The sequence below is a fragment of the Cronobacter sp. EKM101R genome (assembly GCF_963888145.1).
In the GTDB taxonomy this organism is placed as follows: domain Bacteria; phylum Pseudomonadota; class Gammaproteobacteria; order Enterobacterales; family Enterobacteriaceae; genus Cronobacter; species Cronobacter turicensis.
Genome location: NZ_CAWPHW010000007.1, coordinates 57,672 through 100,752, shown reverse-complemented (window position 1 = coordinate 100,752; position 43,081 = coordinate 57,672). Strand labels below are relative to the sequence as shown.

Here is a 43,081-nt window from a genome sequence, read left to right as displayed (position 1 = left end):
GCACCGCAACCCGGTGTGGCACAACCTGCTGCTGCGCCTCGACGGGCTGAAGCTGGATTATGACGGGTTCGGCAGGCTCACGCGCCGTCAGGATAAAAGCGGTGTGGTGCAGCATTTCGCCTATGACGATGAGCAGCGGGTAAGGGAGATTCGGTTTGAGGGGAACACGGAGTTCCGCCGGGTGGAATACCGCTACGACCCGCTGGGCCGCAGGACGCATAAAGTTTTGTGGCGCTATAGCGACCCGCAGCCGGAAACCATCCGCTTCGACTGGCAGGGCCTGCAACTGGCTGGTGAACAGAGCGACCGCGAGCCGGACCACTACGTTCAGTACGTCTACACCGAGGGCAGCTACGAGCCGCTGGCGCGCGTCGACAGTGTGTATGACGACTGCGAGATTTACTGGTACCACACCGAACTCAACGGCCTGCCGGAGCGGGTGACGGACGCGGAGGGCCAGACCGTCTGGCGCGGGCAGTTCAGCACCTGGGGCGAAACCGAACGCGAGCTCAGCGTGCCGCAGTGGCAGGTGCCGCAGAACCTGCGCTTCCAGGGCCAGTACCTCGACCGTGAAAGCGGGCTTCACTACAACCTGTTCCGTTATTACGACCCGGTGGCGGGGCGTTACACCCAGATGGACCCGATTGGGTTGCTTGGTGGGATTAATACCTATGGATATGTGCCGGACCCATTAACATGGGTAGATCCGCTTGGTCTGTGCTTCAGTAAGCGCTTAGGTGATTTTGGTGAATCCCACGTTAAATCTCAGCTCGAACGCTCAGGAAATTATGCAGATGTTTTTTCGGTGCAAAATAAATCTAATAACGGTATTGATTTAGTCGGTTTACGACATGACGGGAAATATGATTTCTTTGAAGTAAAAACAAATACAACCGGATCTGTCGGGAAATTAAGTGATCGGCAGCTAAGTTCAAAAGATTTTATTGAAACTGTTCTTGGAACAGATGTCCGGAAAGGAGGTTATGACCTTAACGGGCACAGGGTCAATGATATGTTGGATAATATGGGTGATACTTATGTTGTCGATGTTTTCGTTGAAAGAGCCTCTAATGGGCGTTGGTTTGTTTCAAAATATTTGATGAGCATTTGGGAGTAACGGAGTCAATAAATGAAGAAACTAATTAAAGAAATTGACGGTATTGTTAACTACGTCACCAAAGATGAGAAACAGTCATATGAAGACCTTAACGAGAGATTAGCCCGTTACCTGAAAGGGGAAACGGATCTTTCATATAAGTATTTTGTAAATGAAAAGGTAGGCTATCGTGTTGTACAAGAAGATATAGCCTCTGCCCTTTCGAGGAAATTCGACGAGTTTGCTATATATGCAAGGGATTTCTACTCCAATAAAGATGAAGATAGCTTCAATAAGTTAATAAATATATATTATATTCAACTGCTCGCAGTGACATCAGCTTTATTTATGAAAAAGAAATTGCCTGCGTTTTTGGATTCCAATATCAGTTCTTTAGGCTTACTTTCTTTTGCTTTTTTTAAAAAGGAAGAGCAGCTTAATGTTATGAAATACCTTCGCTTTTTTCTTGAAAATAAAATAAATGAGGCTAAGAGTAAAGGTAATGAAAACTTGGCTCGCTGTGAGGCTGGACATAGCATTCTTCCATTATTCATTGTGGTAGGTAATGATTTTTTTCAAATAGAAAAAGATCTTATACCTTTTAAAGACTTGTTTGATGGGAATGGTGTTTCCCTTAGTGAAGAAGTTACAGAAAATTTCAATGAAGTATATGGTTTTGCTTATAATAATTTTTTAAGTGATGACGCTGAAGTTGTGAATAAGGTCTTTACCTCTTTGGGGGATTTTCACGCTGAAAACTGTCGTAAAGATTCCAAAAAGTTTTATGTCTTTGATGCTACTGAATGGCAGTTTTTACCAAGTGAAATTTTATGTTTATTAAAAATAAGAGTAAATGCTGGTAAGGATATTGATTTTGTTTCTCATCCGACCATTGATATTTTTAAGCCTTTCATAAAAAAAGGTGATTTTACTTTAACTAGTGAAAATATAAAATTTAGAGATGTAATTTATAAAAATCTCCTAAATTAAAGTTTGCATTGTTTTATGTTTTAATTTTCCTTAACCATAAGTTCATTTAAGCTTGGCCGCGCGGGTAAAACCGCGCCACCCACCCTGCGCTACGGCACCGGCCACCTGCTGGAGATGTAGCTGCGTCACGGCGGGGCCACGCACACGCTGGCGGCCTATGGCCGCGACCGCCTGCACCGGGAAATCTCCCGCAGCCAGGGCGTGCTCTCGCAGGAGACCCGTTATGATTCCGCAGGCCGCGTCACGCAGCGCACGGTGCTGGATGCGCGACGCGAACTGGTGTTCGAGCGCCGCTACCGGTGGGACCGCACCGACCAGATAGTCCAGCAGATACACACCGATGCGACTCCGGCGACGCCCGGTGAAAAATACAGCCAGTACCTGTGGGGCTACGACGCCGCGGGCCAGGTCACGAAAGCCGTCGAACCGCAGAGAGAAGAGCGCTTTTTCTGGGATGCGGCGGGCAACCGCACCGAAGAGCACCGCAACCCGGTGTGGCACAACCTGCTGCTGCGCCTCGACGGGCTGAAGCTGGATTATGACGGGTTCGGCAGGCTCACGCGCCGTCAGGATAAAAGCGGCGTTATCCAGCAGTTCTTGTATGACGATGAGCAGCGGGTAAAAGAAATCACCTTCACCGGTCATGCGGAATTCAAAAAAGTGGAATACCGCTACGACCCGCTGGGGCGCAGGACGCACAAGATTCTGTGGCGTTACGGTGAGAAAGACCCGGAGACCATCCGCTTTGACTGGCAGGGCCTGCAACTGGCGGGTGAACAGAGCGACCGTGAGCCGGACCACTACGTTCAGATGTTTACACCGAAGGCAGCTACGAGCCGCTGGCGCGCGTCGACAGCGTTTTCGACGACTGCGAGATTTACTGGTACCACACCGAACTCAACGGCCTGCCGGAACGGGTGACCGACGCTGACGGCCAGACCGTCTGGCGCGGACAGTTCAGCACCTGGGGCGAAACCGAACGCGAACTCAGCGTGCCGCAGTGGCAGGTGCCGCAGAACCTGCGCTTCCAGGGCCAGTACCTCGACCGCGAAAGCGGGCTGCATTACAACCTCTTCCGTTATTACGACCCGGTCGCCGGGCGTTACACCCAGATGGACCCGATTGGGTTAGCGGGCGGGATAAATACCTATGCTTACACACCCAATCCATTAGTCTATATCGATCCATTAGGTTGGTGTTCCACTAAGCTTGGTAAAAATATGGGAGCACGGCCAAGGGATGGAATGGCAAACCATCACTTAATTCCTGAGGAGTTAATTAAAGATCCTAGATATAAGGTGATCTTTGATCGACTGAAAAAAATAGGCTGGGATGGTGATGGCGCTTCCAATGGCATTTTCCTTCCGGGAAGTGAAGATCTTGCCAAAACGATAGATATGCCGGGTCATTGGTCTAATCATCGGGAATACACTGGTGAGGTTCGTAAGAAACTTGAGAATGTGCTGCGTAAGGAAAGCAAACTTAGTGATACGCAGCTTGCTTTACATGTCAAAGATATACAAGATTGGGCCCGTGAAGGTTTAGAAAAGGGCATCTTTAATATTGATTTTAATAATGGGCGATTGCTATGACATTAGATAACAGCAAGTTTTTTGTAATCAATTTTAAGCCAGATGGTGAAGGGCTTCCTCATTACATTGACAAAGAGTACACGCCAGAATTGCCAACGTTTAATATTCATGATGGGTTGCCTAAGTTAACTGAATTTCATAACCACTATACTTTGAAAACGACGGTAGATAATTTAGTGGGAGATTATTACCCTTTAGATGATCTGGCCTCAGATGAAATGCTATCTTTATGCTCGGAATTGAATGTTCAATATTTCAATGTGCCTTTAAAGATTGAACTCAGTCATCGGATAGGGTTGTTTAAGAACTATAATTTATTTTATTTAAAGAAATATATATCCATAATCGATAAGGATAAGTCCGAGTATGAGATAGATGATTTCATTACCGATGATGAAAAAATTTATTTTAGCAAAATAGATAGATTTGTTGTTAAGGAGGGTGTGAATGACCATTTGTTCTTTTGTCCTGATGTTGGAAAGCCTGTGTGCTCCTTAGAGTTTAAAGAACGATTCACAAAGCAAGGGCTTGTTGGAATAGATTTTATAGTCATTGATAGTAATTACAAATATGATGAATGGGATAATTAATATTACTATAAATAGTCTGCGCTAAGTTAGGTAATAAAATAACAAGCAGTCGAATTATAACTAATTTTCGCGAGAGCTGACGACCGATAAACCACCGAGTACCGCCACAACACGCTGTCGCTGGAAATCCGCCGCGCCACGCGCGCCGAATGGCGGCAGGCGCTGCTGGAAGAGCGCGAGCCGGCGTGGGACGCCGTGCTGGTCTTCACCCGCAACGCCGCGGGCGAGCTGGTGAGCGAGGAGAACCACGGCGGGAAGTTTGAGTATGAGTACGATGCGCTGGGTAATCTCAGCAGCACGCGGTACCTGGATGGCCGGGAGCTTGCCAGCCTGCGCTACGGTACCGGCCACCTGCTGGAGATGCAGCTGCGCCACGGCGGGGCCACGCACACGCTGGCGGCATACGGCCGCGACCGTCTGCACCGGGAAATCTCCCGCAGCCAGGGCGTGCTCTCGCAGGAAACGCGTTACGACTCTGTCGGCCGCGTCACGCAGCGCACGGTGCTGGACGCCCGCCGGGAGCTTGTATTCGAGCGCCGCTACCGCTGGGACCGCACCGACCAGATAGTCCAGCAGATACACACCGATGCGACTCCGGCCACGCCGGGTGAAAAATACAGCCAGTACCTGTGGGGCTACGATGCTGCGGGTCAGGTCACAAAAGCCGTTGAACCGCAGAAAGAAGAGCGCTTCTTCTGGGATGCGGCGGGCAACCGCACCGGGGAGCACCGCAACCCGGTGTGGCACAACCTGCTGCTGCGCCTCGACGGGCTGAAGCTGGATTACGACGGGTTCGGGCGGCTCACGCGCCGTCAGGATAAAAATGGCGTAGTGCAGCATTTTGCTTACGACGATGAACAGCGGGTAAAAGAGATTACCTTCACCGGTCATGCGGAATTCAAAAAAGTGGAATACCGCTACGACCCGCTGGGCCGCAGGACGCATAAGGTTTTGTGGCGCTATAGCGACCCACAGCCGGAGACCATCCGCTTCGACTGGCAGGGGCTGCAACTGGCGGGTGAACAGAGCGACCGTGAGCCGGACCACTACGTTCAGTACGTCTACACCGAGGGCAGCTACGAACCGCTGGCGCGCGTCGACAGCGTTTTCGACGACTGCGAGATTTACTGGTACCACACCGAACTCAACGGCCTGCCGGAGCGGGTGACGGACGCGGACGGCCAGACCGTCTGGCGCGGACAGTTCAGCACCTGGGGCGAAACGGAGTGCGAACTCAGCGTGCCGCAGTGGCAGGTGCCACAAAACCTGCGCTTCCAGGGCCAGTACCTCGACCGCGAAAGCGGTTTGCATTACAACCTGTTCCGCTATTACGACCCGGTCGCCGGGCGTTATACGCAGATGGATCCGATTGGGTTAGCGGGCGGGATGAATACGTATTCTTACGTGGGTGATCCGCTGACAGGTATCGATCCTTTCGGACTAGCGCCTTGTCCAGTCAGAGAGGTTAATGACGCAAAAATATATGGCAAAGGGCAAGTTGATAAAACACCGGGCCATAACCAGTTCTCAGAAATCATCGCTAACAAATTAGCGATGAGTGGTAAGTTCAAAGAGATCTATTTAAATAGATCATATAGTTTTGCTCATGGTCCCGGTGTTTCAGGAAGAAGACCTGATATTATGGCTATTGATATTAATGGGAAAACACATTCTATTGAACTCGCTTCAAAAACAGATATGGGTAAGAAATTACCAACATTAACAACACGAAACCAAACCGCAATGAGTAACCTGCCCGGTTCACAGCAGGGTGAGATCATTGTATTTAAACATCAATATGATGCTTATCACATAAAATCCGTACTAGATGACTTAATTGAGAGTATATAGGAGATAGTATGACTTTTGGCGTGGCTATTTATGGTACAAATGAAGTTACTCCTGTTGATGCGTTTGATGAAAGCTCTCGCTTTTTTGAAATTATTAAGATCAATCCAAATGCACAGGGTTATTACGCTTTTTGCAAAACCTCTGGAGACGAAGACATTGACTTCATTGAGGCTGATTTAGAACATCTGAAAATTGCTTTAGATAAAGGAAAAGCAAAAGATTTTAGAGTATATCATGAAAGTAATAAAGATGAACCATGGAAGGCAGCCTTCGGTTTCTCTACCAAAGAATTTGGTGGCTTTTTTCATATCGATCTTCAATATGAGGGTAACGATTTTAGTGCACTAATTTTATTTTTGGAGGAGTTCTTTAAAAATAATTTTGCGTCTTATGCTATTGGTTATAAATGCAGTGATGTATATGACGCATACCATTATGCTGCCGGAGAAAATATGGTCAAGATTTTTCCTTGGGAAAATGCACTGGCTTTTAATAAAGAAACTGATGGTAGATTTAAAGGTGAAGCTCGATTCAATTCTACTATGTTAAGACTGGTTTATCCTTTAAATATAATTAATTCTTCTCACCTAGAAATTAAATTAGGTGAGTTAACTTTATCAGAAATTATAAAAAGAAATTCATGGGGGCAATTAAAAAAAATCGATGGTGCTGATGATCGATGGTTATGGGCTGTGCAAGAGGAACTATTAGAACAAATAAATAACGAGCTTGGATCTCAGCGGGTGCTAATTTCTTGGAAGAAATACGTGCCTAAAAAAGGTAAAATGTTACCCAGATAGAAATTAATTATTAACTAATTACTTTATTATAAGCATTCAGGGCGGACTGTCCGCCTGATTCTGCATATAGAATGAAAGGATAAGGGGTATGCTTATTTTTAATAATAACTCAGGAGTTAATATCACAAAGATAACAATACTCCGTAGATGCATAATCTAATATCAATTCACCCAGAAAAGCAAGTTAATGCTATTAAATGAATAGCTTAATATTATATAAGTATTATTATTGCTATCTATTTTTATAATATCCATTTGGTAGTCATTCAAGGGCCGAAAATATATTAATTATTTTGATCTTCGATATCGATAGCGCTGGTGGTGCTTTAGGTAACTATAAAGACCATAGTCTTTGGTCAAGGATATTTAGTAAAGGATATTCGTAATGAATAACGAATATATATTAGAACCACTTGACTTTTTATTCTCAGAACAACTTTTCAAAGGTGTTGATGAACAAAATTTGAGTGATTTTTTACTTGTTAAAAGTAGGGAAGATGCGTTTATGTATGCATTTGAACAAAATCTCCCATCGGGTTATAAAATTTGGCAGGATGTTTTGTCGGAATACGAGCAAAAATTACGTGCCAATAGTTTATTTTCAAGGGCACAGGATTTTGTCTCAGCTGAATTGGAAAACCGCCAAAAGCAAAATTCCTCTCTACTTTTAGAATATAGGAGGAGGAAGATAAAAAAAACAAACTCTGAATATGATGATTTTTTATTTTCTGAAGCCAGGCAAGATGCGTTTTCTGTTTTATCTCTTGTTTGCATCAATCGATATCTTGATAATGAAATAAAAGATGATTTTTTTGAGAGAGTATATGGCCTTTATAAACTTGGCGGTTGGGTATGTGGTGTGAAGGAAGAACAGTTATTATTATTTAATCCTAATTTAATTTAATAATATGTGGGCATATTGATGCCTGCATATTTTTTTGTGAATTACTGGGAATAACTACAACTTAACTTTCTTAGCTTGTAACTTATCAATGAGCGTAATGGTCTTTGCATTATTTGCCTATGTTAAGGTAAAGGACGCCATATCACATTTTAATTCAGAGCGAAGGTTTCATATAACATTGGAGTGATTATGCAAGTTTTTGTGGATGTTTACATGGAGCCTATGCTGTTTTCCCGCAAACCTGAGTTTCTTGCTGGAAGCAATGGAGATATATTAAACCTAGAAAATATTAATGATGAGAAGTTGGCTGTGCATCTTCTTTTTGATCAACAATTGCCTGAACAATATTTGGTATGGAGTGATTTTTTTGCCGAGATTACTTCCGAATTATATTTAAACCCTCTTTATAAAGAATCGCAGGAAGCTATTAAGAAGCAAATGATGATTCCAAAAGGGGATGCTTTAAAAGAAAATATCAGAAAGCGTAAAGCATATCTTTTAAAGAAGAAGATGGGGCTTGCGGGAAATAGAAAATATGAGGACTTTATAAGCGAAGTTAGTGATGAGGCTATATATATGTTGAGTATGATTTCAACTCAGCGATATATTAATGGAATTGTGCCGGGTTCACCTCTTGAAGAAATATATGAGATATTTAAAGCGGGGGGTATGCCTTGTGGTGTGAAAAAAAATACTAATATTGTAGTATTCAATCCTGCTGTTTTAAAGTGACTTTAATTTTTTTATTAAATGCGTAGCTTTATCTGAGGCAATTCATTTTTTAATATCAGTTCTGTGATGTTATAGTCTCAACAAATAGTTTTTTGTTGAAATTATTAATATCGCGTTTGTAAAGGAAATTTATCTCACCGCCCGGGAAAGCTCAGAGCACCGTACCGAGTACCGCCACAACACGCTGTCGCTGGAAATCCGACGCGCCACCCTTACCGAATGGCGGCAGGCGCTGCTGGAAGAGCGGGAACCGGCGTGGGACGCCGTACTGGTCTTCACCCGCAACGCCGCCGGCGAGCTGGTGAGCGAGGAGAACCACGGCGGGAAGTTTGAGTACGAGTATGACGCGTTTTTGCTTGAACATTTTCCGTAAGGATTAAACTATGAGATTTTTAAATTCAGAGTTGCTAAGTGATTGGTTACGTCATGGAGCAATCATTAGTAATGTTGATTTGTCTAAGGATTTCTATCATATATTAAGTGACCTGCCATGGCTGGCAGGTCACCTGGATTTTAATAAATTCAACAGGTTGAGTATATCTCTAAGCAACTTGCTAAATGATGAAGGCGATATTTGTTTCGAGAAAATTTACTGTTGGTTAAGTGGCCATGAGATAATAAAGGCTAAATATATCGCATTTTGGTATTCGGAAGATCGACCATGCATTATATGTGATAAAGATTTCGGGTTGGTGAATATTGACTCTGCTTATTGGGGAGTGCCGGGGTGGAATTATATGTTTGGTTGCGTAATCGTTAATGGAGTTATTACTGCAAATTATAATGAAATCCTTTGTTATGACTCTGCAAATACACTTGCACTTGTAAGAAACGTATCACATAAAGAGTAATTTGGCGGAAATGCAGGTGTTCCGTTATGACGTCACTGGTCGCGTCACGCAGCGCGGTGCTTTTATAGGTAATATTATGAAAATTATTAATAAATATGCTGTATGGTATTCATTACACTCAGATTATGAACAGATCCAGAGCTATTTTAATAAAGAAAAAGGGTTTTCTAAATTCGAAAAGGATTTTTATTTAAAAAATCGCTTTATAGATTATGATCATGTCGTCTCAATTTGGTATGGGAAAGAATATGGTGAGCTAGGCGATCTTTTTGATAATCCTGAACTTGAAAGTGCTTTTTATTTTATCACAAAGCCTGTCGCCGAAAGACTCATGATTTTAGGAATTGATAAAGTCAGTTATGTCTTCGCCATACCTGATTTTGAATATAAGGAAAATAATAGCAATTGTGATGTTTTGAAATTTTTAGATAATATTACTTGTTCACAGCAATCCTCATCGTGGTTGGATGAAATTTTAAATGACCTGTAAAATAAAAAAACAATCGTTTTTAAATAAGTTTTGCTTACGTTTTACGCTAATGATTCACCTTAAAAACTTATGTGCTTTTTGTGATCATTTATTTTTACAATATAAAGCTGTTTTTTTATACTGTATGGTAGGGCTGATTGGTATAGATATTAATGATTATTCTTTAGGGTTTATTACGGGATATTAAATAATAAAATGGGCAATAATAAAATAAATAAATTTTATGTTTCAATGATTTGGCAATCTCTTGCTGAAGACCCTAATATGGATGGCTCTTTTGTGGGGCTAAACTTAGCTAATGAAGAAAGTCTTTATATAGTCCTCAAGAATTTAATGAAGCCCTCTTTTGATGATTTTCCTCAATTCATAAAGGAAAGATGCAAAAACAGCTTAGCATTCGCTATAAATTTTTATGATGAAAAGCTCCTTGTTCGTCTGTATGAGTCAGCAGTTCCCGTATTTAATCCTCCTGATAATATGGATATTAAACAGTTTTATGTGGCTGTATGGCGGTTCCTTTTCCCGGGGGAAGAATTTTTAATAAAAAATGCGGGTGATTATATTGAAATCGCTTTTCATGACTTATATAAAAAATAGTATGTAGAAGATGAAGAGTTGCATGAGCGTAAGATGTGCTTCTGTAAAAGAAGCTGATTAAGGTTGTTTGTATCTCTATGCACAAGATAGCGCCCGGTGGTTTTTCCTATTTCTGTCGCCTTTCAACCTTTATCAGCCTGATTTAACCTGCTGCTTTTTATCAATTAATGCTTATCTGTTGCCGCATGGGTTATATTGCCTGATCATATACACAGTAAAATTATAAGAAAATATCAACTTATGGCGGCTTTTGCATAACCTCAAAGCATATAACCCACTGTCTCTGTTGAATAAATTTCACATAAGGCAGGAAATTTCCGTCAGGCCTTTTAATTGGCAGACGAAACGCGTTATCCTCTGCCGGAAATGAGTTTTATCTCAATGTAAATAAATCCATCAGTATTGTGAGCTCTTTATTATGTCGGTCACCCGTGCGGTGCCGTGTTTTCTTTTTTAGCAGGTAGCAGAGCGTGTTACGCCCAATATAGATAAAGACTAAGTTATGAATTTATTCCCCGTTAGTGACAGTAACGTAAGTGAATTAACCTTTGTGGTTTCCCGAGCCTCTGCCAATGCGGATGATAAAGTCCATGCCGTCGCGGCCCGCATCGTCAGAGAAATGGAAACGTCTCTACCCGACTTCCGTCTGGAATCAACGGAAATGACCATTATCGACGGCGAACCGGCGGTCGATATGTTTTATCAGTATATGGAAGACAATACGCCGGTGTTCCAGCGCCAGACGGTGATCCTGATAAATGATGCGCAGGAAGGCAAAAAAATGGTGTGCTATATCGGCACCTGCCTTGGTGAGTTTCTGGAGTCACATCACTGGCAGTATCAGGAAATTATGCAGAGTATTAAGTTTCACCGTCAGCGAAAAAGCGCCTGAGGACGTGTGAAAGCGCAGGGAAGGGATGAAAGAGCGCCGCCCGAATGAGCGGCGCAGAGCATTACGCTTTTTTCGCTTCTTCAGCGGCTTTCACGATAACCGCGAACGCGTCCGCCTTCAGAGAGGCGCCGCCAACCAGCGCGCCGTCGATGTCCGGCTGGGTGAAGAGTTCTGCCGCGTTAGCCGCGTTTACAGAACCGCCGTACTGAATGATAACCTGCTCGGCGACTTTCGCGTCAGCTTTGGCGATGTGGTCACGGATGAATTTGTGAACCGCCTGCGCCTGCGCCGGGGTAGCGGATTTGCCGGTACCGATAGCCCATACGGGTTCGTAAGCAATCACAACGCCTTCGAACGCGGCGGCGCCCTGGGTTTTCAGCACGGCGTCAAGCTGACGTGCGCACACTTCTTCCGTTTTGCCCGCTTCGTTTTCAGCTTCGGTTTCACCGATGCACAGTACCGGAACCAGACCCTGCGCTTTCAGCACGGCGAATTTCTTCGCGATCAGCTCGTCAGATTCCGCGTGATAAGTACGACGCTCGGAGTGGCCGATAATGATGTATTTCGCGCCGATATCTTTAAGCATTTCAGCGGAAGTTTCACCGGTGAACGCGCCGGAGAGGTTAACGTCGACGTTCTGAGCGCCAAGAATGATGTGGCTGCCAGCGGCGGCTTGCTTCGCCAGATCCAGATACATCGCCGGCGGGGCGATCGCTACGTCACAGCCAGATACGCCAGCCAGCTCTTTACGCAGGTTAGCTACCAGCTCGTTTACCATGTGGCGGCTGCCGTTCAGTTTCCAGTTACCCATCACTAAAGGATGTCGCATTTTCATTCTCCACGCGCTAAGCGAATTAAGGAATATTGCTGCCCGTCAGGCAGCGCGGTCTGTGAAACAGTATAGAGATTCGAACCTGGAAAGGCTTTGCTTTTTGTCATTTATTGCTCCCTTCCAGCGTTTGCGATAGCGCCAGCTTAATCGGTTCAACAGCGAAGGTCAGGCCCTTTTCGCCGCTGTCTGCCACTATATAACGAATCGCGCCCTCCGCCTGGCTGAAGTAGCGTTTGCCCTTGCCATCGGTCAGTAAGCGCGTCAGCCGCTGCTGGCTCTGCGCTTTGCCCATTTTCGGCGTGAAGCTCCTGAGCAGCGCCGCCATATACTCCAGCGCTTTGGCTTTCGCGGCTTTCTGCTCCGGCCCCTGAATGGGCAGCCAGGTTATCTGGATGCTTTTGATTTTCAGCGTGCCGCGTTCCAGCGCCGTGGAGGCATAGAGATTTTCATTAATCTTGCTGGCCGCGCGCATCAGATTGACCTTATCGCCTTTCACGTCGATGGCGCGAAATTCATTGAGCGGCAGTGCGGGATTATCGGCATTGAACCGTTCGCGAAACTGGGAAATCGAGAGGTCAAAGGTGGGCGAACCGGGCAGCAGGTACGGCGCGGTCGGCGTCAGCGTCTGTGGGTCGGTTTCGGCATCGGCGAAGCGCGCCGCCAGCGGCAGCGTCAGAAAAAGAAGATAAAACAGCGGCTTCATGATTCACCTTTCCCGGTTGCGTATCACAGCGATTAAAACCATATCGGGCTGGCTTGTCAAAACCCGTCCGCACCAGGGTAAACTGTGCGCCACGCACACAGTAAGGTTTACGCTATGACCCTTCAGCAATGGTTGTTCTCTTTTAAAGGCCGTATTGGCCGCCGTGATTTTTGGGTATGGATGGCGCTCTGGGTGGCGTCGATGATTATCCTTTTTACCCTGACAGGCAACGATTTACTCAATACGCAGACCGCGGCGTTTATGCTGGTTTGTCTGCTCTGGCCGACGGCGGCGGTAGTGGTGAAACGCCTCCACGACCGCGGCAAATCGGGCGCGTGGGCGCTGTTGATGATCCTCGCGTGGATGCTGCTCGCCGGTAACTGGGCGGTGCTGGGCGGCGTCTGGCAGTGGGCCGTGGGGCGCTTCATCCCGACGCTTATCATGGTCATGATGGTGCTGGACCTGGGCGCGTTTCTCGGCACCCAGGGCGAGAACAAATACGGCAAAGAAACGCTGGATGTGAAGTACCGCTGATTACCAGTAGTGCTCCGCCGTCATATGCCCAGGTCGGCGGCGCAGATGCTTCGCCATCTGACGGGTATCTTTGAGCAACTGCTGCGTATCGCGCACCATCTGCGGGTTACCGCACAGCATGACGTGACTGGTCGCGGTGTCCATCGGCAGCCCGACCGCCTCTTCCAGCGCGCCGCTCTCAATCAGCGCTGGCACGCGCCCGGTCAGCGAGCCAGACACCGTTTCACGGCTCACCACCGTCTGTACCCGTAACTTGCCTTCGTAGCGCTGTTGCAGCTCCAGCATCAGCGGTAAGTAGCTCAAATCCTGGGCGTAGCGCACCGCATGCACCAGCACGATATTTTTGAAGCGCTCCAGATCTTTGCCTTCCTGCAGAATCGACAGATACGGGCCGATAGCGGTGCCGGTCGCGAGCATCCATAACGTCTCGCACTCAGGAATTTCTTCCAGCACGAAAAAGCCCGCCGCGTCGCTCACCACCATTACTTCATCACCGGGCTGCATCGCGTGCAGCCGTGGGCTGAGTTTGCCCTCCGGCACCGTCACCAGATAAAACTCCAGATCCGGGTTGCCCGGCGCGTTGACGTAAGAATAGGCGCGCTGCACGCGCTCGCCGTCAATCTCAAGACCCAGCTTGGTGAATTGTCCGGCGGTGAAAGGCGCGACAGGGGCGTTAACCACGAGACTGAAGAGAGAATCGGTCCAGTGCTGAACCCGAACCACTTTACCTGTAACCCAATCCGCCATGTTTCGCTCCTGTGTTAACTGTTGCTTTATCTTCGCCAGCGCCGCGTGGCATTTCCAGCCCGAAAGGGCCGGAAAGCTCATTCAGACAAACGATTACAAAATGTGCGTCTGGATCTCCGGGTCTTTGCGATCGAGATAGTGAATCGACTGAATACGACGAATGGTGCGTGATTTGCCGCGGATCAGCAGCGTCTCGGTGGTGGCGATATTGCCCTTGCGGGTAATGCCGTCCAGTAGATCGCCTTTGGTGATGCCGGTCGCCGAGAAAATCACGTTATCGTTATGCGCCATCTCATCAAGCTTCAGCACGTTGCCCGCCACGATGCCCATCGCCTGACAGCGCGCCAGCTCCTGCTCGCCGATGCGGCGGTTTTCCGGCGTATCGCCTTTCACGATGTGGCGCGCCAGCAGACGGCCCTGCATATCGCCATCCAGTGCGCGGATTACCGCCGCCGAGACCACGCCTTCCGGCGCGCCGCCGATGCCGTACAGCACGTCGACTTCGCTTTCCGGCATGCAGGTCAGAATAGAGGCCGCCACGTCGCCGTCGGGAATGGCGAATACGCGCACGCCGAGCAGCTGCATCTGCGCGATGACCGCATCGTGGCGCGGCTTGGCGAGAATAGTGACGGTGAGTTCGCTAAGCGATTTACCGAGCGCGGCGGCGATGTTTTTCAGGTTCTGCTCAAGCGGCAGATTGAGGTCGATAACGCCTTTCGCGCCGGGGCCGACAATCAGCTTTTCCATATACATATCGGGCGCGTTCAGGAAACTGCCCTTATCGCCCACGGCCAGCACCGCCAGCGCGTTAGCCTGGCCCATCGCCGTCATGCGCGTGCCCTCGATAGGATCGACCGCGATATCGACCGCATCACCGTTACCGGTGCCGACCTTCTCGCCGATGTAGAGCATCGGCGCTTCATCGATTTCCCCTTCGCCAATCACAATCTGCCCGTCGATATCGACTTTATTGAGCATAATGCGCATGGCGTTAACGGCCGCGCCGTCGGCGAGGTTTTTATCGCCGCGTCCCAGCCACTTGTACCCGGCCAGCGCCGCCGCTTCGGTGACGCGTGAAAATTCGATGGCAAGTTCTCGTTTCATGACTCTTTTCCGCAAGATTAACTGCGTCGGAGTGTAGCACAGAGCGGGTAACGGCTGTTACGGAGGGGCTGACCGGTGGGAGGGGGACAGAAGCGCTACGCGGCCACCGAAGCTACTTCTGGAAGGCTTTTTTTAAGCTTATCCTTGAGAGCAATTCGGTCAGGGAAAGAACCATGGTGGAGCGCACGACCTGCTGGTAGCGCTGTTTTTGCATCTGGATCAGCTGTGGGTCGCTGCTTTCGAGGGCGGGCGGCGCGGGAGGCAGCGCGGCAACGCAATGCAGCTCGCCGAAGGGCCCGAGGATTTCATCGTCGGTAAAGGCGTAGTCGTTGCCGTCGTGATTCAGCTCTTCGCGCAGCGCCATCAGGAGTTCGCAGTCTTCATACTCGGCGCGGCTTATCACGCCGAGTCCATAAATCAGCTTCAGGCGCACGGAGAGATCGCCCAGCGGGCCGCTGCCGTCGAGCAACGGCTCAACGGCGTATTTGACCGCGTAGTCGTCTTTACGGAACACCTGCAACACCAGAATATTGACCGCCTCGGTGAGCAGTTCAACGGCGGCGATCAACAAACTTCTTACGGTTTTGCCAGCATTCAGACGCTCAAGCACACGGTTTTCAAAGGCCTGGGTTTCTTCCATCATTGCCTGCATATCTGACACGTCATCAGCGGGCGCAGACTCAGCCGCGCCCGTTATTCATTACGCTGTTGCGTTATACGCCTGTACGGCCAACGCCACGACATCGCTGTTGGCGTCCAGACCGGAAACCTGCGCCAGCGCGGCCTGCGGGCCTTTATCGGCGATAAGCTGCGCCAGCTCCTGCGCCTGCGGATCGTCTTCACTGCGGAAATGCATCGCGGCGGCGATACCCAGCACCAGATTCTGGTGCGGCAGGCCATATTCCAGCGTGCCCAGCAGCGGCTTAATGAGACGGTCGCCCGCGCTCAATTTGCGCAGCGGCTGACGGCCAACGCGTTCCACGTCGTCTTTCAGGTACGGGTTTTCAAAACGGCCGAGAATTTTCTCGATGTACGCGGCATGTTTCGCGTCATCAAAGCCGTAGCGTTTAATCAACACCGCGCCGCTCTCTTCCATCGCGCCGCGCACCACCAGACGAATTTTCTCATCCAGAATCGCGTCGCGAATGGTCTGATGACCGGCCTGTTTTCCGAGGTAGGCGGTTATAGCATGCCCGGTGTTCAGGGTGAAGAGCTTGCGTTCAACAAATGCCATCAGATTGTCGGTCAGCTCCATGCCCGCGATAGTGGGCAGCTCGCCTTTGAACTGGGTTTTGTCGACAATCCACTCGCTGAAGGTTTCAACGGTTACTTCCAGCGGATCGCGCGCGGCGGATTCCGACGGCGGTACGATACGGTCAACGGCGGAATCGACAAAACCGACGTGGCTTTCCACCCAGGCTTTGTCGCTCTCTGCCAGCGCGTTAAACACATGGGTTTTCAGCTGGCTGGTGCCGCGCACCATGTTTTCACAGGCGATGATATTGAGCGGACGCTCGTTACCCTGCGCTTTGCGTAGCGCCAGGCCTTTGGCGACCGCCGGGGCGATACGCTCCAGCACGACGGGGCCGACGGCGGTCGTGACGAGATCGACGGTGGCGATAAGCGTCACGACATCGTCACTGGTGCTGTTGACCGCATCCACGCCGGAAACGGTATCCGTCTGCTCCTGCTCGCCCACCACGCGCACCTGGTAGCTGTGACGCGCGTTTAAGGCGTCCAGCACCGTCTGGTTCACGTCGGCGAACGTCAGGCCGATGCCCGCGTCAGCGAGTAGTTTGCCAATAAAGCCACGACCAATATTACCTGCGCCAAAATGTAATGCTTTCATGGGAATACCTTCTTACTTAAAGCGGAAACTCTATCACCCGAGAGGGCGGGGGAAAGGGTGCTGCGTGCGACCTCCCTTTCCCTTGCCCTCTCCCTGTGCGGGAGAGGTAAGGTTGCCCTGGTGGAGCACAAACATCTCAATAGCTTCTCAATAGCGAAGAGAGGGACAGTGTCCCTCTCTGCATGGTCTTACGCCACGGTTTTACCGGAGAGCAGCGCCAGCACTTCATCGACGCTGTTGGTATGCGCCAGGCGCTCAATCACGCTTTCATCATCCAGCGCATTGGTCAGGCTGGTAATGACCTGAATGTGCTCGTTATTGCGCGCCGCGATACCAATCACCAGGCGGGCGATATCGTCTTCTTCTTCACCGAAACGCACGCCCTGCGGATACTGGCAGAACACGACGCCGGTTTTCAGTACGCGGTCTTTGGCTTCAACGGTGCCATGCGGAACCGCGATGGACTCGCCGAGATAGGTCGGGGTGAGTTTTTCGCGCTCCAGCATCGCGTCTACATATTCCGGCTGAACGTAACCGCCTTTCACCAGCTGCTCGCCCGCAAAGCGAATCGCCTCTTCTTTATTCGCCGCCTGACGGCCCAGGAAGATGTTGTCTGCGCTGAGCTTAAACAGATGGCTGTCGTTGGCGTCGAAGCTGTCCTGCAGGCTGGTGCGGACTTTCTCTTCGTTCTGCGTATGACGCTGCGCGGCAACCAGACGTTCGGTCAGGCCAGCGTACAGGCCGCTGTCCAGGAAGTTGGTCAGCGAAATATGCTGCGCGTGCGGCGCCTGGCGCATGGCGCGCTCGGTTAAATCGCGGTGGGTGATAACCAGATCCACATCGCCCGGCAGGCTGTTAATCGCGCTGTTGGTGACGGAAATATGGCTCAGGCCCGCATCCTGCACTTTCTTACGCAGCACGCCGGCGCCCATGGCGCTGGAGCCCATACCGGCGTCGCAGGCGACGATGATTTTACGCACGTGGCTCAGGTCGTTGCTCAGATCCGCGTTCGCCGCGGTTGCCGCGCCTTTAGACTGCGCTTTCATATCCTGCATGCGACGGGTCGCGGCATCGATATCGTCTTCTTCTTTCACTTTGCTGGTTTTCAGCAGGATGGCGGCTACCACGAAGGAGACAGCCATCGCGGCGAAAATCGCCACCAGGTTTGCGAAGTACGCGCCTTTCGGCGTCATCGCCAGCACCGCCAGGATAGAGCCCGGAGACGCCGGAGAAACCAGGCCGCCGTTCAGTACGGTCAGGCAGAATACGCCGGTCATACCGCCCAGGATAACGGCGAGGATCAGACGCGGGTTCATCAGCACATACGGGAAGTAGATTTCGTGGATACCGCCCAGGAAGTGGATGATAGCCGCGCCGCCCGCAGACTGTTTGGCGCTGCCGCGGCCAAAGAACATGTACGCCAGCAGAATACCCATACCCGGGCCCGGGTTGGCTTCAATCAGGAAGAAGATCGATTTGCCCAGTTCATGCGACTGCTGAATGCCCAGCGGCGAGAAGATGCCGTGGTTGATGGCGTTGTTGAGGAACAGGATTTTCGCCGGTTCAACAAAAATCGACGCCAGCGGCAGCATGTCGTGAACCACCATGAAGTTCACGCCCGCGGCCAGTACTTTCGAGAGTACTTCTACCGCCGGGCCAATGCCGAGGAACGCCAGAATCGCGAGGATCATACCGATGATGCCCGCGGAGAAGTTGTTCACCAGCATTTCAAAGCCGGATTTGATTTTGCCATCGACCGAGGCGTCGAATTTCTTGATGCAGAAGCCGCCCAGCGGGCCTGCAATCATCGCGCCCAGGAACATCGGGATGTCCGCGCCGACGATAACGCCCATGGTGGTAATCGCGCCCACCACGCCGCCACGCTCGCCGCCGACCAACTTACCGCCGGTATAGCCGATAAGCAGCGGCAGCAGGTAGGTGATCATCGGGCCGACTAGCTTCGCCAGCGTCTCGTTTGGCCACCATCCTGTGGGAATAAATAACGCGGTGATAATACCCCAGGCGATAAACGCGCCGATGTTAGGCATTACCATATTGCTGAGAAAGCGACCAAAGCTTTGCACTTTGATCTTGATATCGGATGACATAGAACACCCCTTCTTATGTTTACGCGCAGGCTTGCGGCCCGAGGTTTATTGTTAACGTGGCGGCAGAGGTAGCCGGACCCATGCTCTGATGACGCGAAATCTGGCACTGAATCGCGATGGTGTCCAGACAGGCCCTTTAAGTGTGATCGTGATCACGCGATGCCGGGGTGATCGGGGTGTTGTAGCGTGATTTAAATCACAAAAAAGACGTGTAAAAAAAAGACAATGCGCAAAATGTCACCGTCACAACCCCTTAAATGTGAAGAGAATCACATTTTCATTCGGCATCTTTGTTATTCATTTGTGATGTGAATCACAAAATATTTCCCAGGAATAATCTGATCGGGCGTCGTACATTTTTCACTCACGTTAACAAGGATAATCTGTAAGAAAGTTACAGCAGGGAAATGACGAAAAAAGGCGGCGGCCAGGCGAGCCTCGCCGTGCGTTTTAGCGCGCCGCCGCGCGTCCTTTTGGCGTATCCTGACCCATACTTATCTTTCCCTGGCGTTAACGTAAAAGGACCCGGCATGAAACTTATCGGTAGTTACACCAGCCCGTTTGTACGCAAAATCTCTGTGATGCTGCTCGAAAAAGGCATCGTGTTTGAGTTCGTAAATGAATCGCCCTATGCCGAACAGAACGGCATGGCGCAGTACAACCCGTTGGGGAAAGTGCCGGCGCTGGTGACCGACGAGGGCGAGACCTGGTTTGATTCGCCCATCATCGCGCAGTATATCGAGCTGCTGGATGCCCAACCGGCGCTGGTGCCGCAAGCGCCGCGCGCGGCGCTGAAAGTACGCCAGCTGGAGGCGCTCGCCGACGGCATTATGGACGCGGCGCTGGTTTCGGTACGCGAGCAGGCGCGCCCGGCGGAGCAGCAGTCGGAAAGTGAACTGCTGCGCCAGCGGGAGAAAATCAACCGCGGCCTCGACGCGCTGGAAGGGTATGTGGCTGACGGCACGCTGAAGGCCGACGAACTGACGCTCGCCACCATCGCGACGGCCTGCGCCATCGGCTATCTCAACTTCCGTCGCGTGGCGCCAGGCTGGTGCGCGCAGCGTCCGCATCTGGTGAAACTGGTGGAAGCGCTCTTTACCCGCGACAGCTTCGCGCGTACCGAGCCGCCCAGCGCCTGACCGGGCGCGAACCGCCCTTTATTGCGCTGACCGTGCGCGGGGACTGAACTGCCCCGCGTTTCCTGCTAAATTATCGCCACGTTTTATCCAGGTTTATTCACGCCATGACGACCGATTCCCGTCTGCTTTACAGCCAGCTTCCCGCCACTGACCGCCTGCTGCGCGACAGCGCGTTCCAGCCGTTGCTGGACACCTACGGCCATACTCGCGTGGTCAACACGCTTCGCGCGATGCAGGAGGAGGCGCGGCTTGCCATTCGCGAACGCCAGGCGCTGCCGTCGTGGTGCGACGACTGGGCCGCGGCGGCGGCTGACCGGCTGGCGCGCGGTTCGCAAAGCGCGCTGCGCCCGGTTTTCAACCTTACCGGGACGGTGCTGCACACCAACCTTGGCCGCGCGTTGCAGGCGGAAGAGGCCGTTGAAGCGGTCGCCCGCGCCATGCGCTCGCCGGTGACGCTGGAGTATGACGCCGACGGCGGCGAGCGCGGCCACCGCGACCGCGCGCTGGCGTTGTTACTCTGTGAACTCACCGGCGCGGAAGACGCCTGTATCGTCAATAACAACGCCGCGGCGGTGCTGCTGATGCTGGCGGCGCTGGGCGCAGGCAAAGAGGTGATTGTGTCGCGCGGCGAACTGGTGGAGATTGGCGGCGCGTTTCGCATTCCGGATGTGATGCGCCAGGCGGGCTGTCAGCTGGTGGAAGTGGGCACGACCAACCGCACGCATCTGCGCGATTATCTCGAGGCGACTGGCGAGCAGACCGCGCTGCTGATGAAAGTGCATACCAGTAATTATCAGATTGAAGGCTTTACCAAAGCCGTAGACGCCGCCGAACTGGCGCAGGCGTCGTCTGTCCCGGTGATTGTCGATCTCGGCAGCGGCTCGCTTATCGATCTCAGCCAGTATGGCCTGCCGAAAGAGCCGATGCCGCAGGAGGCGCTGGCCGCCGGGGCGAGTCTCGTGAGTTTTTCCGGCGATAAACTGCCGGGCGGGCCGCAGGCGGGGATTATCGTCGGCAAAAAGGCGCTCATCGCGAAGCTTCAGAAACACCCGCTCAAGCGCGCCCTGCGCGCCGACAAAATGACGGTGGCGGCGCTTGACGCCACGCTGCGCCTCTACCTGCACCCGGAAAAACTCGCTGAACGGCTGCCGACGCTGCGGCTGCTGACGCGTCAGGCGTCCGACATCAGCGAGCAGGCGCAGCGCCTGCGTCCGGCGCTGGAATCCCGCTACGGCGACGAATTTCAGATAGACGTAGCGCCCTGTCTGTCGCAGATTGGCAGCGGCTCGCTGCCGGTCGACCGGCTACCAGGTGCTGCGCTCACGTTCACTCCGCGCGACGGGCGCGGCAGCCGTCTTGAGGCGCTCGCCGCCCGCTGGCGTCGTCTGCCGGTGCCGGTTATCGGGCGCGTGGGCGACGGGCGGTTATGGCTCGATTTACGCTGCCTTGAAGACGAGGCAGGACTGATGGAGATGTTGTTGCAATGATTATCGCCACCGCCGGGCATGTGGACCACGGCAAAACCACGCTGCTTGAAGCGCTCACCGGTATTAACGCCGACCGTCTGCCGGAAGAGAAAAAACGCGGCATGACTATCGATCTCGGTTACGCCTACTGGCCGCAGCCGGACGGGCGCGTGATCGGTTTTATCGACGTGCCGGGCCATGAGAAATTCCTCGCCAATATGCTGGCGGGCGTGGGCGGCATCGATCATGCGCTGCTGATGGTGGCGTGCGACGACGGCGTGATGGCCCAGACCCGCGAGCACCTGGCGATTCTGCGCCTGACCGGCCAGCCGACGCTCACCGTGGCGCTCACCAAAGCCGACCGGGTGGATGACGCGCGACTGGCGCAGGTGAAAGCAGATGTCCTGGCAATCTTGAGCGACTATGGCTGGCACGACACCACGCTGTTTGTGACGGCGGCCACCGAAGGCGTGGGCGTTGAGGCGCTGCGCGATCACTTGCGCACGTTGCCCGAACGCTCGCATCCTGCCGGGCAGCGCTTTCGCCTGGCGGTCGATCGCGCGTTTACCGTGAAAGGCGCGGGCCTGGTGGTGACCGGCACGGCGCTCTCCGGTGAGGTGAACGTCGGCGATACGCTCTACCTGACCGGCGCGAATACGCCGATGCGCGTGCGCGGCCTGCACGCGCAGAACCAGCCGACGGAGCGGGCGTTCGCCGGTCAGCGCATCGCGCTGAACATTAGCGGCGACGCGCAGAAAGCGGATATCCGGCGCGGCGACTGGCTGCTCAGCGACGCGCCGCCGCAGGCCGCGGAGCGGGTCATCGTCACGCTCGACCGCCAGGCGCCGCTGCAACAGTGGCAGCCGCTGCATATTCATCATGCGGCAAGCCACGTCACCGGGCGCGTTTCGCTGCTGGAAGATAATCTGGCGGAGCTGGTGTTCGACACGCCGCTCTTCCTGGCCGATAACGACCGGCTGGTGCTGCGCGACATCAGCGCGCGCCAGACGCTGGCAGGCGCGCGCGTCGTCACGCTGGAAGCCCCGCGGCGCGGCAAACGCCAGCCGGAATTTCTCGCGTTTCTCACCGAACTCGCTGACGCCAAAACCGACGCCGATGCGCTGCGGCTCCACGCCTCGCGCGGCGCGGTCGCGCTCGCGACGTTTGGCTGGGCGCGCCAGCTCTCCACGGCGGCGCTCGACGCGCTGGCGGGCAGCGCGGAGTTTCTCCAGGCGAATGGTTATCTGTTAAGCAGCAGTCTTGCCGCGCGCTGGCAGGAGAAACTGCTCGCCACGCTCGCCCGCTACCATGAAACGCACAGCGAAGAGCCCGGCCCTGGCCGCGAACGCCTGCGGCGCATGGCGCTCCCATCCGAGCCGGAGCCGCTGGTGCTGGCGCTTATCGAACGGATGCGGCGCGACGGGCAGCTCGCGAGCCGCGAAGGCTGGCTGCATCTGCCGGGCCATAAGGCCGGTTTCAGCGAGTCTCAGCAGGCGCTGTGGGAGAAAATCCAGGGGCTGTTTGGCGACGAGCCCTGGTGGGTGCGCGATCTGGCGCGCGAAGCGGGCGAAGAAGAACAGGCGATGCGCCAGCTGTTGCGGCTCGCCGCGCAGCAGGGCTTTATCACGGCGATCGTTAAAGATCGCTATTACCGTCACGATCGCATCGTGGCGTTCGCCGATCTGATCCGCACGCTCGATCGCGAAAAAGGCGCGACCGTCGCCGCTGATTTCCGCGACAGCCTGAACGTGGGCCGCAAGCTGGCGATTCAGATTCTGGAATATTTCGACCGCATCGGCTTTACCCGCCGTCGCGGTAATGAACATCTGCTGCGCGACAGCGCGCTGTTTAATTCTGCGCTGTAAAAACGATATCGAAAACGGGGAATATATATTGATGAAATATATATTCCCTATGTTTTAATCACCTCGTGAATAATTCCGTGCGATGACGCTAACTGTTTTATTTTATGGTGCTTTCTGGCAACCAATTCGCCGTAATTCGCGGCATCTCGCTTTTTTCACTCTGCCATGCGGTGTATTTTCTGAAGCTCATTTGATTCATTAAGGATAATGAGTATGACCGCGTCTGTTTTTTATATTCCCTCTATTAATATGATTGGCATGAATAGCCTCGACGAGGCGCTGAAAACGGCCTGTGAATATGGTTATCGCAACGCGTTGATTGTGACGGACGGTATGTTGTCAGCGCTGGGTATGGCGGGCCAGCTCAAGGAAATGCTGGCGCAGAAAGGCATGCAGAGCGTGATCTTCGACGGCACGCACCCGAACCCGACGACGGAAAATGTGGAAGCCGGATTAAGTATGCTGCGCGCTCACCGCTGCGACTGCGTGATTTCGCTGGGCGGCGGCTCGCCGCACGACTGCGCCAAGGGCATCGCGCTGGTGGCCGCCAACGGCGGCGATATCCGCGATTACGAAGGCGTCGACCGCTCCCGTAAACCGCAACTGCCGATGATCGCCATCAATACCACGGCGGGGACGGCGTCTGAGATGACGCGCTTTTGCATCATCACCGACCAGGAGCGGCATGTGAAAATGGCGATTGTTGATAAACACGTGACGCCGGTGATGTCGGTTAACGATCCGGCGCTGATGATGGGAATGCCGAAATCGCTGACCGCCGCGACAGGCATGGATGCGCTGACGCACGCCATCGAAGCGTATGTCTCGACAGCCGCCACGCCGGTGACCGATGCCTGCGCGCTGAAAGCCATCGCTATAATTGCGCGCTCGCTGCCGCAGGCGGTGGAAGAGGGGGATAACGTCGCGGCGCGTGAGGCGATGGCCTGGGCGCAGTTTATGGCGGGGATGGCGTTTAACAATGCGTCGCTCGGCTATGTGCATGCGATGGCGCATCAGCTGGGCGGCTTCTATGACCTGCCGCACGGCGTTTGTAACGCCATCCTGCTGCCGCATGTGCAGCGCTTTAACAGCGCCGTAGCGGCGCACCGCTTGCGCGACTGCGCGCAGGCGATGGGCGTCGATGTCAGCGCCATGAATGACGCCGAAGGGGCGGATGCCTGCATCGCCGCCATTTGCGCGCTGGCTCGCCGGGTGCATATTCCTGCCGGGTTGCGGGAGTTGAGAGTGCGTGACGAGGACATCTCCACGCTTGCTGATAACGCGCTTAAAGACGCCTGCGGGTTTACCAATCCGGTGCAGGCAAGCCACGCGGAAATCATGGCGATTTATCGCGCGGCGATGTAATGCGTAAGCCCCGTCGCGACGGGGCTACTGTTTTTGTTTCGCGAGCCACACCGCGCCCAGCCGTCCGGCCTGGTTGCCGAGCTGACACGGCTGAATGGGCACCTGCAACGCATCCCAGAAGTTATATTTTTCGAGGCTGCGCTCAAGCATCGGGTAGAGTTCTTTCTGCTGGCTGATACCGCCGCCAATCAGCACCACCTGCGGATCGTAGAGCGACACCACGCTGTAAACGCCGCGCGCCAGATAACCGACCCAGCGCTCGACCACTTCACGCAGATGCACGTCGCCACCCATACGTTCAAAGATTTCTTTACCGTGCAGCGGGGCGTCGGACGGCAGCGACAGCGCCCGGCGGCTGGCTTCTACCAGCCCTCGCGCGGAGGCGATCTGGTGCATGTTTTCGCCGTTGTCGCCGACCGGGATCACCCCAAATTCGCCCGCGCGGAAGTGCGCGCCGCGCATCAGCTCACGGTTGAGGATCAGGCCGCCGCCAATGCCGGTGCCGATGGTCATACAGATGAAGGAATCGTAGCGCTGTCCGGCGCCGCGCCACATCTCGCCAAGCGCCGCGCAGTTAGCGTCGTTCTCTACCGTGACCGGCAGCGAGGTCAGTTCGCCAAACAGCTCCAGCAGATTACAGCCATCGAGGAATTCCAGCGCGCCCGCTTTTGGCACATGGCTGGTGCCGGGGTTGATATAGCCCGGGAAACTGACGCCGATGCCCGCTATTTCGTCATTGTTCTGGTAACGCTCAACCGCCTCGCGCCAGGCGTTTTTGAACGCGTCGGGATCGTAGTGGGTGTCATATTCGTCGCTGGAAAGCTCTTCGCCCTCTTCGGTGATCAGGCCGTGTTTGATATGGGTGCCGCCAATGTCAAAGCCGATAAACTTACGCATGGTCCTTCCTTCTGTGGCAAACCGGGTTCCACCTTTGAGTATGGCGCACCTGCGCAAACCCAACGTAAAGGAAGGTAATCCGCCGTCATTTCTGGTGAATACCGCGCACGCCGTGATTGTGGTTAAGTAACGGCTGATATGAACAGAGGCGGTGGTGTGGATATTTCAGGTTTTGTACTGGCGATTGCGCCAGTGGCGCTCTCTCCTGGCGCCAGCTTTACGCTTGCGATGAATAACGTTATCCACCGTGGCATTACGGGCGTGTTCAGCGTTATCGCAGGCACGCTCATCGGGATTTATATTCACGCCTCGCTGGTGGGGCTTGGCGTCACGCAGCTGCTGGTGCGCTACCCGCCGGTGATGAAAACCTTACAGCTGGCGGGCACGCTCTATTTGCTCTGGCTGGCGCTACGGCTTATCGCAAGCGGCATTCAGGCCTGGCGGCGTCCTCAGCAAAACACAGGCCACGGCGCGGGCGTAAAAGAGGCGCTGCTGGCTAACCTTTTTAATATCAAAGCGATCCTGCTCTGGCTGACGGTGGTGCCCGCGTTCGCCGGAACGGCGTTCATGCACTATCTGCTGCTCGCCAGCATCCATGTCGCCATCATGGCATCGTGGCTGCTGCTATGCGGTGGCGCTATCGTACTGACCACGCGCCGCTTTTCGGTGCGCTGGCTGAAAGTCGTCGTCGATACCGGCGGCGGGCTGTTCCTGTTTATCCTGACGCTCTCATCCGCCCTGGCGATGCTGAAATAAGCGAGGCCAACCACAGGCGCTGCGCCCCTCAATATTTATCCCGCTGATGTAAAAGTACAAATGATTACGGAAGGGGGCTCGCAGAAGGGAAATCTTTCCGGCCAGGGCATTGCCTGACGCGCCGCACCACGATAGCGTAGCTCTCTTCGAGGTACGCCATTGACGTACCTTTGTGCTGTGTTAACATCAGCCAGTGGCGTACGGATATGCTATTTATTGAAACGGAAATCTTCACCCGGGCCGTGACAACTCTGCTTAGTGACGACGAATACCAGCAGTTGCAGTGGTTTCTGGCGCTGCAACCCGATTATGGCGACGTGATCCCGGATACTGGCGGGCTTCGTAAAGCGCGCTGGCAGGCTGGCGGCCGGGGCAAACGAGGCGGCGTCAGGATTATCTATTTTTATCGTGCTTATGCGGATGAAATCCGATTGCTGCTGATTTATCGCAAAGGGATAAAAGACGATCTCTCGCCCCATGAAAAAACCGTGCTCAGAATGCTGAATCAGAGGTGGTGATGGATAACGCGCTGTTTGAACAGTTAACCGAAAGTATGCGGCAGATGAATGAGATTAGCGAAGGCCGCCGCGAGCCTTCGCGGGCTTTCGTCATCGACGCGCTGAAAATAAAAGAGATCAGACAGGCATCAGGCCTTTCTCAAACGAAATTCGCCAGCCTGATTTCGGTGAGTGTGGATACGCTGCGTAACTGGGAACAAGGCAGGCGGTCGCCAACGGGCCCGGCGCGCGCGCTGTTGCGCGCTATTGCCAGAGATCCGCAGCATGTCATCCCGGCGCTGGCGTTGTAACCCATAAAGACCATGACGTTGCGATAACCGGCGTAAATTAGCCCGCCCTGAACGAGCGGGCTACAGACAAGGTTTACTCACCCTCTCCCGGGAACAGGAACGGGTTGATGGAGCTTCTGGCAAAGCCTTCCTGCTCCATGCGGGCGTCGAGCACCAGCGAGGCGAGGTCATCCGCCACCGGCTCCACGTTCGGGTCTTTTTCTTGATACAGGATCTTCAGGTAAGTGCCGCAGTCGCCGCAGCTTTCAGCTTTGACTGGCGCCTGTTCGCTCTCCAGAGACCAGTAGTGCAAATCGCGCGTCTGCTCGCAGTTGCTACATTTAACACGCACCACATGCCACTCGGTTTCGCACAGGTTGCAGTGCAGGTAGCGCAGCCCCTGTTTTGAGCCGATATGCACCATGCTGGAGACCGGAATGCTGCCGCAGACCGGGCAGAACTGGCGCGCTTCGCCATATTCCGCACGGGCTTTGCCGGGGATCAGGCTCGCCATCTGCGCCCAGTAGAGCGACAGCGCAGCCCAGATAAACGGCGCTTTATCGCTGCTTACCGCGCTGAAATCGGCGCTGAACAGGGCGCTTGCCATGGTTTCCAGCTCCTGCGCCGAGGCTTTTTCGAGATTCTCGATAACCGCCAGCGCCGGGCCGCTCATCTCCGGCTTCAGCTCGGCAATCAACGATTGCAGCAGCTTCTGCCAGTGACCATCGCGCGGCAGCACGTGAATATCCAGCGGGGGCTTGCCCTGTTCCGCCGCCTCTTTGATGCGGGCTGTTAAATCCATCTCCAGCGGGTGGTCATACAGCACCACTTCCTGAGCATGCGCGATAAGCGCGGCAAAACGCAGGAAATCGCCCAGCGGATTATTTTCAGCCAGCTCGCGCAGGCGTGCGGCGCGGCGGTTATAGAGATTTTTCAGTCTGGGGAACAATAACGGCGGAATCACTTCCGCCGTACGTTTATCGCTCTTCTCCAGCTGGTCTTGCGGGATGATGCGAATACTCATTCAGATGATTTTTCCTGTTTCTCGCGCACTTCGCGATACCAGCGCGGGTGGTGTTTCTTCGCCCAGGTTTTGGTAACCCAGCCTTCCACCATGGCGGTAATGGTGCCTTTGACCCACAGGGCCGCGTAAATATGCACCATGATAACCACAATTAACGCTACTGCGGCAAATGAATGCGCCAGCAGCGCCAGGCGAATAACCGGGATGGGGAACATCGGCGCGAACCACGGACGCCAGATCACCACGCCGCTTGCCAGTAACAGCAGCAGCAGCAGGATAGCCGCCCAGAAGACGCACTTCTGACCAAAATTATAGCGCCCGGTATCGCCCACTTCCTCGTTCATGGCGATTTTGTGGATATTTTTTGCCCACAGGATATCGTCACGGTTAATGAGGTTGTGGTGCCAGTAACGGAAAAACATCAGCATGAACGAGACGAACATCACCACCCCAACGAAGGGGTGGAGGATGCGCGCCAGCTGCGGCGTGCCGAGAATGTTCATCAGCCAGTTGAAGGAGGGGAAAAAGAACCCCAGCCCGCTCACCGCCGCCAGCACGAAGGCGAAGGCGGTGATCCAGTGGTTGATTCGCTCTGGCGCGCTGTAGCGCACGATGGTGTCACGTCTTTTCATTTACGCACCTCATCATCGTCATGGTGCAGATTGTCTTCATCTTCCTCGGCGCGGTTTGGACCGATACCGACGTAGTGGAAGACGCTGGCTGCGAAGGTCGCCGCAAAGCCGATAGCGGCGAGCGGTTTCCAGATGCCTTTCCAGAACTTAACGGCTTCGCTGATTTCCGGGTTCTCCGGCAGGCCGTGGTACAGGTTCGGCTTGTCGTTGTGGTGCAGCACGTACATCACGTGCGTACCGCCAACGCCTGCCGGATCGTACAGGCCCGCGTTTTCGTAACCACGGGTTTTCAGCTCCGCCACACGCTCGCCAGCCAGCTGTTTCATATCCTCTTTGGAGCCAAAGTGGATAGCGCCAGTCGGACAGGTTTTCACGCACGCCGGCTCCTGGCCCACGGTCACGCGATCCACGCACAGGGTGCATTTGTAGACGCGGTTATCTTCCGGGTTCAGGCGCGGGACGTCGAACGGACAGCCCGCGATGCAGTAGCCGCAGCCGATGCACTGCTCAGACTGAAAATCGACGATGCCGTTGGCATACTGAATGATAGCGCCTTCCGACGGGCACGCTTTCAGGCAGCCCGGATCGGCGCAGTGCATACAGCCATCCTTGCGGATAAGCCATTCCAGTTTGTCGTTCTGCTCCACTTCCGAGAAGCGCATCACGGTCCACGACTTGGCGGTCAAATCCGCCGGGTTGTCATACACCCCGACGTTATGACCGACCTCGTCACGCAGATCGTTCCACTCGGAACAGGCCACCTGACAGGCTTTACAGCCGATACAGGTGGTCACGTCGATAAGCTTCGCCACTTCCTGCTGGTGGTCCCGCGCCTGAGGCGCGGGCGTGAAACCGTTAGTCGCGGAACGACGGATAATGTCTTGCGATTGATAAGCCATAAGTCGTCTCCGTTACACCTTTTCCACGTTCACCAGGAACGCCTTAAATTCCGGCGTCTGGGTGTTGGCGTCGCCCACGAACGGCGTCAGCGTGTTGGCGATAAAGCCTTTCTTCGCGACCCCTTCGTAGCCCCAGTGGATTGGAATACCGATGGTATCCACCTGTTTGCCGTCCACGTTGAGCGTGCGAATACGCTTGGTCACCACCGCCTTGGCTTTGATATAGCCGCGGTTGGAGGAGACTTTCACGGTATCGCCCTGCGCGATGCCAAGCTTGCCGGCGAGTTTCTCGCCGATTTCCACAAACTGTTCCGGCTGCGCGATGGCGTTTAACAGCGCGTGTTTGGTCCAGTAGTGGAAATGCTCGGTCAGACGGTACGTGGTGCCGACATACGGGAACTTATCCGCTTTGCCCATCGCTTCCAGATCGCCTTTGAACACGCGCGCCGCCGGGTTAGACACCACGTTCGGGTGCAGCGGGTTGGTGCCAATCGGCGTCTCGAACGGCTCGTAGTGTTCCGGGAACGGGCCTTCCGCCATTTTGTCGATGGCGAACAGGCGGCCCATGCCTTCCGGCTGCATGATAAACGGACCGACATCGCTTCCCGGAGGCGCGGTGTTGTAATCCGGAATATCGGCGCCGACCCACTTGCCGTTGGCGTAAGACAGAAGCTGACGTTTCGGGTCCCACGGTTTGCCCTGCGGATCCGCGGAGGCGCGGTTATACAGGATGCGGCGGTTCAGCGGCCATGCCCATGCCCAGCCCAGCGTATTGCCAAGGCCTGACGGGTCGGCGTTATCGCGACGCGCCATCTGGTTGCCGTTCGGCGTCCAGCTACCGGCGAAGATCCAGCAGCCGCTCGATGTGGTGCCGTCGTCGCGCAGGTGCGCGAAGGTGCTCAGCTGATCGCCTTTCTTCGCCAGCACGTTGCCGGTCACCGGATCGATGATATCCGCCAGCGCTTTCCCGTTGCTCTCCATCGCCACTTCTTCCGACGACGGGTTTTCCGGCGTCGAGTAGTTCCAGGTCATGTTGAGCACTTGTTCCGGGCACGCGCCGCCCTGCTCGGCGTACATTTTACGCAGGCGCAGGAAGATACCGGCCAGGATTTCGCCGTCGTTCAGCGCTTCGCCCGGCGCGTCCTGACCTTTCCAGTGCCACTGCAGCCAGCGGCCGGAGTTCACGATGGAGCCATTTTCTTCGGCAAAGCAAGTGGACGGCAGGCGGAACACTTCGGTCTGAATGCTCGCCGGATCGACATCGTTCTGCTCGCCGTGGTTCTGCCAGAAGGTAGCGGTTTCGGTGTTGAGCGGATCGATAGTCACCAGGAACTTCAGTTTGGACAGAGAAGCGACCACTTTGTTTTTATTCGGGAACGAGGCGACCGGGTTAAAGCCCTGGCAGATATAGCCGTTGACTTTGCCCTGGTGCATCATCTCGAAATATTGCAGAACGTCGTAGCCTTTATCCCATTTCGGCAGCCAGTCGAAGCCCCAGTTATTCTCCGCCGTCGCGTTATCGCCATAGAAGGCTTTCATCAGCGAGACGAAGAATTTCGGGTAGTTGCCCCAGTAGTTCACCTGGCCTTCCAGCAGCGGTTTCGGCGTGTTGGCCGTCAGGTACGTTTGCAGATCGGCTTGTTTTTCGCTTGGCAGCGTCATGTAGCCGGTCAGGCTCTGGGTCAGCAGGCCGAGGTCGGTCAGGCCCTGAATGTTGGAGTGTCCGCGCAGGGCGTTCACGCCACCGCCCGCCATACCCATGTTGCCCAGCAGCAGCTGGATCATGGCCATGGTACGGATATTCTGGGCGCCGACGGAGTGCTGCGTCCAGCCGAGCGCATACAGGAACGACGCGGTTTTGTCGTGTACGCTGGTTTCGGCGATGTACTCGCACACCTTCAGGAAATCGGCTTTCGGCGTACCACAGATATTCTCCACCACGTCCGGCGTGTAGCGGGAAACGTGCGTTTTCAGCAGGTTCCAGACGCAGCGCGGGTGAGAGAGCGTGGTATCGCGTTTCGCGAAGCCTTTTTCGTCCAGCTCATAGTGCCAGCTGGTTTTGTCATATTTGCGTTTGTCCGCATCGTAGCCGGTGAACAAGCCGTCATCGAAACCATAATCTTCACGCACGATCAGGCTGGCGTTGGTGTAGGCCTCGACATATTCGCGGTTAAACTTGTTGTTGTTCAGCAGGTACAGCAGTACGCCTGACAGGAAAGCGATGTCAGTGCCGGAACGGATAGGCGTATAGAAATCGGCCACCGACGCCGTGCGCGTAAAGCGCGGGTCAATCACGATAAGTTTCGCGCCATTGTGGATCTTGGCTTCCATCGCCCAGCGGAAACCCACCGGATGCGCTTCTGCCGCGTTCCCACCCATCACAACGATGAGGTTGGCGTTCTTCATATCAACCCAGTGGTTGGTCATCGCACCGCGACCAAATGTTGGAGCAAGACTTGCTACCGTTGGTCCGTGTCAGACACGCGCCTGGTTATCCACGGCTAACATGCCGAGGGCGCGGGTAAATTTCTGGGTTAAATAGCCGGTTTCGTTACTTGACGCGGAGGCGCACAGCATACCGGTGGAGAGCCAGCGGTTAACGGTGGTGCCTTCAGCATTTTGCGCGATGTAGTTAGCGTCGCGGTCTTCTTTCATCAGCTTCGCGATGCGATCGAACGCGTCTTCCCAGCTGATGCGCTGCCATTTATCAGAGCCTGGCGCGCGGTATTCAGGGTACTTAAGACGCGATTCGGAGTGGATGAAATCCACCAGACCTGCGCCTTTCGGGCAAAGCGCCCCGCGGTTAACCGGATGATCCGGGTCCCCTTCGATGTGGAAAATCGAAGATTTCGCGTTTTTCGCGCCGTCGCCGAGGCTATACATCAACAGCCCACAGCCGACGGAGCAGTACGTACAGGTATTACGGGTTTCGCGGGCGCGCAGCAGTTTGTATTGCCGTGTTTCCGCCAGCGCGACGCCGGGAGCAAATCCCAGTGCGGCTGCCGTGGTGCCTGCCATACCGCCAGCGCAGATCTTAAAGAACTGCCTTCTGCTGACCTGCATGGATTGCTCCTTGTTCAGACATTGTCACAAAGTAAGTCGTATGGTTTTTCTTTTGCGGATGCCGCCGCAACGGTTCACAATCGTAATTCCCTTCTTTGCAAGGAGGGATTAGGCGCAACAGAATACCACAATGTTGCTGAGGCTGTTTCAGACGGTTAATAAAAAGTGAATAAGAACCATCCAGAACTGTTGCAAAACGTGAGCGACGTCACCGCCGCTCGTTCCCTTCCGCTCTGGAAAAGAGAGAATCTGACCACCACTCAGCCGGACTGGCTGGCGGAAGAAGTGCCGGTAGCGCTGGTCTACAACGGTATATCTCACGTCGTGATGATGGCGTCTCCCAAAGATTTGGAAATCTTCGCCCTTGGATTTTCTTTATCGGAAGGAATTGTCGAATCTTCACACGAAATTTACGGCATGGATATTATCCATGGGTGTAATGGTATCGAAATTCAGGTGGAACTTTCCAGTCGTCGCTTCATGGGGCTTAAAGAGCGCCGTCGTAGTCTGGCCGGGCGTACCGGCTGCGGCGTCTGCGGCGTGGAACAGCTTAACGACATCGTGCGCCCGTTGGCCCCGCTGCCGTTCACGCAAACTTTCGCGCTCGCTAATCTCGATGGCGCGCTGCGTCAACTCGCCAGCGTACAGCCCGTCGGCGAACTCACCGGCTGCACGCACGCCGCCGCCTGGCTGACCCCGCGGGGCGATATCGCGGGCGGGCATGAAGATGTCGGGCGTCACGTCGCGCTTGATAAACTGCTGGGCCGACGCGCGCGCGAAGCGTGGCAGCAGGGCGCGGTGCTGGTTTCCAGCCGCGCCAGTTATGAGATGGTGCAGAAAGCCGCGACTTGCGGCGTTGAAATCCTCTTTGCGGTTTCCGCCGCCACCACGCTCGCGGTGGAAGTGGCGGAGCGGTGCAACCTGACGCTGGTGGGCTTCTCGCGCCCCGGCCGCGCGACGATTTATACGCATCCGCAGCGCCTGCTCGCAGGCGATACGAACGCATAAATATCGTTCAGTTTTTCTGACAAAGAATGGCAAATCCTTCCGCTTTTGGTTTGCGGTGTGCAGGTCTACTATTACACACATCGAAGGCAATGCGCCTTCTCACTTAAACCAGACCTGAAGGAATATTGCCATGAATACTATCAAATCTTTTGTTGCTGTTATGACCCTTGCTACCGCTTTCGGCGCTTTCGCTGGCCAGTCCGTGACCGCAACTGACACCACGCTCTCCGGCGCGGAAGCCAAAATCGCCGCACAGGCAGAACAGCTGGGCGCGACCTACACCATCACCGAAGCGTTCACCGGCAATCAGGTCCACATGACCGCCGAACTGAACAAATAAGCCAGACATTGTCGAAAGAGCGCCAGCGGGCGCTTTTTTTATGGCATACCCGCCAGACGCAGCAGCGCGGTGACGACCGCCGCCGCAAAAATCACCACGATCAACGGCGCCTTGCGCCAGGCCAGAAAGAGCGCGAACGCCACGCCCAGCACCCTCGCCATACCCGCAAAATGCTCACCTTCGTAAAATGTCGCCGCCAGCGCCACGGCAAACAGCAACGTGGTCGCCGCATCGGAGAGTAGCGCCTGCGCGCGTTCGCTCAGCGCCAGCTTGTTACCGAGCTTCGCTCCGCCAAAGCGCATCAGATACGTGCCGACAGAGAGCACGCCGATCCCGGCAAGAATCATCATGGTGCTCGCCATTATTTCTTCCTCGTGAATAAGCCCGCCAGAGAGAGCAGCACCGGCAGCCCGACCGGCGCGAACGGTACGGCGGCAAGGGAGAGCGCCGCGCCGCTGCCCGCGCGAATCAGCGTGGTTTTATTTTTCAGGGCGGGCAGCACCAGCGCGAGCAAAATCGCCGGGAACACGGCGTCGAGGCCGATGGTTTCCGGCGCAGGCAGCAGCGTGCCCATCGCCACGCCGATAACGACGCCAAGCGGCCAGCACAGCGCCACGCCCAGCCCGCACAGCCAGTAGGCCGCTTTACGCGTCTCGGGCGTCGCCTGGGATAACCCAAACACCACGCTTTCATCATTCATGATGTGCGAACCCAGCAGCCTTTTGGTGCCCCGGCCCACCAGATCCCGTACCGTGATGCCAAACGGCAGATGACGCGCGTTAACCAGCAGCCCCGCCGCCGCCGCCGCCGCGGCAAGCGGGCTACCGCCGCTCGCGACGATGCCGATAAAAATAAACTCCGACGCGCCCGCCAGCACGCAGACAGACAACAGCAGCGGCACCCAGAGTGCGAAGCCGTAAGCCATCGCCAGCGTCCCGTAAGAAATACCTACCACGCCGACGGCCAGACAGACCAGCGCAATAGCCTTTATAATGTCGCCCTTAAGACAGGCAAATCGGTGCAGAATCATACGTTTTTACCCATAACGAACGAATGAACATTATAATGAACAGACCACGGCCGATTTTCAACACGAACGTTCGTTCATTTTAACGAACCAGGGAGCCCGACATGACACAGCCCATTACCGTGATCGCCAAAAGCCTGGTGCGTGAACGCACACGCGCCGGGTTATCGCTGGCCGAAGTGGCCCGTCGCGCGGGGATCGCTAAATCCACGCTGTCCCAGCTCGAAGCCGGCAACGGCAATCCGAGTCTGGAGACGCTCTGGGCGTTATGCGTGGCGCTCGATATTCCTTTCGCCCGCCTGATGGAGCCGCAGGTAAACAAAACGCAGGTAATACGCCGGGGCGAAGGGCCGAAAGTGGTGGCGGAACTCGCCAATTATCAGGCGATTTTGCTGGCGACCTGCCCGCCGGGCGCGCGTCGCGATATCTACTTACTGTTAACGCAGCCCGAAGGCGAGCGGCTGTCGCACCCGCACCCGACGGGCTCAGTTGAACATATCATCGTGACGCAGGGCCGCGCGCTGGTGGGGCTTGCCGAGGCGCCGGAGGAGCTGTGCGCCGGGGATTACATCTGCTACCCGGGCGATCAGGCGCATGTTTTCCGCGCGCTGGAGCCTGATACTCAGGCGATTCTGGTGGCGGAACAAAATTAAGCCTTACAGAATCTGTGGACGCCTGTAATACCTCAGGCGACACTCTCACGTATCAGGTAATCAGGCACTTCATTTATGTCGCTTAAAGCAATCGCTGCACAACTTGGCCTCTCCGTTACCACCGTCAGCCGCGCGTTGAACGGTTATGACGACGTTTCTCAGGAGACCCGCGCGCGGGTGGAGGCCGAGGCGGCGCGGCGCGGCTACCGGCCCAATACATTCGCGCGTCGCCTGAAAATGGGCAAAATCGACGCGGTCGGGCTGGTCTTCCCTGTGCATCCGGTGCCGCTTAACAACAGCGTCTTTATGGAGATGGTAGGCGAGATAAGCCGCGAACTGGCGCAACATGAGGTCGATTTGCTGCTGATTGCCGACGACGATCTTGCGGACAGCCACAGCTATATGCGGCTGGTGCAAAGCCGCCGTGTGGATGCGCTGATCGTGGCGCACACGCTGGATAACGACCCGCGGTTGCAGCAGCTCCAGACGGTGAACTTTCCTTTCCTGGCGCTCGGGCGCAGCCGGTTGCCGCAGCCTTACGCCTGGTTTGATTTCGACAACTATGCCGGTACGCATCAGGCCACCTCGCGGTTAATCGGGCTTGGCCACCGGCGCATCGCGATGCTTGGCGAGCACAACAGCCAGGCGTTTATCACCCAGCGCCGCGAGGGCTGGCGTGACGCGCTGAAAGCGCATCAGCTGGATGACAGCGGCCTGCGGATGCTGCCGCCCACCCGCCGCGCGGGCTACAAAGCCGTGCTCGAACTCATGGCGCTACCCACGCCGCCGACGGCCATTGTGACCGACTGCAACTCGCTCGGCGACGGCGCCGCGATGGCGCTGCAAACGCTTAATCGCTTGCAGGGCCATCGGGCGGTTTCTTTGGTGGTGTATGACGGCCTGCCGCCTGACAGCATCGTGGAGATGGACGTAGCGGCAGTGATCCAGTCCACCCGCGAAGGTGTAGGACGGCAAATCGCCGACATGGTGCAGCGCCTCATCGCGGGCGAGCCCGCAGAGCAGCTCCAGGTCCTCTGGCAGCCTGATTTTCTTGAAGGCAGCACTCTGCACCCCGCGGGCTAAAGCCAGGCGTTTTCCTAAGCAAAATTCCGTACAGATCACACATCCGAAACGTTTTGGTTGGCATCCGAAACGTTTCGGATCAACAGTAAAAGCATTCTTTTTACCGGAGATGCTTTTATGGAAACCCGTGTTTACCGTCTGACCAGCCCCACAACAGATGTTGTTATCAAAACCCAGCCATTCGCCGAAATTCTCTACTGGGGACCGCATCTTGCCCACTTTTCGCCGCAGGATTGCGCGAGCCTTATCCGCCCGGTCGCTAACGGCCGACTGGACACCGATTCGCCCGTCACGCTGATGGCCGAAAACGGTCACGGGCTTTTCGGCGCGCCGGGGCTGGAAGGGCACCGTAACGGGTTTGATGCCTCGCCGGTGTTCACCACGCGGGACGTAAACCAGAACGGACAGACGCTGGTGATAACCAGTGAAGACGCCACTGCCGGGCTGCGGCTTGTCAGCGAACTGGCGCTCAGCGACAGCGGCGTGCTGAAAGTGCGTCACGGGCTGACCAATCTGCGCGACGGGGCCTGGCAGGTGGATCGTTTCGCGGTCACGCTGCCGGTGGCGGAGCGGGCGTTTGAAGTGATGGCGTTTCATGGCCGCTGGACGCGCGAGTTCCAGCCGCACCGCGTGACGTTAAGCCATGATGGTTTTGTGCTGGAGAACCGCCGCGGGCGCACCTCGCACGAGCATTTTCCGGCGCTTATCGCCGGTACGCCGGGGTTTGGCGAGCAGCACGGCGACGTCTGGGGCGTGCATCTCGGCTGGAGCGGCAACCACCGGCTGAAGTGCGAAGCGAAAACCGACGGGCGGCGCTATCTCCAGGCCGAGGCGCTCTATCTGCCGGGCGAAATGGCGCTGGCGACCGGCGAGACGCTGCACACGCCCTGGCTCTACGCGAGCCATTCCACGCGCGGCCTTAACGGCATGAGCCAACAGTTCCACCGCTTTCTGCGCGATGAAATCATCCGTTTCCCCGGCAACAAACCGCGCCCGGTACATCTCAATACCTGGGAGGGGATCTACTTCGACCACCAGCCGGAATACATCATGCGGATGGCGACCGAGGCCGCGGCGCTCGGCGTGGAGCGCTTTATCATCGACGACGGCTGGTTTAAGGGCCGCAACGACGATCATGCGGCGCTCGGCGACTGGTATCTCGATGAACAAAAATACCCGGACGGCCTGATGCCGGTGATTCACCATGTGAAAAACCTCGGCATGGAATTCGGCATCTGGGTGGAGCCGGAGATGATCAACCCCGATTCCGATCTTTACCGCGCGCACCCGGACTGGGTACTGGCGCTGCCGGGCTACCCGAAGACCACCGGGCGGCATCAGTGGGTGCTCAACCTGAACATGCCTGATGCGTTCGATTATCTGCTGGAACGCATGAGCTGGCTTTTGGGCGAGCATCCTGTCGATTACGTGAAGTGGGATATGAACCGCGAGCTGGTGCAGCCGGGCCACGCAGGCAAAGCGGCGGCGGACGCCCAGACGCGCCAGTTCTATCGTCTGCTGGATGTGCTGCGCGCGCGCTTCCCGCACGTCGAGTTTGAATCCTGCGCGTCCGGCGGCGGGCGTATCGATTTCGAGGTGCTGACGCGCACGCACCGCTTCTGGGCGTCCGATAACAATGACGCGCTGGAGCGCAATACTATCCAGCGCGGCATGAGCTACTTCTTCCCGCCGGAAGTGATGGGCGCGCATATCGGCAACCCGCGCTGCCACGCCACGTTCCGCCAGCACAGCATTGAATTTCGCGGCCTGACGGCGCTGTTTGGTCACATGGGGCTTGAGCTGGATCCGGTCAGCGCCGGGGCGCAGGAGGCCGCGGGCTATCAGCGCTATGCCGCGCTCTATAAGGAATGGCGCGAGCTTATCCATACGGGCGACCTGTGGCGCGTGGAGATGCCGGATGCCGCCACGCAGGTGCAGGGCGTCGTTAGCCAGGATAAGACGCAGGGGCTGTTTCTGGTAAGCCAGCTGGCGATGCCGGACTACACGCTGCCGGGCGCGCTGCGCGTGCCGGGGCTGGATCCGCAGGCCCGTTACCAGGTGCGTCTCGTGGATCATCCGAATATTCAGCTGACCGGCGCGGGCGGCCACACCATGCGCCAGTTGCCCGGCTGGATGAACGAGCCTGTCAGCGCCAGCGGCGAATGGCTGGCGCAGGCGGGGCTGCACCTGCCGGTGCTTGATCCGGAAACCGCGATGCTTATCGCGTTTGAGCGCGTGTAACAGAACGGCGCCGCGCAGGCGGCGCCTTAATGGGCTGGTCTTATAAGGGCGACAATAATGAATAATACCGTCTGTACTTACAAAAATAACCCGAACTTCTGGATCTTTGGTCTCTTCTTCTTTTTCTACTTCTTCATCATGGCCACCTGCTTTCCGTTTTTGCCTATCTGGCTGTCGGATGTGATTGGCCTGAACAAAACCGATACCGGTATCGTTTTCTCCTGTATGTCGCTGTTCGCGATCGCGTTTCAGCCGGTGCTGGGCGTGATTTCCGACAAGCTGGGCTTAAAGAAACATCTGCTGTGGATTATCACTACCTTGCTGGTGTTGTTCGCGCCGTTCTTCCTGTGGGTGTTCGGGCCGCTTCTGAAGGCGAATATCTGGCTCGGCGCGCTGGCGGGCGGGCTGTATATCGGCTTTTGTTTCTCTTCAGGCGCCGGGGCGATTGAGGCTTATATTGAGCGCGTGAGCCGCAGCAGCGCCTTTGAATATGGTAAAGCGCGGATGTTCGGCTGTCTGGGCTGGGGGCTGTGCGCCTCAACGGCAGGCATGTTGTTTAACGTTAACCCGGCTATCGTGTTCTGGATGGGCTCCTGCGCGGCGCTGGTACTGATGGGGCTGTTGCTGGTGGCGCGTCCTCGCGCGAATCAGACGGCGCAGGTGATGAACGCGCTCGGCGCCAACCAGCCGCAGGTGACAGCCAAAATGGCGCTGGGCCTGTTCCGTCTGCCGAAGCTGTGGATGTTTATTCTCTATGTGGTGGGCGTGGCGTGCGTGTATGACGTGTTTGACCAGCAGTTCGCCACGTTTTTTAAATCGTTCTTCCCGACGCCGCAGGCGGGCACCCAGGCGTTTGGGTTCGCCACCACGGCGGGGGAGCTGTGTAACGCGATTATCATGTTCTGCTCGCCATGGATCATTAACCGCATCGGCGCGAAGAATACGCTGTTGATTGCGGGCACGATTATGGCCACGCGCATTATCGGCTCGGCGTTCGCCACGACCGTGTACGAAGTGGTGGCGCTGAAAATGCTGCACGCGCTGGAAGTGCCGTTCCTGCTGGTGGGCGCGTTTAAATACATTACCGGCGTGTTCGATACGCGTCTGTCGGCGACCATTTATCTGATTGGTTTTCAGTTTGCCAAGCAGATGGCGGCGATTTTCCTCTCCGCCTTCGCCGGTACGATGTATGACCGGATAGGGTTCCAGGATACCTATCTCATCCTCGGCAGTTTTGTGCTGGCGATAACGGTGGTGTCGGCGTTTACGCTCTCCAGCCAGCGACAGGGCGTGGCGTTAAAAGCGACGGTGAAGGCGTAGTAATGGCGGGTGCGCTTCGCTTACCCGCCCTACGGTAACGGAAGGCTCTGTATTATCCAGGACGGGTAAGCGCCAGCGCACCCGCCATTCATCCAACCCCACGTTCACTCCAGATAAAACACGCTTTTCAGCTCCTGACTCACCGGGCTGTTATCCGGGTTGGACGGCATAACCTCGCGCATATGTTTCCACCAGCGCTGGCACACCTCGGTTTGCGCCACGGCGTTCCAGCGCGCCTCGCTCTCTATCTCGACCGTGGCGAACAACAGGTGGCGCTGCGCATCAAGCCAGATAGCGTAATGGTGCGCGCCGTGCTGTTTCAGCACCGCCTCCAGCTCCGGCCAGATGGGCGAATGGCGGCGATGATATTCGTCGTGCGCGTCCGGGTTAACCTGCATCACAAACGCTTTGCGGATCATAATGCCTCCAGATAGAGCTCGCGAACCTCGTCCCGCGAGGCGACGCGCGGATTGCACGGCGCGCACGGGTCAGCCAGCGCCTTATCCAGCCAGCCTTCGATATCCGCTTTCGTCACGCCAAGCTGGCTAAAACCGGAAGGAATGCCGACGCGGGCCGACAGCGCGCGGATCGCATTGATGGCTTCATGGCTCGCCTGTTCGTCGCTCATGTCGCGGGTATCGACGCCCATCGCCTGCGCCACGCGGGCGAACCGCTTCACGGCGCGCGGGCGGTTAAAGTTTTCGATAACCGGCAGTAGGATAGCGTTGCAGACCCCGTGCGGCAGGTTATGGGTCGCGCCCGGTTGATGCGCCAGCGCGTGCACCAGGCCTAAGCCCGCGCTGTTAAACGCCATGCCCGCCAGATACTGACCGCACGCCATCTGCTCGCGCGCTTCCAGGTCGCGCCCGTCTTCCACCGCTTTCGGCAGCCACAGGTTAATAAGGCGAATCGCCTCCAGCGCGTTGGCGTCGGTCAGCGGATGCGCGCCCACCGAGACAAACGCTTCGACCGCGTGGGTCAGCGCGTCCATGCCGGTCGCGGCGGTAATGGCGGGCGGAATATCCAGCATCACGCTCGCGTCATCCACGGCGATATCCGGGATCAGATTGGGGTCGATAATCACCTCTTTGACCCGCCGCGCTTCGTTGGTGATAACCGCATTGCTGGTCATCTCCGCCGCGGTACCGGCGGTGGTGTTAATCGCCACCAGCGGCGCGCCGGGGTGTTTGACGTGGCCTACGCCCGCGTAATCGGTGGACGCGCCCGGATTGGCGGTAAGAATTTTAATCGCTTTGGCGGTATCGATGGGGCTACCGCCGCCGAAGGCGATCAGATAGTCGCACTGCGCGTTGCGCCAGGCCGTAAAGCCGCGCTGCACCAGCGCTTCGGTGGGGTTAGGGAAGACCTCGTCAAAGAGTTCGTAAGACATCTGCTGCGCATCGAGCGCGGCAAAGAGGCTATCGAGCAGGCCGAGTTTGACCAGTTGCCCGTCGGTGACGATCAGCGCCTTGCCCCAGTTTTTGTTCGCTACCAGCTTCACCATGTCTTCGATAGCGCCCGCGCCGTGCAGGCTGATTTTGGGTAGTGCCAGCATAAAGCTCATGCAGCTTCTCCTTGCTTTTACGGTAATGGCGGGTGCGCGTTGCTTACCCGCCCTACGGTTGTATTCACGCTGGCGGGTGCGCTTTGCTTACCCGCCCTACGGTTGTATTCACGCTGGCGGGTGCGCGTTGCTTACCCGCCCTACGGTTGTATTCACGCTGGCGGGTGCGCGTTGCTTACCCACCTTACGGTTGTATTCACGCTGGCGAGTGCGCGTTGCTTACCCACCTTACGGTTGTATTCACGCTGGCGGGTGTGCGTTGCTTACCCGCCCTACGGTTGTATTCACGCTGGCGGGTGCGCGTTGCTTACCCGCCCTACGGTTGTATTCACGCTGGCGGGTGCGCGTTGCTTACCCGCCTTACATTGAGGATGGGTAGGGTGGGTAAGCGCAGCGCACCCACCGTCTGCCTCCACACGCCCGCCCGGTTACAGCGCGATCGCGCCCGCGTGCGGCGTTACGCCAAAACGCTCGCCGAGCGCGATCAGCTCCTCGCGCGTAATGGTCTGCTTCATGCCGCCCATCGACAGCACCTTGACCAGGATCTCGGCCGATTTCTCGGCGGTATCGATAAGCCCGAACGCCTCATCAAGCGTCGGCCCGGTGCCGAAAATGCCGTGATGCGGCCACAGCACCAGCGTGTGGGTTTTCATCTGCTCCGATGTGGCGCTGCCGATGCCGTCGGTGCCC

41 protein-coding genes and 2 pseudogenes (1 of these 43 running past the window's edge) are annotated in these 43,081 nt (G+C 55.3%); 26 read left to right on the top strand and 17 right to left on the bottom strand.

Annotated elements, in window-relative coordinates; all coding sequences use genetic code 11:
* From AACV31_RS07345 to AACV31_RS07290, 12 genes and pseudogenes are all read left to right on the top strand, one after another.
* Nucleotides 1-1,117, top strand: a 1,117-nt coding sequence (locus AACV31_RS07345) for an RHS repeat-associated core domain-containing protein (protein WP_185155304.1), incomplete at its 5' end; no start/stop codon positions are given.
* A gap of 12 nt (nt 1,118-1,129) precedes the next feature.
* Entirely contained in the window at nt 1,130-2,086 is a 957-nt protein-coding gene (locus AACV31_RS07340) for a hypothetical protein (protein WP_165156607.1), read from the top strand.
* An 81-nt stretch (nt 2,087-2,167) separates the two neighbouring features.
* Nucleotides 2,168-3,678, top strand: a pseudogene (locus tag AACV31_RS07335) (RHS repeat-associated core domain-containing protein); the annotation flags it as partial.
* Nucleotides 3,675-4,268, top strand: coding sequence for an imm11 family protein (locus tag AACV31_RS07330; protein WP_165156609.1), 594 nt, complete (start codon nt 3,675-3,677; stop codon nt 4,266-4,268). The pseudogene AACV31_RS07335 and the gene AACV31_RS07330, both read left to right, overlap by 4 nt.
* Nucleotides 4,269-4,361: 93 nt before the next feature.
* Nucleotides 4,362-5,714 (top strand): annotated as a pseudogene (locus AACV31_RS07325) (RHS repeat-associated core domain-containing protein); the annotation flags it as partial.
* 413 nt (nt 5,715-6,127) lie between these two features.
* Nucleotides 6,128-6,919 (top strand): hypothetical protein, encoded by a 792-nt coding sequence (locus tag AACV31_RS07320; RefSeq protein ID WP_165156613.1) that lies wholly within the window; start codon nt 6,128-6,130, stop codon nt 6,917-6,919.
* A gap of 385 nt (nt 6,920-7,304) precedes the next feature.
* Nucleotides 7,305-7,823: a hypothetical protein gene (locus tag AACV31_RS07315; RefSeq protein WP_255491363.1), complete on the top strand. Its 519-nt coding sequence runs from the start codon at nt 7,305-7,307 to the stop codon at nt 7,821-7,823.
* 213 nt (nt 7,824-8,036) lie between these two features.
* Nucleotides 8,037-8,555 carry a hypothetical protein gene (locus AACV31_RS07310; RefSeq protein WP_255491364.1) on the top strand — a complete coding sequence of 173 codons (519 nt, stop codon included), beginning with the start codon at nt 8,037-8,039 and terminating at the stop codon, nt 8,553-8,555.
* 383 nt (nt 8,556-8,938) lie between these two features.
* The gene (locus AACV31_RS07305) at nt 8,939-9,406 is read left to right on the top strand and encodes a hypothetical protein (RefSeq protein ID WP_165156617.1); all 468 of its coding nucleotides are present in this window, start codon (nt 8,939-8,941) and stop codon (nt 9,404-9,406) included.
* 16 nt (nt 9,407-9,422) lie between these two features.
* Nucleotides 9,423-9,896 (top strand): hypothetical protein, encoded by a 474-nt coding sequence (locus AACV31_RS07300; protein WP_255491365.1) that lies wholly within the window; start codon nt 9,423-9,425, stop codon nt 9,894-9,896.
* A gap of 195 nt (nt 9,897-10,091) precedes the next feature.
* On the top strand, nt 10,092-10,493 hold the full coding sequence (locus tag AACV31_RS07295; protein ID WP_165156587.1) for a hypothetical protein: 402 nt from the start codon (nt 10,092-10,094) through the stop codon (nt 10,491-10,493).
* Nucleotides 10,494-10,995: 502 nt separating this feature from the next.
* The gene (locus tag AACV31_RS07290; RefSeq protein ID WP_007766065.1) at nt 10,996-11,385 is read left to right on the top strand and encodes a DcrB-related protein; all 390 of its coding nucleotides are present in this window, start codon (nt 10,996-10,998) and stop codon (nt 11,383-11,385) included.
* A gap of 61 nt (nt 11,386-11,446) precedes the next feature.
* Here AACV31_RS07290 and tpiA read toward each other — a convergent pair whose 3' ends face one another.
* Nucleotides 11,447-12,214 (bottom strand): triose-phosphate isomerase, encoded by a 768-nt coding sequence (tpiA, locus tag AACV31_RS07285; protein WP_041924091.1) that lies wholly within the window; start codon nt 12,212-12,214, stop codon nt 11,447-11,449.
* 106 nt (nt 12,215-12,320) lie between these two features.
* Nucleotides 12,321-12,920, bottom strand: coding sequence for a YiiQ family protein (locus tag AACV31_RS07280; RefSeq protein ID WP_007766067.1), 600 nt, complete (start codon nt 12,918-12,920; stop codon nt 12,321-12,323).
* Nucleotides 12,921-13,034: 114 nt separating this feature from the next.
* On the opposite strand from AACV31_RS07280, the gene AACV31_RS07275 reads away from it, so the two are divergent.
* Nucleotides 13,035-13,454: a DUF805 domain-containing protein gene (locus AACV31_RS07275; RefSeq protein ID WP_007766068.1), complete on the top strand. Its 420-nt coding sequence runs from the start codon at nt 13,035-13,037 to the stop codon at nt 13,452-13,454.
* On the opposite strand, the gene fpr is transcribed toward AACV31_RS07275, so the two are convergent.
* The 5 genes from fpr to AACV31_RS07250 all read right to left on the bottom strand — a co-directional run bounded on the left by fpr (nt 13,455) and on the right by AACV31_RS07250 (nt 19,262).
* Nucleotides 13,455-14,201: a ferredoxin--NADP(+) reductase gene (gene fpr, locus AACV31_RS07270; RefSeq protein ID WP_041923053.1), complete on the bottom strand. Its 747-nt coding sequence runs from the start codon at nt 14,199-14,201 to the stop codon at nt 13,455-13,457. It lies immediately after the preceding gene.
* Nucleotides 14,202-14,294: 93 nt separating this feature from the next.
* Nucleotides 14,295-15,305 carry a class II fructose-bisphosphatase gene (glpX, locus tag AACV31_RS07265; protein WP_165156618.1) on the bottom strand — a complete coding sequence of 337 codons (1,011 nt, stop codon included), beginning with the start codon at nt 15,303-15,305 and terminating at the stop codon, nt 14,295-14,297.
* Between the two features lie 112 nt (nt 15,306-15,417).
* Nucleotides 15,418-15,957 (bottom strand): mannitol operon repressor MtlR, encoded by a 540-nt coding sequence (gene mtlR, locus AACV31_RS07260; RefSeq protein WP_007677674.1) that lies wholly within the window; start codon nt 15,955-15,957, stop codon nt 15,418-15,420.
* Nucleotides 15,958-16,005: 48 nt separating this feature from the next.
* A complete protein-coding gene (gene mtlD / locus AACV31_RS07255) occupies nt 16,006-17,154 on the bottom strand; it encodes a mannitol-1-phosphate 5-dehydrogenase (RefSeq protein ID WP_007766081.1) in 1,149 nt (382 codons plus the stop codon).
* A 188-nt stretch (nt 17,155-17,342) separates the two neighbouring features.
* The gene (locus tag AACV31_RS07250) at nt 17,343-19,262 is read right to left on the bottom strand and encodes a PTS mannitol transporter subunit IICBA (protein WP_012814808.1); all 1,920 of its coding nucleotides are present in this window, start codon (nt 19,260-19,262) and stop codon (nt 17,343-17,345) included.
* Nucleotides 19,263-19,792: 530 nt separating this feature from the next.
* Here AACV31_RS07250 and AACV31_RS07245 point away from each other — a divergent pair.
* The 4 genes from AACV31_RS07245 (at nt 19,793) to yiaY (ending at nt 25,097) form a co-directional block, all read left to right on the top strand.
* Nucleotides 19,793-20,401: a glutathione S-transferase gene (locus AACV31_RS07245; protein ID WP_012814809.1), complete on the top strand. Its 609-nt coding sequence runs from the start codon at nt 19,793-19,795 to the stop codon at nt 20,399-20,401.
* Between the two features lie 104 nt (nt 20,402-20,505).
* On the top strand, nt 20,506-21,888 hold the full coding sequence (selA, locus tag AACV31_RS07240; protein WP_165156620.1) for an L-seryl-tRNA(Sec) selenium transferase: 1,383 nt from the start codon (nt 20,506-20,508) through the stop codon (nt 21,886-21,888).
* Entirely contained in the window at nt 21,885-23,732 is a 1,848-nt protein-coding gene (selB, locus tag AACV31_RS07235; RefSeq protein WP_165156622.1) for a selenocysteine-specific translation elongation factor, read from the top strand. Before selA ends, selB begins: the two co-directional genes overlap by 4 nt.
* A gap of 213 nt (nt 23,733-23,945) precedes the next feature.
* A complete protein-coding gene (gene yiaY / locus AACV31_RS07230) occupies nt 23,946-25,097 on the top strand; it encodes an L-threonine dehydrogenase (RefSeq protein ID WP_165156624.1) in 1,152 nt (383 codons plus the stop codon).
* 24 nt (nt 25,098-25,121) lie between these two features.
* Here the strand turns inward: yiaY and AACV31_RS07225 are convergent, their stop codons facing one another.
* Nucleotides 25,122-25,994: an ROK family protein gene (locus tag AACV31_RS07225; protein ID WP_165156626.1), complete on the bottom strand. Its 873-nt coding sequence runs from the start codon at nt 25,992-25,994 to the stop codon at nt 25,122-25,124.
* A 156-nt stretch (nt 25,995-26,150) separates the two neighbouring features.
* Here AACV31_RS07225 and AACV31_RS07220 point away from each other — a divergent pair, with 156 nt between their 5' ends.
* The 3 genes from AACV31_RS07220 (at nt 26,151) to AACV31_RS07210 (ending at nt 27,558) form a co-directional block, all read left to right on the top strand.
* Nucleotides 26,151-26,750 carry a LysE family translocator gene (locus AACV31_RS07220; RefSeq protein ID WP_165156628.1) on the top strand — a complete coding sequence of 200 codons (600 nt, stop codon included), beginning with the start codon at nt 26,151-26,153 and terminating at the stop codon, nt 26,748-26,750.
* Between the two features lie 206 nt (nt 26,751-26,956).
* Nucleotides 26,957-27,268: a toxin HigB-2 gene (locus AACV31_RS07215; protein ID WP_075199636.1), complete on the top strand. Its 312-nt coding sequence runs from the start codon at nt 26,957-26,959 to the stop codon at nt 27,266-27,268.
* Entirely contained in the window at nt 27,268-27,558 is a 291-nt protein-coding gene (locus AACV31_RS07210) for a helix-turn-helix domain-containing protein (protein WP_075199637.1), read from the top strand. Before AACV31_RS07215 ends, AACV31_RS07210 begins: the two co-directional genes overlap by 1 nt.
* A 73-nt stretch (nt 27,559-27,631) precedes the next feature.
* Here the strand turns inward: AACV31_RS07210 and fdhE are convergent, their stop codons facing one another.
* From fdhE to fdnG, 4 genes are read right to left on the bottom strand one after another with little or no spacing between them, the layout of a single operon-like run.
* Complete coding sequence (fdhE, locus tag AACV31_RS07205) at nt 27,632-28,561, bottom strand: formate dehydrogenase accessory protein FdhE (RefSeq protein WP_075199638.1); 930 nt, start codon at nt 28,559-28,561, stop codon at nt 27,632-27,634.
* Nucleotides 28,558-29,193 carry a formate dehydrogenase cytochrome b556 subunit gene (fdoI, locus tag AACV31_RS07200; RefSeq protein WP_004385165.1) on the bottom strand — a complete coding sequence of 212 codons (636 nt, stop codon included), beginning with the start codon at nt 29,191-29,193 and terminating at the stop codon, nt 28,558-28,560. Before fdoI ends, fdhE begins: the two co-directional genes overlap by 4 nt.
* Entirely contained in the window at nt 29,190-30,092 is a 903-nt protein-coding gene (gene fdxH, locus AACV31_RS07195) for a formate dehydrogenase subunit beta (RefSeq protein ID WP_007766109.1), read from the bottom strand. The genes fdoI and fdxH overlap by 4 nt, the downstream gene beginning before the upstream one ends.
* A 12-nt stretch (nt 30,093-30,104) precedes the next feature.
* Nucleotides 30,105-33,155, bottom strand: coding sequence for a formate dehydrogenase-N subunit alpha (fdnG, locus tag AACV31_RS07190; RefSeq protein WP_158683133.1), 3,051 nt, complete (start codon nt 33,153-33,155; stop codon nt 30,105-30,107).
* Nucleotides 33,156-33,320: 165 nt separating this feature from the next.
* Here fdnG and fdhD point away from each other — a divergent pair, with 165 nt between their 5' ends.
* Nucleotides 33,321-34,163 carry a formate dehydrogenase accessory sulfurtransferase FdhD gene (gene fdhD / locus AACV31_RS07185; protein ID WP_165156630.1) on the top strand — a complete coding sequence of 281 codons (843 nt, stop codon included), beginning with the start codon at nt 33,321-33,323 and terminating at the stop codon, nt 34,161-34,163.
* A gap of 130 nt (nt 34,164-34,293) precedes the next feature.
* Nucleotides 34,294-34,503, top strand: coding sequence for a DUF1471 domain-containing protein (locus tag AACV31_RS07180; protein WP_007766117.1), 210 nt, complete (start codon nt 34,294-34,296; stop codon nt 34,501-34,503).
* A gap of 38 nt (nt 34,504-34,541) precedes the next feature.
* Here AACV31_RS07180 and AACV31_RS07175 read toward each other — a convergent pair whose 3' ends face one another.
* A complete protein-coding gene (locus tag AACV31_RS07175) occupies nt 34,542-34,865 on the bottom strand; it encodes an AzlD domain-containing protein (RefSeq protein ID WP_007766119.1) in 324 nt (107 codons plus the stop codon).
* Nucleotides 34,865-35,530, bottom strand: a complete 666-nt coding sequence (locus AACV31_RS07170) for an AzlC family ABC transporter permease (RefSeq protein ID WP_165156678.1) — start codon at nt 35,528-35,530, stop codon at nt 34,865-34,867. Before AACV31_RS07170 ends, AACV31_RS07175 begins: the two co-directional genes overlap by 1 nt.
* Nucleotides 35,531-35,634: 104 nt before the next feature.
* Between AACV31_RS07170 and AACV31_RS07165 the strand changes: the two genes are divergently transcribed.
* The 4 genes from AACV31_RS07165 to AACV31_RS07150 all read left to right on the top strand — a co-directional run bounded on the left by AACV31_RS07165 (nt 35,635) and on the right by AACV31_RS07150 (nt 40,827).
* On the top strand, nt 35,635-36,183 hold the full coding sequence (locus AACV31_RS07165) for a helix-turn-helix domain-containing protein (RefSeq protein ID WP_007766123.1): 549 nt from the start codon (nt 35,635-35,637) through the stop codon (nt 36,181-36,183).
* A gap of 75 nt (nt 36,184-36,258) precedes the next feature.
* A complete protein-coding gene (locus AACV31_RS07160) occupies nt 36,259-37,266 on the top strand; it encodes a LacI family DNA-binding transcriptional regulator (RefSeq protein WP_165156632.1) in 1,008 nt (335 codons plus the stop codon).
* A gap of 117 nt (nt 37,267-37,383) precedes the next feature.
* Nucleotides 37,384-39,507 carry an alpha-galactosidase gene (locus tag AACV31_RS07155; RefSeq protein ID WP_165156634.1) on the top strand — a complete coding sequence of 708 codons (2,124 nt, stop codon included), beginning with the start codon at nt 37,384-37,386 and terminating at the stop codon, nt 39,505-39,507.
* 57 nt (nt 39,508-39,564) lie between these two features.
* Entirely contained in the window at nt 39,565-40,827 is a 1,263-nt protein-coding gene (locus AACV31_RS07150; RefSeq protein WP_165156636.1) for an MFS transporter, read from the top strand.
* Between the two features lie 104 nt (nt 40,828-40,931).
* Here AACV31_RS07150 and rhaM read toward each other — a convergent pair whose 3' ends face one another.
* From rhaM to rhaD, 3 genes are all read right to left on the bottom strand, one after another.
* The gene (rhaM, locus tag AACV31_RS07145; RefSeq protein WP_012814826.1) at nt 40,932-41,246 is read right to left on the bottom strand and encodes an L-rhamnose mutarotase; all 315 of its coding nucleotides are present in this window, start codon (nt 41,244-41,246) and stop codon (nt 40,932-40,934) included.
* A complete protein-coding gene (fucO, locus tag AACV31_RS07140; protein WP_165156638.1) occupies nt 41,243-42,391 on the bottom strand; it encodes a lactaldehyde reductase in 1,149 nt (382 codons plus the stop codon). The genes rhaM and fucO overlap by 4 nt, the downstream gene beginning before the upstream one ends.
* Before the next feature lie 428 nt (nt 42,392-42,819).
* On the bottom strand, nt 42,820-43,081 hold the end of the coding sequence (rhaD, locus tag AACV31_RS07135; protein ID WP_075197803.1) for a rhamnulose-1-phosphate aldolase. The gene runs 563 nt beyond the window's last position; only the last 262 of its 825 coding nucleotides appear in the window; its start codon lies off the right edge, out of view — the gene reads right to left on this strand; its stop codon occupies nt 42,820-42,822.

Bases quoted from the DNA above. Each gene is read 5' to 3' on its own strand.
- yiaY (WP_165156624.1), top strand. From the start codon at position 23,946: ATGACCGCGTCTGTTTTTTATATTCCCTCTATTAATATGATTGGCATG.
- AACV31_RS07250 (WP_012814808.1), bottom strand. From the start codon at position 19,262: ATGTCATCCGATATCAAGATCAAAGTGCAAAGCTTTGGTCGCTTTCTC.
- AACV31_RS07340 (WP_165156607.1), top strand. From the start codon at position 1,130: ATGAAGAAACTAATTAAAGAAATTGACGGTATTGTTAACTACGTCACC.
- AACV31_RS07245 (WP_012814809.1), top strand. From the start codon at position 19,793: ATGAAACTTATCGGTAGTTACACCAGCCCGTTTGTACGCAAAATCTCT.
- glpX (WP_165156618.1), bottom strand. From the start codon at position 15,305: ATGAAACGAGAACTTGCCATCGAATTTTCACGCGTCACCGAAGCGGCG.
- AACV31_RS07275 (WP_007766068.1), top strand. From the start codon at position 13,035: ATGACCCTTCAGCAATGGTTGTTCTCTTTTAAAGGCCGTATTGGCCGC.
- AACV31_RS07175 (WP_007766119.1), bottom strand. From the start codon at position 34,865: ATGGCGAGCACCATGATGATTCTTGCCGGGATCGGCGTGCTCTCTGTC.
- AACV31_RS07315 (WP_255491363.1), top strand. From the start codon at position 7,305: ATGAATAACGAATATATATTAGAACCACTTGACTTTTTATTCTCAGAA.
- AACV31_RS07160 (WP_165156632.1), top strand. From the start codon at position 36,259: ATGTCGCTTAAAGCAATCGCTGCACAACTTGGCCTCTCCGTTACCACC.
- AACV31_RS07225 (WP_165156626.1), bottom strand. From the start codon at position 25,994: ATGCGTAAGTTTATCGGCTTTGACATTGGCGGCACCCATATCAAACAC.
- AACV31_RS07330 (WP_165156609.1), top strand. From the start codon at position 3,675: ATGACATTAGATAACAGCAAGTTTTTTGTAATCAATTTTAAGCCAGAT.
- fpr (WP_041923053.1), bottom strand. From the start codon at position 14,201: ATGGCGGATTGGGTTACAGGTAAAGTGGTTCGGGTTCAGCACTGGACC.
- AACV31_RS07320 (WP_165156613.1), top strand. From the start codon at position 6,128: ATGACTTTTGGCGTGGCTATTTATGGTACAAATGAAGTTACTCCTGTT.
- AACV31_RS07165 (WP_007766123.1), top strand. From the start codon at position 35,635: ATGACACAGCCCATTACCGTGATCGCCAAAAGCCTGGTGCGTGAACGC.
- AACV31_RS07155 (WP_165156634.1), top strand. From the start codon at position 37,384: ATGGAAACCCGTGTTTACCGTCTGACCAGCCCCACAACAGATGTTGTT.
- AACV31_RS07215 (WP_075199636.1), top strand. From the start codon at position 26,957: ATGCTATTTATTGAAACGGAAATCTTCACCCGGGCCGTGACAACTCTG.
- tpiA (WP_041924091.1), bottom strand. From the start codon at position 12,214: ATGCGACATCCTTTAGTGATGGGTAACTGGAAACTGAACGGCAGCCGC.
- mtlR (WP_007677674.1), bottom strand. From the start codon at position 15,957: ATGCAGGCAATGATGGAAGAAACCCAGGCCTTTGAAAACCGTGTGCTT.
- selB (WP_165156622.1), top strand. From the start codon at position 21,885: ATGATTATCGCCACCGCCGGGCATGTGGACCACGGCAAAACCACGCTG.
- AACV31_RS07150 (WP_165156636.1), top strand. From the start codon at position 39,565: ATGAATAATACCGTCTGTACTTACAAAAATAACCCGAACTTCTGGATC.
- AACV31_RS07180 (WP_007766117.1), top strand. From the start codon at position 34,294: ATGAATACTATCAAATCTTTTGTTGCTGTTATGACCCTTGCTACCGCT.
- AACV31_RS07290 (WP_007766065.1), top strand. From the start codon at position 10,996: ATGAATTTATTCCCCGTTAGTGACAGTAACGTAAGTGAATTAACCTTT.
- AACV31_RS07280 (WP_007766067.1), bottom strand. From the start codon at position 12,920: ATGAAGCCGCTGTTTTATCTTCTTTTTCTGACGCTGCCGCTGGCGGCG.
- fucO (WP_165156638.1), bottom strand. From the start codon at position 42,391: ATGAGCTTTATGCTGGCACTACCCAAAATCAGCCTGCACGGCGCGGGC.
- fdoI (WP_004385165.1), bottom strand. From the start codon at position 29,193: ATGAAAAGACGTGACACCATCGTGCGCTACAGCGCGCCAGAGCGAATC.
- mtlD (WP_007766081.1), bottom strand. From the start codon at position 17,154: ATGAAAGCATTACATTTTGGCGCAGGTAATATTGGTCGTGGCTTTATT.
- rhaM (WP_012814826.1), bottom strand. From the start codon at position 41,246: ATGATCCGCAAAGCGTTTGTGATGCAGGTTAACCCGGACGCGCACGAC.
- fdxH (WP_007766109.1), bottom strand. From the start codon at position 30,092: ATGGCTTATCAATCGCAAGACATTATCCGTCGTTCCGCGACTAACGGT.
- AACV31_RS07295 (WP_165156587.1), top strand. From the start codon at position 10,092: ATGGGCAATAATAAAATAAATAAATTTTATGTTTCAATGATTTGGCAA.
- AACV31_RS07210 (WP_075199637.1), top strand. From the start codon at position 27,268: ATGGATAACGCGCTGTTTGAACAGTTAACCGAAAGTATGCGGCAGATG.
- selA (WP_165156620.1), top strand. From the start codon at position 20,506: ATGACGACCGATTCCCGTCTGCTTTACAGCCAGCTTCCCGCCACTGAC.
- AACV31_RS07310 (WP_255491364.1), top strand. From the start codon at position 8,037: ATGGAGCCTATGCTGTTTTCCCGCAAACCTGAGTTTCTTGCTGGAAGC.
- fdhE (WP_075199638.1), bottom strand. From the start codon at position 28,561: ATGAGTATTCGCATCATCCCGCAAGACCAGCTGGAGAAGAGCGATAAA.
- AACV31_RS07305 (WP_165156617.1), top strand. From the start codon at position 8,939: ATGAGATTTTTAAATTCAGAGTTGCTAAGTGATTGGTTACGTCATGGA.